Annotated in this window: 44 protein-coding genes and 1 other RNA gene; 26 read left to right on the forward strand and 19 right to left on the reverse strand. The window is 61.8% G+C overall.

The window, feature by feature from the left end; translation table 11 throughout:
* From BUE15_RS16855 to BUE15_RS16865, 3 genes are all read right to left on the reverse strand, one after another.
* Positions 1–221: transposase (locus BUE15_RS16855; RefSeq protein WP_170865296.1), on the reverse strand; the 221-nt coding region annotated here is incomplete at its 3' end.
* Positions 222–365: 144 nt separating this feature from the next.
* Positions 366–1,679, reverse strand: coding sequence for a serine hydrolase domain-containing protein (locus tag BUE15_RS16860; protein ID WP_073287756.1), 1,314 nt, complete (start codon positions 1,677–1,679; stop codon positions 366–368).
* A 65-nt stretch (positions 1,680–1,744) separates the two neighbouring features.
* Positions 1,745–2,233: a hypothetical protein gene (locus BUE15_RS16865; RefSeq protein WP_073287758.1), complete on the reverse strand. Its 489-nt coding sequence runs from the start codon at positions 2,231–2,233 to the stop codon at positions 1,745–1,747.
* 65 nt (positions 2,234–2,298) lie between these two features.
* Here BUE15_RS16865 and BUE15_RS16870 point away from each other — a divergent pair, with 65 nt between their 5' ends.
* Complete coding sequence (locus tag BUE15_RS16870) at positions 2,299–3,216, forward strand: glutamate--tRNA ligase family protein (RefSeq protein ID WP_073287760.1); 918 nt, start codon at positions 2,299–2,301, stop codon at positions 3,214–3,216.
* Between the two features lie 24 nt (positions 3,217–3,240).
* Here the strand turns inward: BUE15_RS16870 and BUE15_RS16875 are convergent, their stop codons facing one another.
* The gene (locus BUE15_RS16875; protein ID WP_073287761.1) at positions 3,241–4,269 is read right to left on the reverse strand and encodes a T9SS type A sorting domain-containing protein; all 1,029 of its coding nucleotides are present in this window, start codon (positions 4,267–4,269) and stop codon (positions 3,241–3,243) included.
* A gap of 59 nt (positions 4,270–4,328) precedes the next feature.
* Positions 4,329–5,015, reverse strand: coding sequence for a deoxyribonuclease V (nfi, locus tag BUE15_RS16880; protein ID WP_073287763.1), 687 nt, complete (start codon positions 5,013–5,015; stop codon positions 4,329–4,331).
* 154 nt (positions 5,016–5,169) lie between these two features.
* Here nfi and BUE15_RS16885 point away from each other — a divergent pair, with 154 nt between their 5' ends.
* The 3 genes from BUE15_RS16885 to BUE15_RS16895 all read left to right on the forward strand — a co-directional run bounded on the left by BUE15_RS16885 (position 5,170) and on the right by BUE15_RS16895 (position 7,609).
* Positions 5,170–5,742: a DUF1990 family protein gene (locus tag BUE15_RS16885; RefSeq protein WP_073287829.1), complete on the forward strand. Its 573-nt coding sequence runs from the start codon at positions 5,170–5,172 to the stop codon at positions 5,740–5,742.
* On the forward strand, positions 5,735–6,463 hold the full coding sequence (locus BUE15_RS16890; RefSeq protein WP_073287765.1) for a DUF1990 domain-containing protein: 729 nt from the start codon (positions 5,735–5,737) through the stop codon (positions 6,461–6,463). The genes BUE15_RS16885 and BUE15_RS16890 overlap by 8 nt, the downstream gene beginning before the upstream one ends.
* A 105-nt stretch (positions 6,464–6,568) precedes the next feature.
* The gene (locus BUE15_RS16895) at positions 6,569–7,609 is read left to right on the forward strand and encodes an NAD(P)-dependent alcohol dehydrogenase (protein WP_073287766.1); all 1,041 of its coding nucleotides are present in this window, start codon (positions 6,569–6,571) and stop codon (positions 7,607–7,609) included.
* A gap of 77 nt (positions 7,610–7,686) precedes the next feature.
* Here BUE15_RS16895 and BUE15_RS16900 read toward each other — a convergent pair whose 3' ends face one another.
* Together BUE15_RS16900 and BUE15_RS16905 are read right to left on the reverse strand one after the other, a co-directional pair.
* Positions 7,687–8,160: a hypothetical protein gene (locus BUE15_RS16900; RefSeq protein WP_073287768.1), complete on the reverse strand. Its 474-nt coding sequence runs from the start codon at positions 8,158–8,160 to the stop codon at positions 7,687–7,689.
* Between the two features lie 98 nt (positions 8,161–8,258).
* Positions 8,259–8,960 (reverse strand): hypothetical protein, encoded by a 702-nt coding sequence (locus tag BUE15_RS16905; protein ID WP_073287770.1) that lies wholly within the window; start codon positions 8,958–8,960, stop codon positions 8,259–8,261.
* 120 nt (positions 8,961–9,080) lie between these two features.
* Between BUE15_RS16905 and BUE15_RS16910 the strand changes: the two genes are divergently transcribed.
* Together BUE15_RS16910 and BUE15_RS16915 are read left to right on the forward strand one after the other, a co-directional pair.
* Positions 9,081–9,638, forward strand: a complete 558-nt coding sequence (locus BUE15_RS16910; protein WP_073287771.1) for a DinB family protein — start codon at positions 9,081–9,083, stop codon at positions 9,636–9,638.
* An 81-nt stretch (positions 9,639–9,719) separates the two neighbouring features.
* Positions 9,720–10,583 carry an SDR family oxidoreductase gene (locus tag BUE15_RS16915; RefSeq protein WP_073287773.1) on the forward strand — a complete coding sequence of 288 codons (864 nt, stop codon included), beginning with the start codon at positions 9,720–9,722 and terminating at the stop codon, positions 10,581–10,583.
* 68 nt (positions 10,584–10,651) lie between these two features.
* Here BUE15_RS16915 and BUE15_RS16920 read toward each other — a convergent pair whose 3' ends face one another.
* Positions 10,652–11,827: an outer membrane protein assembly factor BamB family protein gene (locus BUE15_RS16920; protein ID WP_139252369.1), complete on the reverse strand. Its 1,176-nt coding sequence runs from the start codon at positions 11,825–11,827 to the stop codon at positions 10,652–10,654.
* A 154-nt stretch (positions 11,828–11,981) separates the two neighbouring features.
* Here BUE15_RS16920 and msrB point away from each other — a divergent pair, with 154 nt between their 5' ends.
* Positions 11,982–12,515, forward strand: coding sequence for a peptide-methionine (R)-S-oxide reductase MsrB (gene msrB, locus BUE15_RS16925; RefSeq protein ID WP_084549138.1), 534 nt, complete (start codon positions 11,982–11,984; stop codon positions 12,513–12,515).
* Positions 12,516–12,582: 67 nt separating this feature from the next.
* On the opposite strand, the gene BUE15_RS22220 is transcribed toward msrB, so the two are convergent.
* On the reverse strand, positions 12,583–12,753 hold the full coding sequence (locus BUE15_RS22220; protein ID WP_211617682.1) for a hypothetical protein: 171 nt from the start codon (positions 12,751–12,753) through the stop codon (positions 12,583–12,585).
* Positions 12,754–12,797: 44 nt separating this feature from the next.
* Between BUE15_RS22220 and BUE15_RS16930 the strand changes: the two genes are divergently transcribed.
* Positions 12,798–13,502: a hypothetical protein gene (locus tag BUE15_RS16930; protein WP_139252370.1), complete on the forward strand. Its 705-nt coding sequence runs from the start codon at positions 12,798–12,800 to the stop codon at positions 13,500–13,502.
* Positions 13,503–13,628: 126 nt separating this feature from the next.
* Here BUE15_RS16930 and BUE15_RS21715 read toward each other — a convergent pair whose 3' ends face one another.
* From BUE15_RS21715 to dnaX, 4 genes are all read right to left on the reverse strand, one after another.
* On the reverse strand, positions 13,629–14,414 hold the full coding sequence (locus BUE15_RS21715; protein ID WP_139252371.1) for a hypothetical protein: 786 nt from the start codon (positions 14,412–14,414) through the stop codon (positions 13,629–13,631).
* Between the two features lie 82 nt (positions 14,415–14,496).
* Positions 14,497–15,828: an NADP-dependent isocitrate dehydrogenase gene (gene icd, locus BUE15_RS16935; RefSeq protein ID WP_262987469.1), complete on the reverse strand. Its 1,332-nt coding sequence runs from the start codon at positions 15,826–15,828 to the stop codon at positions 14,497–14,499.
* Between the two features lie 106 nt (positions 15,829–15,934).
* Entirely contained in the window at positions 15,935–19,024 is a 3,090-nt protein-coding gene (locus BUE15_RS16940; RefSeq protein ID WP_244535968.1) for a M16 family metallopeptidase, read from the reverse strand.
* Positions 19,025–19,270: 246 nt separating this feature from the next.
* Entirely contained in the window at positions 19,271–21,466 is a 2,196-nt protein-coding gene (gene dnaX / locus BUE15_RS16945; protein ID WP_073287780.1) for a DNA polymerase III subunit gamma/tau, read from the reverse strand.
* 278 nt (positions 21,467–21,744) lie between these two features.
* Between dnaX and BUE15_RS16950 the strand changes: the two genes are divergently transcribed.
* Together BUE15_RS16950 and ssrA are read left to right on the forward strand one after the other, a co-directional pair.
* Positions 21,745–23,919, forward strand: a complete 2,175-nt coding sequence (locus BUE15_RS16950) for a prolyl oligopeptidase family serine peptidase (RefSeq protein WP_073287835.1) — start codon at positions 21,745–21,747, stop codon at positions 23,917–23,919.
* A 164-nt stretch (positions 23,920–24,083) separates the two neighbouring features.
* Positions 24,084–24,455: a transfer-messenger RNA gene (gene ssrA, locus BUE15_RS16955) on the forward strand.
* Between the two features lie 81 nt (positions 24,456–24,536).
* Here ssrA and BUE15_RS16960 read toward each other — a convergent pair.
* The gene (locus BUE15_RS16960; protein ID WP_073287782.1) at positions 24,537–25,715 is read right to left on the reverse strand and encodes a LacI family DNA-binding transcriptional regulator; all 1,179 of its coding nucleotides are present in this window, start codon (positions 25,713–25,715) and stop codon (positions 24,537–24,539) included.
* Positions 25,716–26,045: 330 nt separating this feature from the next.
* Between BUE15_RS16960 and uxuA the strand changes: the two genes are divergently transcribed.
* The 16 genes from uxuA (at position 26,046) to BUE15_RS17040 (ending at position 53,115) form a co-directional block, all read left to right on the forward strand.
* Positions 26,046–27,299, forward strand: coding sequence for a mannonate dehydratase (gene uxuA, locus BUE15_RS16965; protein WP_073287784.1), 1,254 nt, complete (start codon positions 26,046–26,048; stop codon positions 27,297–27,299).
* 27 nt (positions 27,300–27,326) lie between these two features.
* Complete coding sequence (locus BUE15_RS16970) at positions 27,327–29,429, forward strand: alpha-glucuronidase family glycosyl hydrolase (RefSeq protein WP_073287786.1); 2,103 nt, start codon at positions 27,327–27,329, stop codon at positions 29,427–29,429.
* A 23-nt stretch (positions 29,430–29,452) separates the two neighbouring features.
* The gene (locus tag BUE15_RS16975) at positions 29,453–30,265 is read left to right on the forward strand and encodes an SDR family NAD(P)-dependent oxidoreductase (RefSeq protein ID WP_170865297.1); all 813 of its coding nucleotides are present in this window, start codon (positions 29,453–29,455) and stop codon (positions 30,263–30,265) included.
* A gap of 63 nt (positions 30,266–30,328) precedes the next feature.
* Positions 30,329–33,493: a SusC/RagA family TonB-linked outer membrane protein gene (locus BUE15_RS16980; RefSeq protein WP_073287788.1), complete on the forward strand. Its 3,165-nt coding sequence runs from the start codon at positions 30,329–30,331 to the stop codon at positions 33,491–33,493.
* A gap of 111 nt (positions 33,494–33,604) precedes the next feature.
* Positions 33,605–35,359, forward strand: coding sequence for a RagB/SusD family nutrient uptake outer membrane protein (locus BUE15_RS16985; RefSeq protein ID WP_073287790.1), 1,755 nt, complete (start codon positions 33,605–33,607; stop codon positions 35,357–35,359).
* A gap of 93 nt (positions 35,360–35,452) precedes the next feature.
* On the forward strand, positions 35,453–37,399 hold the full coding sequence (locus BUE15_RS16990) for a sialate O-acetylesterase (protein WP_084549144.1): 1,947 nt from the start codon (positions 35,453–35,455) through the stop codon (positions 37,397–37,399).
* An 83-nt stretch (positions 37,400–37,482) separates the two neighbouring features.
* Positions 37,483–39,672 carry a glycoside hydrolase family 3 N-terminal domain-containing protein gene (locus tag BUE15_RS16995; protein ID WP_073287792.1) on the forward strand — a complete coding sequence of 730 codons (2,190 nt, stop codon included), beginning with the start codon at positions 37,483–37,485 and terminating at the stop codon, positions 39,670–39,672.
* A gap of 204 nt (positions 39,673–39,876) precedes the next feature.
* Positions 39,877–41,757, forward strand: coding sequence for an endo-1,4-beta-xylanase (locus BUE15_RS17000; protein WP_170865298.1), 1,881 nt, complete (start codon positions 39,877–39,879; stop codon positions 41,755–41,757).
* Positions 41,758–42,177: 420 nt separating this feature from the next.
* Positions 42,178–43,614, forward strand: a complete 1,437-nt coding sequence (locus BUE15_RS17005; protein WP_073287796.1) for a xylulokinase — start codon at positions 42,178–42,180, stop codon at positions 43,612–43,614.
* A gap of 64 nt (positions 43,615–43,678) precedes the next feature.
* On the forward strand, positions 43,679–45,010 hold the full coding sequence (gene xylA / locus BUE15_RS17010) for a xylose isomerase (protein ID WP_073287798.1): 1,332 nt from the start codon (positions 43,679–43,681) through the stop codon (positions 45,008–45,010).
* Between the two features lie 258 nt (positions 45,011–45,268).
* On the forward strand, positions 45,269–46,846 hold the full coding sequence (locus BUE15_RS17015; RefSeq protein ID WP_073287841.1) for an alpha-N-arabinofuranosidase: 1,578 nt from the start codon (positions 45,269–45,271) through the stop codon (positions 46,844–46,846).
* Between the two features lie 178 nt (positions 46,847–47,024).
* The gene (locus tag BUE15_RS17020) at positions 47,025–48,119 is read left to right on the forward strand and encodes an endo-1,4-beta-xylanase (RefSeq protein WP_139252372.1); all 1,095 of its coding nucleotides are present in this window, start codon (positions 47,025–47,027) and stop codon (positions 48,117–48,119) included.
* A 102-nt stretch (positions 48,120–48,221) separates the two neighbouring features.
* A complete protein-coding gene (locus tag BUE15_RS17025; RefSeq protein ID WP_073287800.1) occupies positions 48,222–50,804 on the forward strand; it encodes a glycosyl hydrolase 115 family protein in 2,583 nt (860 codons plus the stop codon).
* 100 nt (positions 50,805–50,904) lie between these two features.
* Complete coding sequence (locus BUE15_RS17030; protein WP_073287802.1) at positions 50,905–51,720, forward strand: IS5 family transposase; 816 nt, start codon at positions 50,905–50,907, stop codon at positions 51,718–51,720.
* 88 nt (positions 51,721–51,808) lie between these two features.
* Complete coding sequence (locus tag BUE15_RS17035; RefSeq protein WP_073287804.1) at positions 51,809–52,336, forward strand: hypothetical protein; 528 nt, start codon at positions 51,809–51,811, stop codon at positions 52,334–52,336.
* Between the two features lie 383 nt (positions 52,337–52,719).
* Positions 52,720–53,115, forward strand: a complete 396-nt coding sequence (locus BUE15_RS17040) for a hypothetical protein (protein ID WP_073287806.1) — start codon at positions 52,720–52,722, stop codon at positions 53,113–53,115.
* Positions 53,116–53,190: 75 nt separating this feature from the next.
* Here the strand turns inward: BUE15_RS17040 and BUE15_RS17045 are convergent, their stop codons facing one another.
* The 5 genes from BUE15_RS17045 to BUE15_RS17065 all read right to left on the reverse strand — a co-directional run bounded on the left by BUE15_RS17045 (position 53,191) and on the right by BUE15_RS17065 (position 57,609).
* Complete coding sequence (locus BUE15_RS17045) at positions 53,191–53,535, reverse strand: hypothetical protein (RefSeq protein WP_073287808.1); 345 nt, start codon at positions 53,533–53,535, stop codon at positions 53,191–53,193.
* A 47-nt stretch (positions 53,536–53,582) separates the two neighbouring features.
* The gene (gene uvsE, locus BUE15_RS17050) at positions 53,583–54,578 is read right to left on the reverse strand and encodes a UV DNA damage repair endonuclease UvsE (RefSeq protein WP_084549139.1); all 996 of its coding nucleotides are present in this window, start codon (positions 54,576–54,578) and stop codon (positions 53,583–53,585) included.
* An 86-nt stretch (positions 54,579–54,664) separates the two neighbouring features.
* Positions 54,665–55,363 carry a carboxypeptidase-like regulatory domain-containing protein gene (locus BUE15_RS17055; RefSeq protein ID WP_084549140.1) on the reverse strand — a complete coding sequence of 233 codons (699 nt, stop codon included), beginning with the start codon at positions 55,361–55,363 and terminating at the stop codon, positions 54,665–54,667.
* A 179-nt stretch (positions 55,364–55,542) separates the two neighbouring features.
* The gene (locus tag BUE15_RS17060; protein ID WP_073287810.1) at positions 55,543–56,190 is read right to left on the reverse strand and encodes a hypothetical protein; all 648 of its coding nucleotides are present in this window, start codon (positions 56,188–56,190) and stop codon (positions 55,543–55,545) included.
* Positions 56,191–56,361: 171 nt separating this feature from the next.
* Positions 56,362–57,609, reverse strand: a complete 1,248-nt coding sequence (locus tag BUE15_RS17065) for a metallophosphoesterase (RefSeq protein WP_073287812.1) — start codon at positions 57,607–57,609, stop codon at positions 56,362–56,364.
* Positions 57,610–57,671 lie beyond the last annotated feature (62 nt).

Below are 57,671 nucleotides of genomic sequence, written 5' to 3' on the forward strand. Positions count from 1 at the left end.
GGGCTGGGCGTTTTTTTTACCCGCTCGCGGGCTTCCAGCGTCAAACAACCACTCACGCGCTGCCAAGTGCCATCGGCGGTCCACTTGCCGAAATAATAGTACACCGTAGGCCAGGGAGGAAAGTCTGCCGGCACGTCGCGCCACACACAACCGTTTTTGAGCACGTAGAAGATGCCATTCACCACCGCGCGCAGCGGCCACTTACTCGTGCGCTGCACCACGAATAAGGGCGCTAACTTCCTCCACTGACGCTCCGTTAAGTCTGAACTATACCGCTTCTGCTGCATCAAGCAAAGCTAATCCCAGCTGATTAACTTAAACAGCTTCTTAGAGAAACGCCTTGCTATCGGCTGAAATCCAGCAAACTATTGCTTAATGAGTCGTTTGGCGGCCAGTACGCCGCCACGTGCATCCAGCCACTGTAGCAGGTAGAGGCCGGGGCGCAGGTCCACCACCGACACACTGCGCTGAGCGGCCGGCCACTGCTGCACCGGCCGGCCCAGCGCATCGAGCAGGCGCAGGTGACGGCTGCCCGGCACCGCGCCCACCGTCACCGATTCGGTGGCGGGGTTGGGGTAGAGTGTGGCAGCCGGGAAGGCAGGCCGCGCGGTAGCCAGCGGCCGGCAGTCGGTGGTGGCCGTCAGGTAGCGCCATAGTTGCGTATCGAAGGCGGAAGTAGCCAGCGCGGAATTATCGGCGGCGCGGCCCTGGCGCACTACCACCAGCCCTTGGCTGGGCACCACGTATATTTTCTGGTCGTTTTTGCCCAGGGCGGCTATCATATCGGTTGGGGCAGTGGGCACCAGCGGACCGTTGAACACCAGCTGCAGGCCGGGCAGCATATACGAGGGCTGGCCGTTCAGCCACCACAGGTAGCCGTAGCTGCGGTTGAGAGTCTGGGAAGGCGTGGTCATGCGCCGGAAGTATGCTGTGTCGCGCAGAATAGCCGTGCCGTTCCAGCTTCCCCGGGCCAGCATGAGCAGGCCGAAGCGCGCCATGTCGCGGGCCCGGCTGTAGTACACGTCGTTTATCCACAGCCCACCCATACCGATGCGGGAGGCCAGCCGCTGGTTGGTATACTGGTTGATGGTGAGGCCGCTGGCGCTGGCCAGCACGTCCTGGAGCAGGCGGTAGGGGCCGGTATGGTAGGCCCAGCGGGTACCCGCATCGGCGCGGTAGAGCAGGCAGCCGGACATCTGGCTTTCATTGTCGCAGGGCGCGGGCGGGTTGTCGTGGAGGCCGGTGGTCATCGTGAGCTGATGCCGGACAGTAATGAGGCGCTCCTTCACGGCCGGCGCTGAGGTCCAGCCCCGGCCCAGGTAGCGGGAGGTGCTGTCTGTCAGGTTGAGCAGACCATCCTGCTGCGCCAGGCCCACCAGCGTAGCCGTGAGCGACTTGCCGGCCGAAGCCCAGTACCAGCTGGAATCCTGCGTGTAGGTGCCGTAGTAGCGTTCCACTACCATGCGCCCGTCCTTCAGCACGATAAACGACTTGGTGCCTTTGCGGCCCAGAAAATTCAGCAGCGAATCGAGCTGAGGCTGGCACCAGCCCAGGGCTTGCGGCGTGGTGCTGGCCCACGCGGAGCCGGCCGCAGGGGGGAAGTAGAGCGGCTGCTGGCCCTGCGCGGGCCGCGCGGCCACGAGCAGGCAGAAAAGCAGGAAGAGGAGCAGGTGTTTCATGGGCAGCCACAAGTATAGCGGATGCTCTATGGATGCCCGAACGGGTGCCAGGTTTAATCTGCCTGCTAGCGCCGCAGGATTACCCCTTCCGTATCACCCGCATCCGCTATGGTCAGCACATTGTCGCGCTTGAATTTGCGGCGGCGCAGCTGGTTGCAGCCGCAGCAGCCGGAGCTTTCTTCATAGCTTAGCTCAATGTCCGTAATGTCGTATTGGCGCGATGCTGACGGCACCACAATGCGGTAGCTGAACTCAGTGCTGAACAGCACCACCCCCGATTCTTCGAAGCTGGAATAGGTGTACGGCGAATAGGTGGGCTGGCGGAGGGTATCCAGAGGCAGCAGGTAGTTGTTGAGCGTGTAGCGCACCACATAAGCCGAGCGGATTTCGCCGGGCTGAAAGCCGCCTTTGGCAGGTTCCGTTTCGAAGACGAAAGTCAGGCCTTCGTTGGGAGGGCAGGCGTCGCACTGAACAAAAACGCCGCAGCAGCCAGACAGCGCAAAAACCAGCAGCACAGTGGCCAGCAGCCTGATAGAAGTACGAATGCGCGGCATACACACAGCTGTAGAAAGTGAGACTAATGGCAGGGGGCGTAATTTGCCGGCTTCCCAATATAGTCATGTTACTTCCCGTTTCGGTGGTTTCGCGGCTGGCTCCCACGCCCAGCGGCTTTCTGCACCTCGGCAACGCCGTCAACTTCACGCTGACCTGGCTGCTTACGCGCCGGGCCGGCGGCACGCTGCACCTGCGCATCGACGACCTGGACCGGGCCCGGTTCCGGCCGGCGTATCTGGACAATATCTTCCGCACCCTGGAGTGGCTGCGTCTCGACTACGATGCCGGCCCTGCCGGCCCCGATGATTTCGAGCGCAACTACTCGCAGCTGCTGTACCTGCCCACCTACGAGGCGGCGCTGCAGGCTGCCCGGGCAGCGCACCCGCAGGCCTTCTACGCCTGCCGCTGCTCCCGCACCGACTTAGCGCGCACTGCTACTGCTCCCAATGGCCGCTACCCCGGCACCTGCCAGCAGCTGGCCTTGCCCCTGAGTACGCCCGAAACGGCCTGGCGGGCACGGGTACCGGCTGCCACCCAGATACGCTTCACGGATGTGCAGCAAGGCCCCCTGGCTGTACCGCTGGCCGAAGAGCTGGGTGATTTTGTGGTTCGCAAGAAAGACGGTGTAGCAGCCTATCAGGTGGCCTCAGTAGTAGATGATGTGCGTCTGGGCGTCAATCTGATAGTGCGCGGGCTGGACCTGCTGCCCAGTACTGCCGCGCAGCTGTGGCTGGCAGCGCAGTTGCCTGGTATGGCATCTTTTCAGCAAGCACAGTTTCTGCACCACGGCCTGCTGCTGGACACCGCCGGCCAGAAGCTCTCCAAATCCACGCAAACCGGGCAGCAGCGCGGCATTCTGGCTGAGGCCGGCTCGCCCGGGGTGGTATATGCGGCGGCGGCCCGGCTGCTGGGACTGCCGCAAACAGCGGAGGAGTCGCTGGGAAGCCTGCTGCAGGCCCTCAACGACTCCTCCGGGATATAGCGGCCGTAGCCGCAGTGCTCTGTGTTATTGCTTCAGCAGGCGTGCCCGGCTGCTGCCCTGCTCCGAGGTCATGGTGAGCAGATAAGTGCCGGCGGCCATGCCTTCCAGAGGCACCTGTAGCCACGTGCTGCCCACGGCGCTGCTGGCTTTCCAGACGCTGCGCCCCTGAATATCGGTCAGGACGAAAGTGGCGGGCTTTTTCAGAGAGGCAAACTCAGCCGTGGCCAGGCTGGAAGCCGGCACCGGACCTACGCGCAGCGCAAATTCCGGGGCCGCCGCCGTGGTGCCCAGCACCGATGAGCCTTCCAGATCGAAGGCCATATCCATGTTCACGATGGGGCCTACCGGCGTGCCTTCGTCCTGGATAGGGGCCCAAACGCCAGTGGAGCCGGCTTGCTGGGCGTTGGCTCCGGTAGTCTGGCGCAGCCCTGCCGTCGTGATGGGCACCATAAAGTGGGCCGTGGTGCCCGAGGTAGTGGTAGAATAGCTCACCCAGTACGTACCGGCCGGCAACGAAACCGGAGTAGGCAGCGTGGCTACTACCCGCCATATTCTGCGCGTGGTGCCGGTGGCTGCGGGCGTAGGATACAGCGAGTTGAAGATGCGGTACGACAGGGCATCGGTGCTGCTACTGAAGCGGTTGGTTACCAGGTCGCCGTAGACCACCTGCGAGGCCGGATTGGAAGGCGGGCCGTTCCAGATACGGATGTAGATGGCCGTGAAAGGAGACGTAGTGCCGGCAAACCCGGTCTGGTAGCCATACACGCCTACCGAGCTGATGTTCCAGCGCCGGCCGGCCGGCACGGTGAAATCGTCGGCCAGTTCAAACCCGCTGCTTTTCAGCGACGAGAAGCCGGCGTTGGCGTTGCTGATGGTCGTCACGCCATTATCGTTCTGCACTTCGCTCCAGGTGTAGCCGGTAGGAGCCACGGAGCCGTTTTTGGCGGTGGCCCCGGTCGTAAAGCTGCCGTTGGAGAATAGCTGTTGCGCCTGCAACTCGGCACCTGCCAGGCAGGCCGTGAGAGCAAACAGAAGGGTAGAGGTTTTTCTCATAGTGCTTAAAATGAGGATGAAAGATGGTCTAATATAGAATATTATATATGTGAAAGAATCTATTTCAATTCTTTTTTGAATTCCTCCGCCCAGTGGTCGGCCAGGCGGGTAGGCTCCGGGAGTTTGTAGCCGCGCAGGCAGGCCAGCGTGAGCTGCGTGGCCGTGGCCTGGTCGCAGCGGTGGCCGGGGCTCACGAACAGCGGATTTATCTTGTCTTTGGAGCGGATAACTTCGCCCAGCAGCTCCCCATTCTTATCGAGCAAGAGCGAAATGCTGCCTTTCGTGAGGGCCGGCTCCTGGTAAGTGCCGGTAAGTTTTTGCTTGGCTACGCCAAACGTGGGCACGTCCAGCAGCACCCCCAGGTGCGCGGCAATGCCCATCCGGCGCGGGTGCGCAATGCCGTGCCCGTCCACCATAATCACGTCGGGTTTCTGCTGCAGCTTTTCGTAGGCCAGCAGCAGGTTGGGGGCTTCGCGGAACGACAGCAGCCCCGGAATGTAGGGCAGCTCCACGGCGCTGGTGTGGTACACTTTCTCCACTACTTCCAGCGAAGGAAACCGCAGCAGCACAAACACCGACAGAATGGTGTCGGGCGTGGGAAACGATGAGTCGCAGCCGGCAATAAGCGCGGGTACCCGGGGCAGGGGCAGCAGGCGTACCTGGGCGCGCATCGTTTCCTGCAGGCGCGTCAGGTCACGGACAATGAGTGGGTCGGCGGGTGGGCCGGGCGGGCGGTAGTAAGCCATAACAGAGCAGATAAGAAAGCACTGCCGGGTGTACTGCCGGAAGGCCGGCCGGGTTGGGCGGGCCGGCGCGGCCACCAACGCGCCAAGCCCGGCGCTAACCCCGGCCGCGGCCGGCACGTTAGTGGCCTACACACCCCGCACTTCCTACAACGCTATGAGCAACAAACCCGAGCAACCCGCCCATACCGGCAGCGGCCCACACTTCGAGCGCCGCTACTGGGTTGATGTGCAGCACCCGCGCCAGCCGGCGGCGGCGCTTTTTCAGCATATCAAAGACAACATTCCGGACTACTCGCCGGATCTGCTGGCCGATTTCGAAAAATCGGAAGGACAGGAGCACCAGTTAAGTGTAGACGACGAGTTCAGCATCAAGATTCTGGGGCCCTGGAACGGCGACGTGCGGGTGTCGGAAATCGGGGACGACTACTTTGAGCTGGTGACGCTGGAAAGCCACCCCGAAGCGGGCCGGATCCGGTTTACGCTCTGCCCGCACGCCACACTGCCCGATACGCTGCGCTTCGAAATCCACTCCTGGGCCCGCTCCCGCGACGGGCTGGTGGCTTTCACCTACGACACGCTGGGCGTGGGCCGCCGGGTGCAGCAGCAGACCTGGGAAACGTTTTGCCAGCGCGTGGCCGAGCGCAGCGGCGGCCTGCAGCTGGGCCCGGTGCACGTAGAAACCGTAAAGCAGGCCGATTCTACCACCGAAGTCACGCAGGATGCCTAAGCCCACGCCCCTCTACGAGCTGCAGAAAGCCCGCCTCGAATCGTACACGCACGCCGGCTACAACTTCGACCTGGAGCGCACGCACGAGTACACCCGCGAAGCCGGCTGGAACGTGGACGACTACGAAACCGAGCTGCCGCTGGAAACGCCCGGCCCGCCCGAAGCGCACGGCTCCTGGGCCGCCGCCCGCGAGGTGCTGCGCAACTACACGTTTCCGCCGCCCGGCCTCATCACCGGCATCTTTCTGCCCGACCAGCCGCTGGAGGAGCGCGTGATGGTGCTGCGCGGCCGGTTTCTGCTGTTCACGTTCTGGTTTGGCGTCCGGATTGGGGGCGTCACGGACGAGCGGCACACCCTCGAAAACGGCCAGCAGGAGCAGGTGTGGGGCTACAACTACCGCACGCTGGAAGGCCATTTCGAGCGGGGCCAGATTGACTTTTCGGTTCATAAGAACCTCACCACCGGGCGCGTTGTGTTCCGGATTCATTCGTTTTCGCAGACCGGCCGCATCCGCAACCCGTTCTACTGGCTGGGCTTCAAGCTGTTTGGGCGCATGCTGCAGAAGCGTTTTTCCCGCGAATCGATGAAGCGGCTGAAGGCGCAGGTGGAGCAGATGCTGCGCAAAGGCTGGACCAGCCCCTCAGCGGCCGAAGCTCCGCCTGTGCAGCCCGCCGCCACCCACGACGCGGCCCAGCAGCAGATGGACAAAGCCACTTCCTGACGCCGTTCGGTTCAGGGAATCTGCTACAGCAGGGCCCGCACAAACTTTCTGCCTCCAACAGGGTTATTGACTTCCGATTTACCGAGCCTTCCTCAACCTAACTACATGACCGAATCTAAAGGCTATGCCGCTCCGGCGGCCCATGCTCCCCTTGCTCCGTTTGATTTCCAGCGCCGCGACGTTGGCCCGCACGATGTGCGCATTGAAATTCTGTTCTGCGGCGTCTGCCACTCCGATGTGCACCAAGTGCGCAACGAGTGGGGCGGCTCTATCTTTCCCATGGTGCCGGGCCACGAAATTGTGGGCCGCGTAACGGAAGTGGGCGCGCATGTCACCAGCTTCAAGCCCGGCGACCTGGCCGGCGTCGGCTGCCTCGTAGACTCCTGCCAGCACTGCGACGAGTGCGCCGAAGGCCTGGAGCAGTACTGCGACAATGGCTCGGTGGGCACCTACGGCGCCGTCGACAAAGACGGTTCCATCACCTACGGCGGCTACTCCAACAACATCGTCGTGACGGAGAAATTCGTGCTGCACGTATCCGAGAAGCTGGATCTGGCCCGCGTAGCGCCGCTGCTGTGCGCCGGTATCACCACCTGGTCGCCGCTGCGCCAGTGGAACGCCAAGGCCGGCGACCGGGTGGCCGTGATGGGCCTGGGCGGCCTGGGCCACATGGCTGTGAAATTTGCGGCCGCTATGGGCTGCGAAGTAACCGTGCTCAGCACCTCGCCTTCCAAGGAAGCCGACGCCAAAGCCCTCGGGGCCCACAAATTCGTGGTGACCAAGGACGCGGAGGCCATGAAGTCGGTGCGCAACTACTTCGACCTGATCATCAATACCGTGTCGGCCGCCATGGACCTGACGCCCTACATCAGCAGCCTGCGCCTCGATGGCACAATGGTGCTGCTGGGTGTGCCACCGGAAGCGCCGCAGCTGCATGCCTTCAACCTGATTGCCAAGCGCCGCCGCATTGCCGGCTCACTCATCGGCGGCATCAAGGAAACCCAGGAAATGCTGGATTTCTGTGCCGAAAACAACGTGATGAGCGACGTGGAAATCATCCGCATGGACTACATCAACGAAGCCTACGAGCGGATGATGAAGTCCGATGTGAAGTACCGCTTCGTGATTGATCTGGCTACTCTGTAAGCCGCACCAAGCCCGCAAAAGCCCGGTTTCCTGTCAGGAGGCCGGGCTTTTTTTGTGGTTCAAAGGAAGCTGCGGGCTTACTCCTTTTCCACCGGATACCGGAACGTACCTTCCAGCGTGAGGCGCTTGCCGCCGCGGCCCGCCTCGCACACCTGACAGGAGTAGGTGCCCATCAGCCAGTGGCGGCTGGCATTCACGCCCGTGATGGTGACGTTGCCGGTGTTCTGGCCGCAGGACTTGGAGTAGGCCGATACGGTGCCAAAGCGGTACGACGCGTCGCGGTTGCGGCCACTCAGGATTTCCTGGAAGCCATAGGTGCCGGCCTGGATGGGAAACCGGTCGATGATGATGGTGAGGCCCTCGCCGTCGGGGTCGTCGGCGCGCACGATGTTGAGGCGCAGGGCGCGGTCGGCGCCCAGAAAGAAGCGGGAGCTGCTGGTATCGGCCGCTACGGGCTGGCCGTTGATGCGCAGCGTGAGCAGCCGCGCCGACTCCGGCAGCGCAGCTTGCGCCCGCGCCGGCACGGCACCGGGCAGCAGGGGCAGAAGCAAAAGAGGCAACAAACGTTTCATCAGGCAAGCAGAACGCAGGAATCGGGCCGGAAGGTATAAAACCCGCGCGGCTATCCTGCCAGGGTGCTGCCGGAACACTACGCAGCCGGCTCGCGGGACGGGTCGCGCACGACCAGCGTGAGGGTGGTTTGCACGTAGTTGTTCATCTTCACCACCGGCGTTTTGCCCAGGTTGTCGAAGTCGCCGTTGATGTCGGTGAAGCTGATGACCTGCGTAAACAGCGGCTTGTCTTCCACCTCTTTCAGCAGATTGCCCACCACGGCGCCCAGCCGCAGAATGATTTCGGCGGTGCGGGCCGGGGCGCCGGCAATGGCCCCCACCACCTCGCCCACCAGGCTGCGGTAGTCGTCGGAGTCGCGGGCCTGGGCCAGTATGGCGGCCGTATCGCGCAGGCCCTTCTTGCTCTTGAGCACCGAGAGCAGCACGTGTACCTGCGAGGGTGCGGGGTCGGCCGGGTCCTGCTGCTTCCAGAGGTAGGCGGTTTTGTCCACGGGCACGTCTTCGCCGTCGTCGATGCGGGCAAAGCCGGAGAGCGTCAGGGCCTGCGGCTCGGGGTTGAGGTTGTCGAACACAACCAGCAGCAGATACACGTCGGCGAAGCCGGGGAAGGGCCAGACTTTGGGGGTGCGGTTGTCTTTGATGAACACGCGCGACAGGCGTACTTCCAGCCCCGTAACGGTGCTGGAGCTGCCAATACCGCGCATCTTCAGCACCCGGGCATTGGTGGCGGGCAGAGACACGGTATCTACAACGGCGTCGGAAAGCAGGTCGAGGGCCATAGCGGGAAGGGGAAAAGGTAGAGGGATACGGCTGCTACTGGGAAGATATTGGTTTTTGTGAATATAGTTGCAGTTGCCGCTGTTCCTAACCTGCAGGCCGCTCCGGCAGTTATACACCTCATGACAACGCCCTCCGTTCCACAACCCGAATACTGGCTGCGCGGCCCTCTGCCCGACGTGCCGCCGCTGCTGCAACCCGTGGCCCACGCGCTGCTGCAGGCCCGCGCCGAAGTGCAGGCCGCCCTCCACGACTTCCCCGACCATCTGCTGCCGGTACGGCCGGCCGGGGTGGCGTCGGTGGGGTTTCATCTGCGCCATTTGGCGGGCGTGCTCAGCCGCATGCAGTCCTACGCGCGCCACGAGCCGCTTTCCGAAGCCCAGTTCCGCTTCCTGGCCGCCGAAAAAGACGGGGCCACGCCGCCCGAAACCACCGCCGCGCTGGTGCAGCAGTTTGCGGAGGCCGTGGAGCAGATGCTGGCCACTCTGCGCACCACCCCCGAAGCCAGCCTGACCGAGTTCCGGCCGGTGGGACGGCAGGGGCTGCCCAGCACCGTCATCGGGCTGCTGGTGCACGCCGCCGAGCACACCACGCGCCACACCGGGCAGCTCCTCGTGACGGCGCGCGTAGTGCAGGCCGGGCACTCCACCTACGACACCGGAAACCCCTCCATTCACTAGCGCAGGGCTATACTCGGCTATACCCCCAGGTGCGGGCCCTCGTTGGAATAGGCTTGTATCATGTAGAGTACCCTAACCGCTATGGACAACAAACCAACGACCCTGCCCCCGCAGCACCAGGAGCAGCAGCCGGGCATAGAACAGCAGATGACGCCGCAGCCGGAGTACATCCGGCCCGGCTACAAAGGCGCCGACAAACTGGCCGGCAAAGTAGCCCTTATCACGGGCGGCGACTCCGGTATTGGCCGCTCGGTGGCGGTGCACTTCGCCCGCGAGGGGGCCGATGTGGCCATCACCTACATGCCCCACGAAGAGCAGGACGCTTACGAAACCCGGCAGCTGGTAGAAACCGAAGGCGGCCGCTGCCTCACGCTGCCCGGCGACCTGCGCGACCCGGAGTTCTGCCAACACATTGTAGATGAAACCGTGGAGCAGCTGGGCGGCCTCAACATTCTGGTGAACAATGCCGCCGAGCAGTTCGTGAGCAAAGACCTCACGGAGCTGCCCTACTCGCAGTTCGAGGATACGTTTCAGGTGAACTTCTTCTCGTTTGTGCGCGTGACGCAGGCCGCGCTGCCGCACCTGAAAGAAGGCGACTCCATCATCAATACGTCGTCGGTGAATGCGTACCGGGGCAATGAGCAGCTGGTGGATTATTCGGCGACCAAGGGGGCCATTACGGCCTTCACCCGCTCCATTGCCCAGCAGCTCGCCGGCAAGAAAATCAGGGCCAATACGGTGGCGCCGGGGCCTATCTGGACGCCGCTCATCCCGGCCAGCTTTCCGCCCGACAAAGTAGCCGCTTTCGGCAAGGACACCACCATGAAGCGCCCCGGCCAGCCTTCCGAGGTGGGCCCGTGCTACGTGTTCCTGGCCTCCGACGACGCTTCCTACATCACGGGACAGGCACTGCACCCCAACGGCGGCGAGGTACTCAATACCTAAGCCGATACAACTGGCACTAAAAAAGGGCACCCTACATAGGTGCCCTTTTTCGTGGAAGCGGGAGGAGTTCAGTTGGTGAGGTCGGGGTTGGTTTTGCGCAGCACCAGCTTGCCTTCCTCGCTGGAGCAAAGCAGCAGCTTGCCGTCGCGGGTGGTGGTGAAGCTGGCTACGGAGCCGTATGCTACCTGCGGGCGGGCCTGGCGCAGCTCTTCGGCGCCGGTAGCGGCATCGAGGCGCAGGACCAATGGATGCATCTTGGTGAGGGTGCCGGAGGAAGTGGTCAGGGCGCCTGCCAGCACCAGCTTACCGGCGTTCAGGCCCAGACGGGTGGAGAAGCCCTCGGTTGCGGGGTAGGAGCGTACAAACTGCTGCTGGCCGTTTGCGTCGGTTTTCAGGAGGCGGAGGGGGTTGAGCGAATTCGTATAGGAGATGCCGCTGGCCAGGGCGTAGCCGCCATCAGGGGTTTGTGCCACACTAACGGTAGCGCCAAACCCGGTGGCAGCAGTAGGGCGGCTCCATAGCACGCTGCCCTGCGCTGTAAGCTTGGTAAGCACGGGCTGCGGCTGACTGGCTGCGTTCTGCACGCTAGCTATAATAAAGTTGCCGTCGGTGGTAGGGCGAATGTCGGAAACTAGGCCGTAGGGCAGCGTGGTGGTGGAGGCCAGCGTGCCGGCCGCCGTGATGGTGTGCAGCCGGAAGCTCTGGTCGTTTTCGTTATCGACCAACAAAAAGCCGCCGTCGGCTGTGGAAGCCACCCGGCAGGTCGAGACGAAAATCCGGTCGGGGAAGGCGAGGGTCCAGAGGACGGCCCCGGTAGCGGCGTTGAGCTTGGTTAGGCGTGGCTCGTATATGTTAGCGGAGAGCAACGTTTTTGCAGTGAAGACGACGTTGCCATCCGAAGTGGGCAGGCACTGATAGCCGACGCCATAGTGAGGGGCGGTTCCAAACAGGTAGCGACGGGTCCAGAGCGTGTCGCCGGCGGCGGTGAGCTTAATGCCCACCGGCCGATCCACCAGCGGGGACACGGATATTTCGGCAGTAGCCAGCACAAACAGGCTGCCGTCGGTTAGCTCAGCTACGTCACTGGGTGAGCGGTAGCTGGCGGGCAGGGGCACGGTTTTCTCGAACGTGGCCAGCTCCGGGGTAGCCGGGGTGGCGGGCGTCTCGTCGTGTTTGGAGCAGGCGGTGGCCAGGGCCAGCAACGAGAGCAGCGCCATGCGCCGCAAGGGTAGCATACGAATCATAGAGGGGAATAAGAGTAGAAGCGAAAATACACATTAAACCAGACCATGCCGGAATATTGTGGGCTGCCGCGCAGAAACCGGGGGTAGCTGGCTCCTAATTTGAACCGACCGGTGGCGCTGCTTCGTAGGGTAGGCACACCTTCTTTCTCTGTGTATGTTTTCTCGTATTACGGGGCTGCTGCTGGCCGCCACCTGTGCGTGGTCGGCGCAGGCCCAGACCAGGCCGCAGCCCAAGCCCGCCAACCCTTATTATTCGCGCACCGATACCACCCGCCTGCGCCTCACCGATGCCCAGTGGCAGAAAGTGCTGACACCCGACGTGTACCGCGTGGCCCGTGGCAAAGGCACCGAGCCGTCCTTCACGGGCACGCTCTGGAACGCCACCGCCCGCGGCACCTACTACTGCGGCGCCTGCGGCAACGCCCTGTTTCGCTCCGATGCCAAGTTTGCCAGTGACTGCGGCTGGCCCAGCTTTTTCGAGCCGCTGCGCCGCACCGCCGTGCGCTACGAGGCCGACCACACCCACGGCATGGAGCGCACCGAAGTGCTCTGCGGCCGCTGCGACACCCACCTGGGCCACATTTTCAACGACGGCCCGCCGCCCACCGGCCAGCGCTACTGCATGAATTCCATCGTGCTGGATTTCGTGCCCGGCAAAACGTCGGCCTTCGGGGTGCTGGGCCGCTAGGGGGCGGCCGGGAAGTCGTTGGGCACGGCCCGGAAACCATTGGGCACTGCCCGGGAGTCGTTGGGCACTACCCGGAAACCGTTGGGCACTGCCCGGAAGCGTTGGGCTCAGCCCGGAAGTGTTTGGGCACAGTCTGGAAGTCGTTGGGCACAGCCCGGAAGTGTTTGGGCACTATCCGGAAATCGTTGGGCACGGTCTGGAAATCGTTGGGAAATGCTGAGGAGTATGTGCAAGTCATTTTGCTATATTACCCGAATCATTTACCCTCTTATTCATTGCCTTATGGACCGATTGACGCGTGAATTTCATTGCCGGATTGATGAACTGGTGCCGCTGGCGCGGCTGCTACGCGTGAGCTACGTGCGCGACCAGGCCGACTTTCAGGAATTGTTGCCCGAGGACTATACTACCGCCTTCCTCAGCGGCTATGATGCCCACGTAGCGGCGGCCGATGCGCTGGAGGCTACCTCGGTGCAGATTGCCAGGCGCATGGTGTTCACGGAGCGCATTGAGGCCGTGTACAAGGAGCTGCCCCGGACGCTGGATTTTCTGGAGGCCCGCGTGCGGCGCGCCACCCCGCTCACGGTGCCCGCCGACCGGTTTGGGCTGGAGCAGGCCCGCCGTGCCCGCAACAACGACGACCACTCGGGCCTGGAAGCGGCCCTCAAAACGCTGCTCCAGAACATTGAGGCCAACAAGGCGGCCCTGACGGCCAAGGGCCAGAAGCCCGCCGACACCCAGCAGCTGCAGGACCTCTACGAGGCGCTGGTGAAGGACACCACCAGCCAGGGCAGCCAGATGAGCGCCCAGAAGGGCAACACCGAGGAAAATATGACGGTGCTCAACGCTCTCTACGAGCAGATGATGCACCTCTTCAACGATGGCAAAGCCCTCTACGCCCGCTCCGACAAGGCCAAAGCGGAGGACTACACCTTCAAGCAGCTGCTGAAGCGCGTGCGCCGCGAACGAAAAGCCGATCAGGCGTAAGCTGCTTGATTGAAAATGAAACAGGGCACCCATCGGGTGCCCTGTTTTTGTGTTGTCTTATCCGAGCGAATGCGGGGCATAACTTGTGCCGACCTGTGGAGGTGCAGCCTACATTTCAGGGACTGGTCACGAGTTATTCTGTGATAAACTTGCGCTAGTTTGGGGGGAATGATACTCAATGAGGTCTGGTTCATAATAGTTTATATATGTCATTACTGATGAAATTGAATCCTTGTAATTGAAATCTAAAGCTAAATTGAATAGGTGGCCATATGGTGCTGGATCGGGTGAGTTCTTTGTGTGAATTATTTCATCACGACATTCTTTTAATTTTAAAATATAGTTGTATTCCTGAGGCATTTCAATGTGAAATATTTTCCCTTTTATTTCGGGAATTATACTTTTGATTTTCTCCTCAAATTTTGCAAATCTCTGAATCTGTTTTTGATCAAGTATTTCTGTTTGAGTATTCTTGATTCTTTTATACTTATAATCAATGGGGATGGATATATTCATAAACGACTCTATAGTATTATACAAAAATGTGGTGTATGCAGTCATATAACTGAAAAATACATATAAAGCATTCAATTGACTATTAACGTTAGGTTGAGAAGATTCTAAGTGTTCAAAAAGATGTCTTCTACTTTCTTCCACGCGTTGATAAAATGATTGAGCTGCATTAAAATATAGAACTACTGGGTGTGGTTCAGGTATTGTTATATAAGTAGTGCTTTTCTGTTTTTTGTGAACGAATCCTCTGATTCTAGTTCCTTTGCTAGTCGTGATAATAGCATGCATATTTCTTGTATTCGGTGGGGAGGAAAGCGAAGGAACCGCCTTTGCATTTATGGGTGTAATAGACCCTGATCCTTCTTCGCGATACAAAAATTTTATTTTAATGGGTTGCATTTTTGAATAGTTAAACAAAACCCCGCGCCAGCTTTGCAGCCAACGCGGGGTTTTCTGTGGTTGATTGGCTACTGCCAAGCTACTACATCCGGTTGATAATCTCGTCGCCGAATTCGGAGGTTTTCAGGAGGGTGGCGCCTTCCATCAGGCGTTCGAAGTCGTAGGTGACGCGCTTGGCGGCAATGGCGGCTTCGAGGCCGTTGTAGATGAGGTCGGCGGCTTCCTGCCAGCCCAGGTGCTCCAGCATGAGGGCCCCGGAGAGGATAACCGAGCCGGGATTCACTTTGTCCTGGTTGGCGTACTTGGGCGCGGTGCCGTGGGTAGCCTCAAAAATGGCGTGGCCGGTGAGATAGTTGATGTTGGCCCCGGGCGCAATGCCGATACCGCCCACAATGGCGGCCAGCGCGTCGGAGATGTAGTCGCCGTTCAGGTTGAGGGTGGCTACCACCGAGTACTCGGCGGGGCGGAGCAGAATCTGCTGCAGGAAGGCATCGGCGATGCTGTCCTTGATGAGGATTTTGCCGCCGTCGAGGGCTGCTTTCTGCTGGGCGTCGGCTACTTCCTGGCCCTGCTTGGCCAGCACCTTGTCGTACTGGCTCCAGGTGTACACTTTGTCGCCGAATTCCTTTTCGGCCAGCTCGTAGCCCCAGGTTTTGAAGGCACCCTCCGTGAACTTCATGATGTTGCCTTTGTGCACGATGGTCACGGAAGGCTTCTTGTGCTCGAGGGCGTACTTGATGGCCGCGCGCACCAGCCGCTCGGTGCCCTCTTTCGAGACGGGCTTGATGCCGAACGAGGAGGTTTCGGGGAAGCGGATTTTCTTCACGCCCATCTCATCCTGCAGGAATTCCAGCATTTTCTGGGCCTGCGGCGTGCCGTTCATGTACTCGATGCCGGCGTAGATGTCTTCGGTGTTTTCGCGGAAGATGACCATGTCGGTCAGCTCGGGGTGGCGCACGGGCGAGGGCACGCCCTCAAACCAGCGTACGGGGCGCACGCAGGCGTAGAGGTCGAGCTCCTGGCGCAGGGCCACGTTGAGGCTCCGGATGCCGCCGCCCACGGGCGTGGTCAGGGGGCCTTTGATGCCCACCAGGTATTCGCGGAAGGCGTCGAGGGTTTCGTTGGGCAGCCAGTTGTTTACTTGCTTGAAGGCCTTTTCACCAGCCAGTACCTCTTTCCACACCAGCTTGCGCGCCCCGCCGTAGGCTTTTTCTACGGCTGCATTGAAGACGCGCACGGAGGCCGCCCAGATGTCCGGACCCGTACCGTCGCCTTCGATGAAAGGAATGGTCGGTTGGTCAGGCACATTGAGTTTGCCGTTCTTGATGGTGATTTTCTGTTCTGCCATTGTTGAAGGTACTTTGGGCTGTATGTTATTAGTAGTAGTTGAGAGGGCCGGTCCTTCGCCCGTCATCCTGAGCGAAGGAAGGACCTTCTCACGCTGGAAGGGTGATTGAACGAGTCGTTCTAACGTGAGAAGGTCCTTCGCTTCGCTCAGGATGACAGGCGCAAGTGCGGCGTCAATACCCGAAAATTTCTTTCAGGGTGAGCTGCTGGACCTGGCCGTACTTGGCCAGCTCCTTGAAATTGAGGCGGTCTTTGGATCCTATAACAAGGATAGTCTGGTTCTGGCCTTTCACGCGGGCCTGCTGGAACTTCTGCAGGTCCTGGAAGCTCATGTTGGGCGTCTGCTCGTACACGTCGCGGCGCAGGTCGTAGTCGAGGCCGAGGCGGCGGGCCCGCTCGTAGCTGAGCAGGATGTCGGACTTGGTGATGCGCTCCGTGGCGATGCTGTTGCGGATGGCGTTCTTGGCGATTTGCAGGTTGGCTTCGGCCACGGGCATGTCGTTGAGCAGGGTGTTCATGCCGGCCATGGCCTCGGGCAGCTTATCACTCTGCGTGCCGATGTAGCTGAGGTTGTAGGAGCTGCGGCCGGCCTTGTCGGCGTTGGCGTAGCGCGACGAGGCCGAGTAGGCCAGGGCCTTGCTCTCGCGCAGCTCCTGAAACACGATGCTGCCCATGCTGCCGCCGAAGTACTCGTTGTAGAGGCTGGTGGTCGGCACAATGCTCTTATCGTACACGGCGCCCTTGGTCAGGAACAGGATTTCGGCCTGCACCATATTGTAGTCCACCCAATAGACCTTGCGCTGGTTCATGGGTTGCTCGGCGAAGTCCTTAGCCGCTGGGGTAGGGGTGAGCGGAAGAGCAAATTCAATGTGATTCTTTTTATTCTCTGCAATCCTTTCCTTGGTTAACTGCGCTACAGGAACACCATGTAAATATCCAAGCTCTTCTGCCACACCTATTACTCGAGGATATTCAATAACATTTTCAGCCCCTTCGCGCCGAAAATCGCGGCTTTCAAGTGGCCGCGGCCCGTAGTACAGCACGCGGTGCTGGTAGGTGGGGATGGTTTTGATGGTAGCGGTGAGCTGCTCGGGTTTCAGGGCCTTCAGCTCTTTCTCGCTCAGCTGCGTGGTGAAGGGGTTTTTGGGGCCGTACTTGGCGAAATTGACCATGGCCTGGCTCAGAATCACCTGCTTATTGAGCTTGGCATCCTGGCGCGACTTCAGCACGCCGGCCACCATGTTCCTGAGGGCGGCGGCGTCGGGCTTGGGCGCGGCCAGCAGGCTTTCAAACAGCTGCAGCGCCGGCTCGAAGTTGGCGTCGAGGCCGGAGAGGCTGACGGTGGTGCGGTCCTGCCCGCTCTGCACCGCGAAGGAGCAGCCCAGCTTGTAGAACTCCTGCTGCAGCTGCGCGGCCGTGTATTTGTCGGTGCCCAGGTACTGCAGGTAGTCGGTGGCGAGGCCCAGCCTGGGGTCGTTGTTGGTGCCCAGGTCGAGCACGTAGAACAGGTTGAAGAGGTTGTTTTCGGTGTTGCGGGTATAGTACACCGGCACGCCCGAAGCCAGCTTCACTTCCTGAATGTCCTTCTTGTAATCCACGAAAACCGGCTGCAGCTCGGGGCTGCTCAGGCCGGTTACCTGCTTGTAGAAGTCGGAGGCTACTTCGCGGTTCACGGGCACCGGCGTAATGGCCGGCTTCACCACTTTCACGGCGTTGGGGTCTTTGCCGGTGCGCTTGTAGATGGCCGCGTAGCCGGGGCCGTAGTACTGCTGGGCCACGCGCATCACCTCTTCCTTCGTGATGGTGCCGAAGTCGTTGATCTGCTTCAGATAGTCTTTCCAGTCGGTGCGGGCCACGAAAGCCGCCACGAAAGCACCGGCGCGGGACTCGTTGCTTTCGTAGCTTTTGGTGCGCTGCAGCTGCTCGTTGTTGATGATGGCCGGAATCAGCCAGTCGGGGAAGTCGCCCTTCTTCACCTTATCGAGCTGAGCGAGCAGCAGGTCGCGCACTTCTTCCAGCTTCTGGCCCTGGCGGGGCGTGGCGTAGAGGATGTGCGAGGAATAGTCGTTGTTGATGTCGGTGAACGAGGCGGCCTGCAACACTTTCTGCTGCTGGTTCAGGTTCAGGTCAATCAGGCCAGCCTGCCCGTTGCTCAGGATTTTATCCACCATGCGCAGCACCAGCGCCTCGCGGCTGGTCGTGCCGGGAAAGCGGAAGCCGAGCATCACGTTTTCGGCATCGGGGCCCACAATCTGCGTCACGAGGGGCGCCGTGAGGGGGGCTTCCTGGGCGGCCGTGAAGGCCGGCACCGGCTTGCTCTGCAGCTTGCCGAAGTACTGGTCGATGAGGCGAATGGTCTGGTCGTAGTCCAGGTCGCCGGAGAGGCACAGGGCCACGTTGTTGGGCACGTAGTACTTCTCGAAATACCGCTTAATCTCCGTGATAGACGGGTTCTGCAGGTGCTCGATGGTGCCGATGGTGGTTTGGGTGCCGTACTCGTGCTTCTGGTAGAGGCTGCGGTTCAGGGCCTCGTATTCTTTGTTGAAGTCGTTGTCGAGGCCCCGGTTTTTCTCTTCGTACACGGCTTCCAGCTCGGTGTGGAATAGGCGCGGCACCAGTTCCCCCAGCCGCTCGGCCTGAATGGCGGCCCACTTCTCCAGCTGGTTGCTCGGAATGTCTTCCTGGTACACCGTCTGCTCCACGGACGTGTAGGCGTTGGAGCCCTTGGCCCCGATGGCGCCCATCACCTTGTCGTACTCATTGGCCACGGCGTATTTGGCCGCCACGCTGGAAATCGAGTCAATCTGATGGTAGGTGCGCTTGCGGGCGGCGGGGTCGTTGCGCTGGGCGCGGTACTGCTCGTAGAGGGCCTCAATCTTGTCCAGCTCGGCTTTTTCGGCGGTCCAGTTCTGGGTGCCCAGCTTCGAGGTGCCCTTGAACACCATGTGCTCGAGGTAGTGCGCGAGGCCGGTGGCGGTGCTGGGGTCGTTTTTGGAGCCGGCGCGCACGGCCAGGTAGGTCTGGATGCGCGGCGCGTCGTCGTAGTCCGATAGGTAAACGGTCAGGCCGTTGTCCAGGGTGTAGATGCGGGCTTTGAGCGGGTCGCCTTCTACGGTCTGGTAGGTGTACTCTTTCTGCTTGGCGGCTTCGGGGCTGGCGGCCGGGGCGGTAGCTGCTGCCGAAGTGGCGGGCTTACTGGTCTGGCATTGGGTAAGACCGAGCGTGGCCAGAGCCGGAATAAGGAGCAGAAGGGGTTTTTTCACAGGGAAACCAGCGCGGGCAGCAGAACAGAACAGAATAAGGAGTCAAAGATAGGCGGCCCCCCCGGGAATAAAAAGCTCCGCCGGGCCCCTGCGGCCGCGAAGTGCGGAAAAATGCTTATGAAGACCCGCGGCTGTCTGCTCGTATGTGGGGCTGCACGCCTGGGTAGCAGCAGAAAAAGACTGAACCCCGGGAAGCCTGCTGCAACGGCAGTTTCCCCGGGGTTCAGTCTTTGCTACGCTTGGAAGCTAGTCCGTGTCGAGGCCCAGCTTCTGCTTCATTTCCAGCAGGATGGGGTACTTTTCCATCAGGTACTCCATCTTGTCGGTGGAGGTGTAGAGCTTGCGGCTGGTGTCGATGCGCTCCACTATTTCTACCTGCACGTTCAGGCGTGGGTAGCCGGTGCGGCGGCGCAGCTCACCCAGAAACTCGGCCCGCATTTCGTTGAACTGGTCTTCCTGCACGGGGTTGTCCACACGCAGCAGGATCTGGTGCTGCTCGTTGGCCTGCACCGGGCGGTTGAGGAGGCTGTAGTGCATCATGCTGATGGCCTTGCGCTCCTCAGTCAGTTCCTGCCACACGCGCTGCAACACCTCATCGTTGATGGCGGGCAGGCCGGTGGTGGGGCCGCTGGGCTCGGTATCCACGGCGGCTTTGCCGGCGGCTGCCTGCTGCTCCAGCTGCGCTTTCATGGCGCCGAGGCTGCCCAGGCCCGGCAGCTTGGTGCCCAGCCCCAGTGGCTTGCCGGCGGGTGGCATCCCGGGGCGGGGCGGGGGCATGGGAGCCGCCGTCACGGCCGGCTGGCCCGGCTCGTGCCCGGCCATGCTGGGCCGCCCGATTTCAACGTGGGGCACCGTGTCGCGTAGCTTGGTGGTGGCCGGTACCTGCGTAGCCGCTTCGTCCTCGATGCTGGGCGTATCGTGCAGCTCTTCCACGCCGCGTTCCACCGGCACAATGGGCTCGGGGTCGGCGGGAGCTGATGTACCCCGAAGCGGCGCTTCGGCCCGTACTGCGTGGTTCGGTACCGCGCCGTTAGGTGTTGGTCGGTCAACGGCCGAAGCGTCGCTTCGGGGTACTGCCGCGCCATATGTCGCTGGGGCTTCGGCGGTGCCGTCGGCCACGAGCCGGCCGTTGGCCGCTGGCGCGGCCGGAGTTGTTACACTACTTTTTTTTTTCGCCTCGCCGTTGTCCGACGCGGCTCCGGCGGAGGCGCTCGGACCAGAGTTCAGGTCGCGGGCAAACTGCACGGCGCTGTTGAGGTAGGTGAGCTTCATCAGCGTCAGCTCCACGTGCAGGCGCTGGTTTTTGGCCTGCTTGAACTCCCGGTCGCAGAGGCTTACCAGGTTCAGGCCCGACAGCAGGAACGGCAGCGGCGCGGCCTGGGCCTGCTGCACGTAGAGCAGCCGGATATTGTCGGATACTTCCAGCAGCTGCACGGTCACGGGGTCTTTGCAAACCAGCAGCCCGCGCAGGTGCTCGGCCGCGCCCACCACAAAGTTGTGCAGGTCGAACCCGTTCTGCATGATTTCCTCCAGCAGCAGCAGCGTGGCGCTCAGGTTTTCGGTCAGCAGCGCATCCACGAGCCGGAAATAGTACTCGTAGTCCAGAATGTGCAGGTTCTGCACCACGTCCTTGTAGGTCAGGTCGTGGCCCGAGAAAGTCACCATCTGGTCGAACATGCTCAGCGCGTCGCGCAGACCGCCATCGGCTTTCTGAGCCAGCAGGTGCAGCGCGTCTTCTTCGGCCTTGATGCTTTCCTGCGTAGCCACGTGGCGCAGGTGCCCCCGAATATCATCGACCCGAATCCGGTTGAAATCGAAGATCTGGCAGCGCGACAGAATCGTGGGGATAATCTTGTGGCGCTCAGTGGTGGCCAGGATGAAAATGGCGTAGCTCGGCGGCTCTTCCAGCGTCTTCAGAAAGGCGTTGAAGGCCGCATTCGAGAGCATGTGCACCTCGTCGATGATGTACACCTTGAAGCGGCCCTGCTGCGGGGCGTAGCGCACCTGCTCCACGAGGCTGCGGATGTCCTCCACCGAGTTGTTGGAGGCCGCATCCAGCTCGTGCACGTTGAACGAGGCGTTTTCCTGGAACGCCCGGCACGACGAGCATTTGCCGCAGGCTTCCAGCTCGAACGGCGTGTTGTTGGGGTCTGTGGCCGCGAGCAGTGCATCGGGCACGATGTCGGGCTGCTGCTGAATCAGCTCGGAAACCGGGCGGCTCTTGCGCACGTGTTCCTCTACAAACTCGCAGTTGATGGTTTTGGCCAGAATCCGGGCACAGGTGGTTTTGCCGACGCCCCGGGGGCCGCAGAACAGAAACGCCTGCGCCAGGTGCTGCGAGGCAATGGCGTTTTGCAGAGTAGTGGTGACGTGCTGCTGCCCCACCACGCTGCGAAACGTGGCTGGACGGTACTTGCGGGCCGAAACGACGAAATTCTCCATAGCTACTGGCTACAAAGATAGGCAATGCCCGGCCCGATTCCGCCCCCGGCAGCCGGGGTTTTGGGCCGCCGGCACCGCCCGCCAGCGCATAGCAGCATGAGAAAATCCGCCGGCGGTGCCGGGAGTATATGAGCCGGCAAGTGAACTGGTATTGGAGTGGCGAGTGTGGTGTGAACGGCTGATAATCACATGATTGTGTGATTGTGTAGTGCCGGGAATTTGGCGTGTTTGGCCCGGCTTTCTGGTTGGGTTATTTCACCGTATTCACGTCTCATTTCATGAAAACAGCCTTATTCTTCACGAGTCTGCTGGCCTCCACGGCCGCTCTTGCCCAATCGGGCCCGGCTGCTGCGCCTTCCGTGCCGGCCGCCGATACCTACTTCGGCGTGAAGGTGGATGACCCGTACCGTAACCTCGAAAACCTGCAGGACCCGGCCGTAGCCGCCTGGATGAAAGCCCAGAGCGAGTACACCCGCCAGACGCTGGACGCTATTCCGGGCCGAAAGGGGCTGCTTGACAAGATGGTAGAAATGGACAAGCGCAAAGCCGCCCGCGTGACGGACCTGCGCGTGGCCGACAACGACCGGTACTTCTACTATAAGTCGCGGCCGCAGGACCAGCAGCCCAAGCTCTACTGCCGCGATGGCTACAAGGGGCAGGAGGTGCTGCTCTTCGACCCTGAAGGCTACGAGGCGGGCAAGGTGTACAACATCAACGGGTTTTCGCCCAGCCCCGATGGCTCCAAGGTGTCGTTCGGCATCAGCGAGAAAGGCACCGAGCTGGGCCGCACCCTGATAATGGACGTGAAAACCCGCAAGCTCTACCCCGAGCAGATTCCGTTGAACCGGGGCGGCGGCGAGTGGCTGCCCGACAACCAGACGCTGGCCTACCTGCCCTACAACAACGACGACCTGAAGGATATGGCCGCCCGCCAGAACACGCAGTGCCGCCTGCACCGCGTGGGCACGCTCGTCGCCCAGGACCAGATAGTTTTCTCCAGCCAGCTCTATCCCAAGCTCGGCATCAAGCCCTCCGACTACCCATATGCGGGCATCGACCGGGATACCAAACTGGCGTATGGCTTCCTGTACTCCGTGGACCGCTACATGAATGTGTTTTACGCCCCATCTGCGGCCCTCACCAAGCCCAATATTCCCTGGAAGCCACTGTTTCGGCCCTCCGATGAAGTCACCAACTTCGTGACGGACGAGCAGAATATCTACTTCGTGACTTCCCGCAACACGCCCCGCCAGAAGCTGATGCGCATGCCCGCCGCCCGGCCCGACGTAGCCACGGCCGAAGTGCTGGTGCCCGAGGCGGCCGACGAATCCATCAACGATGAGCAGCTGAAAACCACCAAGGACGGCGTGTACTTTGTGCGCACGAAAAACGGGGTGGGGGCCAAGCTGTACTTCGTGGCCCGCGGCTCGAAAACGGTGCAGGAGCTGAAGCTGCCCCGCCCCGCCGGCCGCCTGGAGCTGACGGGCAAAAACGCGCAGTCGCCGGACCTATGGGTGACGATGGGCGGCTGGACCTCCGACCGGCAGCGCTACCGCTACACCGCCGCCAGCCGGCAGTTCACGCCCGAGCCGTTGTCGTCGGAGGCGCAATACCCCGAATTTGCCGACCTGGTGGTGGAAGAGGTGATGGTGCCCTCGCACGACGGCGTGCAGGTGCCCTTGTCGCTGGTGTATAAGAAGGGGCTGAAGCGCGACAAGGCCGCGCCCACGCTAATGATTGGCTACGGGGCTTACTCGCGGGTGATGGAGCCCACCTTCATGCCGCCGTTCCTGCTCTGGGCGCAGCAGGGCGGTGTACTGGCCGTGCCGCACGTGCGGGGCGGCGGCGAGCTGGGCGAGGCCTGGCATAAGGCCGGCCAGAAAACCACCAAGCCCAACACCTGGAAAGACCTGATTGCCTGCGCCGAATACCTGACCAAAAACAATTACACCGCGCCCGGCAAAATTGCCATCAACGGCGGCAGCGCCGGGGGCATCCTCATCGGGCGGGCCATGACCGAGCGGCCTGACCTGTTTGCGGTGGCCATTCCGGAGGTGGGCTGTATGAACGCCGTGCGCATGGAAAACTCGCCCAACGGCCCCGTAAACGTGCCCGAGTTCGGCACCATGGCCAAGGAGGACGAGGCCAAAGCACTGCTGGAAATGGACGCCTACCACCACCTCAAGCCCGGCACCAGCTACCCCGCCACGCTCGTCACGGCCGGCTTCAACGACCCGCGCGTAATTGCGTGGCAGCCGGCCAAGTTTGCGGCTCGCCTGCAGGCCAGCAACGCCAGCGGCAAGCCCGTGCTGTTCTTCACCGACTACGAAGCCGGCCACGGCATGGGCGACTCCCGCCTCAAGCAGTTCGAAAGCATTGCCGACCTGATGGCCTTCGGACTGTGGCAGACCAACGCCGACGGTTTTCAGCCCAACAAGGTAGCCGCCAAGTAGCGCCCGGCCGGCGTAGGCAGCATCCGGGCGCTCAGAGTGCGGGCCCCGGATGCTGCTCAAACTGGTCTGAAACCGGGAACATTTTTGGGGCCCAGCAACGTTTTCTGGCTGATGTGCGTACATTCGCACCCCGCACTTCGGCGCGGATATGTTCTTTCTCAATTGGGGCTGACCGGAATTGACAGCTTGTGCATGTCGCGAGTAAGCGTGTCGGGAGTTGGATGAATCTCCCGTAAAAAAAGCCGTCCGAACAACAACTGGCGAGTATAGCTACGCCATGGCTGCTTAGTCTAGGTACTAAGTAAATGCCATCGTCCCGCACCCGTAATCCTTCTCACGGGTGAGTTCGGGGCGTCGTAAGAGGTAGGATAGTCTTAGGGGCGCTGTGACGCTAAGGCGAAACTCAAACAGATAAGGACAAACCAAGGGCCTGATGTGCGCCTGGGATGTCTCGAAAATTTAAGCATAGATACACACGTAGAAAGCTCGACGCCTTCCTTGTCTGGACCAGGGTTCGAATCCCTGCAGCTCCACTTAGTACCCGAAAAACCCATCTGACGCTTCGTCGGATGGGTTTTTGTTTTTCCGGGCCCCATATCGGCCCCCATGAAGCTGGGTCAGATTTCGAGCTTGAAATAGCCGCCGGCTCCTTTCAGCGACGACTGCCGAATGACCAGGTCGCCGGACACCACGTAGGTGCGCGGCTTGAAGCTTTCCTTCTGGCGCACCTGCTCCAGAAACAGGCGGGCGGCCTGCTGCCCAATCCGGTAAGGATGCAGGTTGACGGTGGTAAGGCCGGGCTCAATCATGGAAGCCATGAACTCGTCGCCGAACCCCACCACGGCTATTTCATCGGGCACGCGCAGGCCCCGCTTCTTCAGGGCCACCAGCAGGTCGAAGGCGTTGGTGTAGTTGATGGCGAATATGGCATCGGGCGGCTCCGGCAGCGCCAGCCACGTATCGAGGGCCGCTACCGCCGACTCGGGCCGGAAGTTGATGTGGACTTCGTATTCGGGTTTGAGGGGCAAATGGTGGCGCCTCAGCGCGCTCTGGTAGCCCGCCAGCCGGTTCCGGCTGATCAGCAACGACTCCGGGCCGGCCAGAATAGCAATGCGCCGCGCGCCCTGCTCAATAAGGTGCTCCGTGAGGTTGAAGGCGCCGTTCCAGTCGTCCAGGATTACTTTGGCGCTGTCTACCTCGTTGCTGACCCGGTCGAAATGAATGACCGGAACGCCCCGGCAGGCGCCCGGTTTCACGTGGTCGAAGTTCTCGGTTTCGCGGGAGTGGCAAATCAGCAGGCCATCTACGCGGCTGGCAATAAGGGCCTGCACGTTGCTGACTTCCATTTCGTACGATTCCTTGGACTGGCAAATCATGACGCGGTAGCCGGCTTCGCCCACCACCTGCTGAATTCCGCTCACGGCCGTTGCAAAAAAGGGCCGCTCAATGTCCGGAATCACCACCCCAATGGTGTTGGTTTCGCTGCTCTTGAGGCTCTGGGCCAGTAGGTTAGGCTGGTAGTCGAGCTGGCGGGCCACTTCTATGATGGCCTGCCGCGTGTTGGCGTTGATGTCGGAATGGCCGTTGAGAGCCCGCGAAACGGTGGAGGGCGCCACGCCCAGCGCCTTGGCTACGTCGCTGATAGTGGTTTGGTGGCGCTTGCGCTCCGGGGTCGGCAGTTCCTTGTTGTCGGTGAAGTGGTAGTCGCAGGCTTTGCAGAAGTACCGCTGCCGTCCCCGGATGAATCCGGCCCGCATCACCGCATCGGCGGAGATGCACTTAGTGCATTTCATCATAAGGCAAATGGTATTATTTTATAATACCCGAAAAGCAGTGGACGGAAGGAAGCTGAGCAGGCTTTTGATTATTCGAAGATAATCTACAAAATATTTTTTATCCGGCAACGAGTCAAGATTACCTATCGGAACCGTTTTCGGTAACGTTTCCGATCTTTTTATTTGAATTAGAGCCTGTTGAGGGTGTTTTTTTATTCACTTGCGTGTCAATTGTTCTTCTATCTTCGAGACCAGGAGCCCAAGAGATACCCAGGACCGGTTTTTCGGAAAAACCTATACCTGTTCTTCGGGGCTGGCTTCAGGATAGTAAATTTCTTATACCCTATTTCCATGCTGCACACCATGCGCTGGTTCGGACCCCAGGACCCGGTTTCGCTCTTCTCGCTCCGGCAGGCGGGCTGCACGGGCGTAGTCACGGCGCTACACCAGTTGCCGGTGGGCGTAGTATGGCCGCAGGCTGAAATCCGGGAGCGGCAGCATCTCATTGAAGCCGATAATGCCCGCTACTCGCCGCTGCACTGGGCCGTGGTAGAAAGCCTGCCCGTGCACGAGGACATCAAGAAAGGCCTGCCTTCGCGCGACACGTACATAGCGCGTTATAAGGAGTCGTTGCGCAATCTGGCGGCCTGCGGCATCCGGACGGTGTGCTACAACTTTATGCCGGTGCTGGACTGGTCGCGCACCAACCTGCACTATGAAATGCCCGACGGCTCCCGCGCCCTGCGCTTTGTATGGCAGGATTTCGCCGTGTTCGACCTGTGTATCCTGCGCCGCCCCGGTGCCGAAGCGGCTTATGAGCCGGCCGTGGCGGAAGATGCCCGCACGCAGTTTGCTGCTATGTCGGCGGCGGAAACAGCAGAGCTGACCAACACAGTGCTACTGGGCCTGCCCGGCTCCGAGGAAGCTTTTGAGTTAGCTGATTTTCAGGGCGTGCTGGATGAGTATGCCGCCATTGATGCCGCCGCGCTGCGCGAAAACCTATACTATTTCCTGCGGGAAGTAGGGCCGGTGGCTGAGGAAACGGGCGTCAACCTGTGCATTCACCCCGACGACCCGCCATTTCCGCTGCTGGGTCTGCCGCGCGTGGTGAGCACCGAAGCCGACCTGGAGGGCCTGCTGCGTGCCTACGACTCGCCGGCCAACGGCCTCACGTTCTGCACCGGCTCCCTGGGCGTGCGCCCCGATAACGACCTGGCCGGCATAGTGCGGCGCTTCGGCTCCCGCATTCATTTTGTGCACCTGCGCGCTACCAAGCGCGAAGAAAACCCGCGCAACTTCCACGAAGCCGACCACCTCACTGGCGACGTGGATATGTACGCCGTGGTGCGGGAGCTGGTGCGCGAAGAGCTGCGCCGGGCCCGTACCGGCAAAGGCACCCCCAACCTGCCCATGCGCCCCGACCACGGCCACCAGATGCTCGATGATCTGGAAAAGCGCACCTACCCCGGCTACTCCGCCATTGGCCGCCTGCGCGGGCTGGCCGAGCTGCGCGGGCTGGAGCTGGGCATCCGGCAGGGGCTGCTGGCCGAGGAGGAGGGGCTGCCCGGCTACCATGCTGCTGCCCACGTGCCCCGCTTCGTCTGACCGCTCCTTCACTCCGCCTTCCCACCCATGTTACTCCGCTTGCTGCTGCTTCTGCTGCTGTGCGCCGGGCCCCGTTTTGCGGCCCTGGCCGATGATGGCTACCGCCTGTGGCTGAAGTATGACCTGCTGCCCGAGGGCAGTGCGCGCAAAGCGTGGCAGGCGCAGGCCAAAGGCATTTCACTTGACAATAACGCGGGACCTACCCTGCAAACGGCTGCCAGCGAGCTGCAACTCGGGCTGCAAGGCTTGCTGGGACGCCCGGTGCCGGTGGGGGCGCCGGGCGGCAAGGGCCGCATCCGGCTGCGCGTGGCGCCTGATGCTACCCTCGGCCAGGAAGGCTACCGCATATCGGCTCAGAAAGACGGTATCGAAATCACCGGGCCCACGGATGCGGCGGTGCTGTATGGCTGCTTTGCGCTGCTCCGGCAGGTGCAGACCGGGCAGCTGCCGGACAAGCTCAGCCTCAGCAGCCAGCCCCGCATCCAGCACCGCCTGCTCAACCACTGGGACAACCCCAATGGCACCGTGGAGCGCGGCTACGCGGGCTCTTCTATCTGGAAGTGGCAGGAACTGCCCGAAGTGCTGGACCCGCGCTACCAAGACTACGCCCGCGCCAACGCCTCTATCGGCATCAATGGCGTGGTGCTGAACAATGTGAATGCCAGTGCCCGCTACCTCACGCCGGAGTACCTGCGGAAAGTAGCGGCGCTGGCCGGCGTGATGCGCCCCTACGGCATCCGGGTGTATCTGTCGGTGTTCTGGGCCGCGCCCAAGGTCATCGGTGGGCTGCCGACTTCCGACCCGCTCGACCCCAAAGTGAAGCAGTGGTGGAAAGCCCGGACCGACGAAATCTACCAGACCATTCCCGACTTCGGCGGCTTTCTGGTGAAGGCCAACTCCGAAGGCGAACCGGGCCCCCAGGACTACGGCCGCAACCACGCCGACGGAGCCAACATGCTGGCCCAGGCTCTGGGCACGCACGACGGTATTGTGATGTGGCGCGCCTTTGTGTACAAAGCCAACTCCAAAGGGGACCGGTTCAAGGAAGCTTATGAGGAGTTTCAGCCGCTGGATGGCAAATTCGATCCGAAAGTGCTGGTGCAGGTGAAAAACGGCCCGATTGACTTTCAGGCGCGGGAGCCGTTTCATCCGCTGTTTGGAGCCATGCCACGCACGCCGCTGGTGCTGGAAGTACAGCTCACGCAGGAGTACCTGGGCTTTGCCACGCACCTCGTGTACCTGGGCCCGCTCATCAAGGAGTGCCTCGACTCGGATACGCACAGCCAGGGCCCAGGCTCTACCGTGGCTAAGGTGGTAGACGGCACGCTGGAAAAACACAGCCTGAGCGGCATTGCGGGCGTGGCCAACATCGGCTCCGACCGGAACTGGACCGGACACCCTATAGGGCAGTCCAACTGGTACGCCTTCGGGCGCCTGGCCTGGGACCATACGCTCAGCTCGGCCTCTATTGCCGAAGAATGGACCCGCATGACGCTCACGCGCCAGCCCGAGGCTGTGGCCGCGGTAACGGACGTGCTCAATAAGTCGCGCGACATTTATGTGCGCTACACTACGCCACTGGGCCTGCACCACATCATGGGCCAGACCCTGCACTACGGCCCCGAGCCCTGGCTGGCCAAGAGCGACCGGCCCGACTGGACGTCGGTGTATTACCATAAAGCTGATTCCGTGGGGCTGGGCTTCAACCGCACCGCCAGCGGCTCCAACGCCCTGAGTCTGTATGCGCCGGGTGCCCGCCAGGTGTGGAGCAATCCGGCCACCTGCCCGCCCAGCTACCTGCTCTGGTTCCATCATGTGGGCTGGGGGCAGCAGCTCAGCACCGGCCGCAGCCTCTGGGACGAGCTAACCACCCGCTACTACACCGGCGCCGACTCCGTGCTCTGGATGCAGCAGCGCTGGGAGCAGGTGAAGCCGGCCCTGGATGCCAGGCTGCACGCCGATGTAGCCGCCCGCCTGCGCATTCAGCACCGCGAGGCGCTGTGGTGGCGCGATGCCTGCGTGCTCTACTTCCAGACGTTTTCGCGGCGGCCCATTCCGCAGGCCCTCACTCCGCCCACCCGCCCTTTGGCCGAAATCAAGCAATTGGTCGACCTCTACCAACTGCGCTAACCACCCGCTTTACCTTCACCCGCATGGTACACCCCAAGCCTCTTCTTTCTGCCCGCCCGCAGCCAAACGGGAAGCTGCAGCCTAACCCTTTTTCGCTGGAAGGCAAGCTGGCCCTGATTACCGGGGGCGGCACCGGTATTGGGCTGGAAATAGCCCGCTGCATGAGCGTGGCCGGCGCCACCGTCATCATTACGGGTCGGCGCGAGGCCGTGCTGCAGGAAGCCGTGGCCGAGCTCGGCAGCTCGGCGCACTACCTCACCAACGACGTTTGCGAGCTAAACACACTCGACGGGCTGGTAGCGCATATAGAGGCCACCTATGGCCCGCTGGATATTCTGGTGAACAACGCCGGCGTGAACATGAAAAAACCAGCACTGGAAGTCACGGACGAAGAATTCAACCGCATCATCCAGACCAACCTCAACGCCGTGTTTGCTCTCACGCGGGCCTGCGCCTCGCGCATGGTCGAGCGCAAGAGCGGCACCATCCTCATGATTTCCTCTATGGCGGCCTACTACGGCATCGATAGGGTAGTGGCGTACGCCGCTTCCAAGTCGGGTGTGGAAGGCATGGTGAAGGTGCTGGCCTCGGAGTTTTCGAAGTACAACGTGCGCGTGAATGCCATTGCGCCGGGCTTCATTGAAACCGAGATGAGCCGCACCGCCATGAACTCCGACCCCGACCGGCGCGACCGGGCCATGCGCCGCACGCCTATGGGCAAGTTCGGCCAGCCCCAGGATATCGGCCACGCATCCGTGTTTCTGGCCTCCGAAGCGGCGCGCTACATCACCGGTGCCTCGCTGCCCGTGGATGGCGGCAACTCCATCGGCTTCTAGCCGCCTGCCTGCCCAAATCCCCCCTTTTCCTCCGCAACACACAACTCAAATTCCCTCACTCACATGCATTCACCACTACGCAAAACAGCCTTAGGGCTGAGCTGGCCGTTGGCATTCGCTACCGGCCTGCCCCTGGCCGGCGCCCTGCTGGCTCCAACCCACGTGCAGGCCCAGACGGCCCGCACTATTTCCGGCCGCGTGACGGACCGGACCAGCGGCGAAGGCGTGCCCGGCGTGACCGTGCTGGTGAAAGGCACGAATACCGGCATCTCTACCAACGGCGACGGCAGCTTTGTGCTGCAGGTGCCCAACGATGCCGCCACGCTGGTGTTCTCAGCCATCGGCTACGTGTCGGTGGAGCGGCCCATCGGGCAGAACACCACCTTCGATGTGGCGCTGGCTACCGACGCCAAGGCCCTGAGCGAAGTAGTGGTGGTGGGCTACGGCACCCAGCGGAAAAGCCAGGTGACGGGCGCTATTTCGTCGGTGGATGAGCAGGCCCTGCGCGATGTGCCCGTGGCCAACGTAGGCCAGGCCCTGCAGGGCCGCGCGGCCGGCGTCAATATTTCCAGCTCCAGCAACACGCCCGGCCAGAACCCGGTTATCCGCATCCGGGGCAACCGCTCGTTTTCGGGTTCCAACGACCCGCTGCTGGTCGTGGACGGGGTACCGTACGATGGCAGCCTCAACGACCTGAACCCCGACGATATCGTGTCGCTGGAAGTGCTGAAAGATGCCTCTTCCACGGCCATTTACGGGGCCCGCGGCGCCAACGGTGTTATTCTGATTTCGACGCGGCGCGGCAAAAACGGCCCGACGCGCGTTACTTACAGCGGCTACTACGGCGTGAAGCAGGCGCGCGAGTTCGACCTGCAGAACGGGCAGGAGTTCTACGATTTCCGGCTGCGCGCCTACCGGGCCCGCAACCCCACCTTCGACCCGGTAGCTACGCCCACCTTCCTGACCCAGGGCGAGCGGGACAACCTGGCCGCCGGCCGCTTCACCGACTACCAGGACCTGCTGATTCAGAAGGGGCGCCTGCAGAACCATGCCCTGGGCATGTCGGGCGGTAATGAACAGACCCAGTACTCGGCCTCACTGGGCTACTACGACGAAACGGGCGTGGTGCCGGTGCAGCAGTTTCAGCGCTTCTCGCTGCGCGGCACCCTGGACCAGCAGATTGGCAAGCGGGTGAAAATCGGCTTCAACACGCTCAACACCTACATCCAGCAGGACGACCCGAACCTGAACATCATCAATTCCATTCTGACGGGCAGCCCGCTGGCTTCGCCCTTCGATGCCAACGGCCTGCCGATTCTGTTCCCGAACACCGACACGGCTCTGCCCAACCCACTGACGTACTACGTTGAAGATGCCCATAAGGAGCAGAACCGCCGGCTGCGCAGCTTCAACAGCCTCTACGGCCAGGTCAACATCCTCAAGGGCCTGGACTACCGCCTGAATGTCGGCCTGGATTTCCGGTCCGAAACGGGCGGCAACTTCTTTGCTACCGGCACGCCGGCCCGCGGCACGGGCGTCAACCAGGCCGGGCGCTCCGGCAACACGGCCTCCAACATTCTGCTGGAAAACCTGCTGCTCTACAACCGCACCTTCGCCGACAAGCACGACGTGAACTTCACGGGCCTGTACAGCATCCAGGATTTCCGGACCGACAACTTCTCGGCCACGGTGCAGGACCTGCCCACCAACTACCAGCTCTACAACAACCTGGGCGCGGGTAAGCCGGTGACCTCCACGAGCGGTTTCAGCCGCTGGGACATCATCTCCTACATGGGCCGCCTGAACTACGCCTTCGACAACCGCTACTCCGCCACCGTGACCATGCGCGTCGATGGCTCATCGCGCCTGTCGCCGGGCAACAAGTACAAGGCCTTCCCCTCGGCGGCCGTGGCCTGGAACATTGCCAACGAAGGCTTTATTCAGGACCAGAGCTGGGTGAGCGGCCTGAAGCTGCGCGCCAGCATCGGCCGCGTGGGCAGCACGGCCATCAACCCCTACCAGACCCTCGGCTCGCTGAACACCGGCCTCGGCAACGGCAACTACACTTACGGCCCCACCGGCGCGGTAGGGGTGGTGCCGGGCAGCATTCCGAACAACGACCTGGGCTGGGAATACACCACTACCACCAACTTCGGCCTCGACTTCGGCTTCTTCGACAACCGCGTGAGCGGCTCGGTAGAAGTGTATCAGCAGCGCACCAGCGACCTGCTGCTGCCCTTCGCCCTGCCCGGCGCCAGCGGCTACACCTCGGTGCTCGTCAATGCGGGCAAAACCCAGAACCGCGGCCTGGAAATTACGCTCTCGACCATCAACATGCGTACCGGCGGCGACCGGGGCTTTGAGTGGATTACGGACTGGAACTTCACGGTGAACCGCGAGAAAGTGCTGGACCTGAACCGCTACAACGAAAACGGCGACCCTATCGACGACCTGGCTAACCAGCGCTTCATCGGCCAGCCGCTGTACGTTATCTACGACTACAAAAAAACCGGTATCTGGCAGCTGGGCGAAGAGTCGCAAGCGGCCCGCTACGGCACGCTGCCCGGCCAGATCAAGTTTGAGGACGTGAACAACGACGGCCGCATCGACGCCGCCGACCGCCAGATCATCGGCTCGCGCCAGCCCAAGTTTGAGGCCGGCCTGACCAACCGCTTCAAGTACAAAGGCTTCGATCTGACGGCCGTGGCCCTCACCCGCGTGGGCGCCACCATCGTCGATCCGCTGCTGTTCGGCCCCTCGTACTTTACCACCTTCGACGGCCGCCGCAACCAGATCAATCTGGACTACTGGACGCCGCAGAACCCTACCAACAACTTCCCGCAGCCGGTGCAGGGCATCGGCGACTACCAGACCGACAGCCGCGTGCTGGGCTACGTAAGCGGCACCTTCGTCAAGGTGCGCAGCATTGATCTGGGCTACGCGCTGCCGAGCAGCCTGTTCAGCAAGGTGAAAATGAGCACGGCCCGCATCTACGTGCAGGTGCAGAACCCCTTCATCTGGTCGCCGGTGGACGTGTATAAGAAGAACAAGGCCATTGACCCGGATGCGCTGTCGTACTCGTCGCGCTTCAACAACGCCAACTCCAGCCAGGGCGGCATCGAATTCACGGACGGCAACCCGTCTAACGGCAATGCCGGGGTAGCGGGCCGCGGGGTGTCGTACCCGGCTACGCGCGCTTTCCTGGTAGGCCTGAACCTGGGCTTTTAAGACCGGCTTGCTCTGCGGGCCGGCCGGGGGCATACAGCTTTCCGGTCCGCCTGCGGCAGCCACTCTCAACTCACTTCCAACGATTCAACCGGCGCCGCGGCGCTACTTTATATGAAAAAGTCTTTTCTTGCACTTCTGGGACTTGCTCTGCTCGTGTCCGTTAGCGGGTGCGAAGATCTTCTGGAAGAAGATCCCCAATCCGTTCTGGTACCGTCGTTTCTGGGAACTCCGCAGGGCGTGGAGGCCGGCCTGACCGGCGTGTACGCCGGCCACCGCAACATCTACGGCAACGAGCAGGCCATGTACATGGCCGTGACGGGTACCGATGAGTTCATGCGCGGCATTGCCGACCAGGATGGCTTTCACGAGTATGCCCGCGGCCTGAACTTCGGGCCCTCGGCCGGCGTGGTAACCAACCAGTGGAACAACTACTACCAGTACATCAACGGGGCCAACGGCGTGCTGAAATACGCCGCCACGGTGCAGGGCATTCCGGCGGCCCGCGTGCAGCAGATTGTGGCCGAAACCAAAGTGCTGCGCGCCCACTACTACTTCCTGCTGGTGCAGTACTGGGGCGACGTGCCGCTGCAGCTCGAATTCCGCGACACGCCTACCACCGACATTGCGCGCACGCCCATTGCCGACGTTTACAACGCCATTATTGCGGACCTGACGGATGCGCTGGCCAACATTGCCAACACACCGGGCCAGCCCGGCCGCGTGTCGCGCGCCACGGCCCTGCACATTCTGGCCAAAGTGTACCTGACCCGCGCCACCTCCACGGCCAAGCAGGCCGACGACTACGCCAAGGCCGCGCAGTACGCCGAGGAGCTGATCAACAACCGCACGCGCTACGGCAAAAACCTGGAAGCCGACCCCGCCCGCGTGTTTGCCGACCAGAACGAAAACGGCCCCGAGGTGCTGATGAACGTGCAGTACAGCACCGACCCAACCTTCACGCAGACCAGCGAGCAGAACTACTTCAACGGCGGCAACGCTTCCAGCTTCTTCTACCGCAGCCGCTACGAGCAGGGCATCCCGAACATGGTGCGCGACCTGAAGAACGGCCGGCCATTTGCCCGGTTCGTGCCCACGCCCTACCTGCTCAACTCCTACAACATGCCCGGCGAAGCTGGCCGGACCCTGCGCACCACCGACACGCGCTTCAACAAGTGGTTCACGACCACCTGGTACGTCAACTCGCCGGGCGCGGCCAGTGGCAGCACTGCCGCCATCATCGGCGACACCTCGCTCTGGTACCCCAGCTACGAGCTGCCGGCCGCCGTACTGGCGCGCATCGCCGCCCGCCGCCCGGTGCCTTACCGCGTAATCCAGCCCAGCCAGCACACCCGCGAGTACTACCCTGTGATGAACAAGTACGACGACGTGCGCCGCGCCAGCACCAATGCGCCCTCGGTGCGGCCCTTCATCGTGTACCGCCTGGCCGAAACCTACCTGATTGCCTCAGAGGCCAACATGTACCTGGGCAACATGACCAAGGCCGTGGACTTCATGAACGTGGTGCGCGTACGGGCGGCCGCGCCGGGCAAGGAAGCCCAGATGCGCGTCACGGCCAGCCAGCTCAACATCGACTTCATCTTGGATGAGCGCACGCGCGAGCTGGGCGGCGAGGTGATGCGCTGGATGGACCTGACCCGCACCGGAAAGCTCATTGAACGGGTGAAAACCAACCCCGCGACCCGCGTGCCGGCTACCGTGAACAAGACCGTGCCTCTGAACGGCATCAGCGGCACCTATGGCTCCGACGTAGCGGCCAACATTCAGCCCTACCACGTGCTGCGCCCGATTCCGCAGCAGGATATTGACCGCACCAGCGGCAAAATCACGCAAAACCAAGGCTACTAATTTGTGTCGGAAGAGAAGCCGTGGTTTCCGTACAGGAACCACGGCTTCTACTTCCGGTGCATTGCTCTTCCGCTCATTCTCATTCACCGCCTCATGAACCTGATTCCGAAAATCCTGCTCGTAGCAACCGTACTGCTCAGCCCCGCGGCCAGAGCCCAGGTCCGGTTGCCACGACTGGTGAGCGACGGAATGGTGCTGCAGCGCGACGCAAAAGTGACGCTGTGGGGCTGGGCCGCCAAAGGGGAGAAGGTAGCCCTGGCCTTTCGGGGCAAAACCTACACCGCTACTACCGGCCCCGATGGCAAATGGAGCCTGGCGCTGCCCGCCCAGCCGGCCGGCGGACCCTATACGCTGGCTTTCACGGCCAGCAACCGGCTGGAAGTGAAGGACGTGCTATTCGGGGACGTGTGGGTGTGCTCCGGGCAGTCGAACATGGAATTGCCGATGGCGCGGGTGAAGGACAGGTACCCGGCGGTTATTGCCGATGCTGCCAACCCCCGGATCCGGCAGTTTGATGCACCCACGACTTACGTGTTCAAAGGCCCGCAGGCCGACCTGCCCGGCGGCCGCTGGACGGCGGCCACGCCGCAAAGCGTGCTGCAGTTTTCGGCGGTGGGCTACTTCTTCGCCAAAGAACTGTACGCCACCTACAAGGTGCCCATCGGGCTGGTCCGGATTGCGGTGGGCGGCTCGCCGGCCGAAGCCTGGCTCAGTCCTGAGGGGCTGAAAAGCTTCCCCACGTATCAGCAGCGGGCCGCGCAGGTGCGCGACAGCGCCTACGTGGCCCAGGTGAAGCAGCAGGACCAGCAGCGCGCCACCGCCTGGCACGCGCAGCTCCGCCGCCAGGACCAGGGCTACGCCAAAGGCCAGCTGCCCTGGTCGGCGGTAGACTACAACGCTGCCGGCTGGAAAAACATAACCGTACCCGGCTACTGGGCCGACCAGGGCCTGGGCCCGGTGAATGGCGTGGTGTGGTTTCGGCGGGAGCTGGACGTGCCGGCCAGCATGGTGGGGCAGCCGGCCCGGCTGGATCTGGGCACCATCGTAGATGCCGACTCGGTGTACCTGAACGGCAAATTCGTGGGTACCACGTCGTATCAGTATCCGCCGCGCAAGTACGAGCTGCCGGCCACCGTCCTCAAAGCAGGCAAAAACGTGCTGGTGGTGCGCGTCATCAACAGCACCGGCCGGGGCGGCTTCGTGCCCGACAAGCAGTACGTGCTGCGCGCCGGCTCGCAAACCCTCGACCTGAGCGGCAAGTGGCAGTACCAGCTGGGCGCGAAAGCCGAGCCGCTGGCTCCGCCCACGTTCTTTAATTATGAGCCTGGCGGCTTGTTCAACGGCATGGTTGCGCCGCTGCTGCCCTACGCCGTGAAAGGCGTTATCTGGTACCAGGGCGAGTCGAACACCAAAAAGCCGGAGGAATACCAGCCGCTCTTCTCCACTATGATTACTGACTGGCGCCAGCACTGGCAGCGGCCTGAGTTGCCGTTTCTGTACGTGCAGCTCGCCAACTTCATGCCGGCCAAAAACCAGCCCACGGAAAGCAGCTGGGCCGCTCTGCGCGAAGCCCAGCGCCAGACCCTCGCCGTGCCGCACACCGCCATGGCCGTGGCTACCGATGTAGGCGAGTGGAACGACATCCACCCGCTGAACAAGAAAGCCGTGGGGCAGCGCCTGGCCCTGGCCGCCCGCAAGCTGGCCTACGGCGAAAAAAAGCTGGTTGCCTCCGGCCCTTCGCTGCAGGCTATGCAGGTGCAGGGCAACAAACTGGTGTTGCGGTTCGCGGATGTGGGCGGCGGCCTGCAAGCCAAAGGCGGTCCGCTAACCCACTTTGCCGTGGCCGGGCCCGACAAGAAATACGTGTGGGCGCAGGCCCGGATTGAAGGCAGCACGGTGGTCGTCTGGAACGACGCGGTGGCAGCGCCCGTGGCCGTCCGCTACGCCTGGGCCGACAATCCGCAGGGTGCCAACCTCTACAACAAAGAAGGGCTGCCGGCTTCTCCGTTTCAGGCTGCTGTGCCGGTGGCCACCCCCTGAACGCGCCTGATTTCGCCGCCTCTTTTGCTCCGCTCCCGTGAGCCGCTGCGCGCGGCCGCATTGTCTTTCCACCCTTGGTTGCTATGAAAAAACGTCTGCTTTTCCTGGGGTTGCTGGCTGGCCTGCGCCAGCTGCCGGCGCCGGCCCAGCAGCCCGCCGCTGCCTTCCTCGACCCGGCCAAACCCATTGAGGCGCGGGTGCAGGACCTGATTTCGCGGCTGACGCTGGAAGAAAAGGCCGACCAGATGATGTACAACAGCAAGGCCATTGAGCGGCTGAACATTCCGGCCTACAACTGGTGGAATGAGGCCCTGCACGGCGTGGGCCGGGCCGGCGCGGCCACCGTGTTTCCGCAGGCCATCGGGCTGGGCGCTACCTTCGACGACGACCTGGCGCTGCGCGTATCCACGGCCATTTCCGACGAGGCGCGGGCCATGTACAACGTAGCCGTAGCCAAAGGCTACCGCCAGCAGTACAGCGGCCTTACGTTCTGGACGCCCAACATCAACATCTTCCGCGACCCACGCTGGGGGCGCGGCCAGGAAACCTACGGCGAAGACCCCACGCTCACCGGCCGGCTGGGCGTGGCCTTCGTGCAGGGCCTGCAGGGCACCGACCCTAACCACCTGAAAACAGCGGCCTGCGCCAAGCACTTTGCCGTGCACAGCGGCCCCGAAAAGCTGCGCCACGAGTTCAACGCCGTGGCCTCGCCCCAGGACCTGCAGGAAACCTATCTGCCCGCCTTCAAACAGCTGGTAGATGCCAATGTAGAAGCCGTGATGTGCGCCTACAACGCCACCAACGGCGAACCCTGCTGCGGCAATACCTACCTGCTCCAGGACGTGCTGCGGCAGCAGTGGGGCTTCAAAGGCCACATCGTATCCGACTGCTGGGCGCTGGTGGACTTCTACAAGGGCCACAACGTGGTGAAAACGCCCGCCGAAGCTGCCGCGCTGGCGTTGCAGCGGGGCGTAAACCTGAACTGTGGCAGCGTGTACCCGGCATTGCCGGAAGCCGTGCAGCTGGGCCTTACCACAGAGGCCCTGATGGACAAGTCGCTGGCTATTCTGCTGCGCACCAAGTTCAGGCTGGGCCTGTTCGACCCGCAGGGCAGCAGCCCCTATGACAAGCTGGGGGCAGAAACCATCAACAGCGCCGCACACCGCGCCCTGGCCCGGGAGGCGGCTCAGAAGTCGTTGGTGCTGCTCAAGAACAACGGTGTGCTGCCCCTGCGCAACGACCTGGCCAAGTACTTCGTGACGGGCCCCAACGCCGCCAACCTTGATGCGCTGCTGGGCAACTACTACGGTGTGAATCCGGACATGAAAACCATTCTGGAAGGCTTGGTGGCCGGCGTGAGCCCTGCCAGCCAGATGCAGTACCGCCCGGGCGCGCTGCTCGACCGGCCCAACCAGAACGGCGTGGACTGGGTGAGCGGCACGGCCCGTACTTCCGATGCCACGTTTGTGGTGCTGGGTATTACGGGGCTGCTGGAAGGGGAGGAGGGCGAGTCCATTGCCTCGCCTTCGTTCGGCGACCGGCTCGACTACAATCTGCCGCAAAACCAGATTGACTTTCTGCGCGGCCTGCGCAAAAACAACACCCAGCCCATTGTGGCCATCATCACGGGGGGCAGCCCCATGAACCTGAGCGAGGTGCACGAGCTCTGCGACGCGGTGCTGCTGGCCTGGTACCCGGGCCAGGAAGGCGGCAATGCCGTGGCGGATGTGGTGTTCGGTAAAGTGTCGCCCTCGGGCAAGCTACCCATCACCTTCCCCAAGAGCCTCGACCAGCTGCCGGCCTACGAAAGCTACGGCATGCAGGGCCGCACCTACCGCTACATGACGCAGGAGCCGATGTATCCCTTCGGCTACGGTCTCAGCTACGCCAGGTTTGAGTATTCCGGCCTGAGGCTTTCCGCCAAAAAAGTAGCCCGCAACAAGCCCGTAGAAGTGGAAGCCACCGTGCGCAACACCGGCAAAGTTGCCGGCGAGGAAGTAGTGCAGCTCTACCTTACCCACACCCCGCGCCAGGGCCAGCAGATTCCGCGCTACGCCCTCAAAAACTTCCGCCGCGTGCAGCTCCAGCCCGGCGCCAGCACCACCGTCCGGTTCACCCTCACCCCCGAGCAACTAGCCCTTATCGACGCCCAGGGCAAAAGTATAGCACCTACCGGCCCCGTGACCGTTGCCGTGGGCGGCTCCCTGCCCTCCGCGCGCAGCCAAGCCCTCGGGGCCAGCAAACCTATTACCGCTACGCTGGCTGTGCGGTAGCCCGCTGAAACTTGCTCAGCCGGCCCTCTCCCCAACAACGCCCGGCTCGAATTATCCAGCACAGATCCTTACAGAACCCGAACGCGGCCCCGGACCGCCAGCAGGTTTTCGCCATCCGAAACCGACCAGGCAAGGCGGGTGCCGCGCCGGCCGCTACGGCTTTTCAAATTTCCACATAGTTCTTTTATCTCTTCCATCATGACCATGACCAGGACCTTTACCTTTTTAGCTGGTGCAGCATGGGCGCTGCTCGGCAGCGGGGCCACGCTGGCGCAGAATGCGCCCGTGCCGCAACAAGCCGAATCCGGCACACTGGGCGCCGACTGGACCAGCCCTACGCAGGCCGGCGTGCAGTATGTCACGGTGGTGCCCACGGCTACCATCAACGCCCAGAACCCCGGCACAGCGGCTCGTATCATCAGCTACTCCGTCACGTTTCCGGGAGCCGGCTCCTACGACCTGTATGCCCGCGTACGGGTGGGCGCCGCGGCTGCCAACGACGACAGCTTCTACTACGGCAACGGCTTCGGGACCAAACTGCCCGCCGACGACACCAACTGGATTACCGTCAACCAGCTCAACTCGGTGGGCTATACCAGCGGCAACATTGCGGTGGACGGCGGGGGCGGAGCCAGTAACAACGTTTGGAAGTGGATCAACCTCTCGAAGTTCAACGGTGGCGAGCCGCCCATCAGCTTCACAGTGGCAGCCGGCAGCCTGACGCAAACCTTTCAAATTGGAGCGCGGGAAGACGGCCTCGACATCGACAAGTTTGTGTTTGGGGCCACGGGCCTCTATTTCACAGTGGCGCAGCTTGATGCCGGCACGCAGGGCACGAGCAATCCGCCCACCGTATTTACGCCTACGGGCCAGCCTATTGCCACCGGCAAGCCGAAGTTTCTGGGCGGCGTATACAGCCAGCCGCAAAAGCCCTTCTTCAACGTATACTGGAACCAGGTAACGCCCGAAAACGCCGCCAAGTGGGGCACCGTGGAAGCCACGCGCGACCAGATGAACTGGGCAGAGTTGGACTCGGCCTACGCTTTGGTACAAAGCAAGGGCTACCCCTTCAAGCTGCACACCATGATCTGGGGCCAGCAGCAGCCCATCTGGATTGAAAACCTGCCGGCTGCCGAGCAATTATCAGAAATCAACCAGTGGTTTGCGGCCGTGGCCCAGCGCTACCCCAACGCCACGCAGGTAGAGGTGGTAAACGAACCCACCAACGACCTGCCGCTCAATGGCTCTACGGGCAACAACGGCCCCAACACGCCGGGCAGCGGCGCCGGCAACTACTACAATGCCCTCGGCGGGGCCGGCACCACGGGCTGGGACTGGGTAATTACGTCCTTCCAGCTCGCCCGCCAATATTTCCCCAATGCCCAGCTCCTCATCAACGACTACGGCGTGATGTCGTCCACGGCCAGTACGCAGCGCTACCTCACCATCGTCAACCTGCTTACGGCTCGCAACCTCGTGGACGGTGTGGGCATTCAGGGCCACGCCTTCGAGACGCGCAATGTGCCGGCTGCCACACTGGCTGCCAACCTTACCACGCTGGCCTCGGCGGGCAAGCCGCTGTATATCACCGAGCTGGATATTGACGGCGTCGACGCCAGCACGCCGCCGCAGCTCGATGATGCTATTCAACTAGCCGAGTACCAGCGCGTGTTTCCTGCGCTCTGGACGCACCCAGCCGTACGCGGCATCACGCTCTGGGGCTACCGCCCAGGCCACTGGCGCACGGCGCAGGGCGCCTACATTGCCAACGCCGACAATACTGAGCGTGCGGCCCTGGTCTGGCTGCGGAGCTACGTGCAAAGCACCGTCTTAGGCACTCGCTCGGCAAAAGCTACGGCTGTGCACATTTTCCCCAACCCCTCAGCCGGCGGACACTTCACGCTCAGCGGTACCGGCCTGCTCACCAAAGTGCGGGTACTGGACATGCAGGGGCGCCTGCTGCAGGAGCGTACCGTGAAGCAGGAGGAAACCATTGACTTGCAATTGAATGTGGCAGCCGGCCTGTACGTGCTGCAGTTGCACGATGCCCAGGGCTTTACCAGCGGCAAACTAGTAGTCAAATAGTAGGACTGCGCGTATAATAGCAGAGCCGCAGGTAACGACCTGACTATGTTTGAATAGAACTTTTCCTTATGAAGCCTCTGCTGCACACGTTGCGGCAGAGGCTTTTAGGATTTGACTATTCGCATAATAAGTAAGAAAATAAAATTAAGTCCTGCCGCCTATCGGAACCGATTCCGAAAACCTTTCCGGTATTTTTATTTGAATTGCAGAGGTTTAAACCACTTTCTCAGATAGAAGGTGTGTAAGTACTTACTGTATATTCGGGTATCAGAAGCCTATTCAGGCGTGAAAACGACCGGTTAGATTCCGATAGTGAGCTGGCAGCATCCAGTCAAAGCGAAATAGAACTTTTTCGCTTGATTCAGCTGTAGCTAGTAGCTCAGAACCCGCCCTTACTGCTCCTCTGAACTCCCACCACCCATGAAATACCTCCTCGGGTACGATATAGGAAGTTCTTCCATCAAAGCGACCCTGCTCGACTGCGACACGGGTAAGTGCCTGGCCGCCGTTACTTCGCCCAAACAGGAAATGGAGATTGTGGCCCCGGTGGCCGGCTGGGCTGAGCAGCGCCCGGAGCGGTGGTGGCAGGAAGTAATCAACGCTACACAGCTGCTCAAATCGTCCTATGGCTTCGATACGTCGCTGGTAGCTGGCATTGGCATCACCTACCAGATGCACGGGCTGGTGCTGATTGATAAAGATGGCAAGGTATTGCGCCCGGCTATCATCTGGTGCGACAGCCGCGCCGTGGACTTTGGCAACCAGGCCTTTGCCGATATGGGAGAGGAATTTTGCCTTGGCAACCTGCTCAATTCGCCCGGCAATTTCACAGCCTCTAAGCTGAAGTGGGTGAAGGAAAACGAACCGGAACTGCACGCCAGAATCCACAAGATTCAGCTGCCCGGCGACTACATAGCCTTCAAAATGACCGGCGAGCTGCAAACCACCGTGTCGGGCCTCTCGGAGGGCGTGCTGTGGAACTTCCGCCGCCAGGCCGTAGCCCAGGAGCTGCTCGACTACTACGGCATCAGTGCCGACCTGTTGCCGGACGTGGTGGAAACCTTTGCGGTACAGGCGCTGCTCACCCCGGAAGCCGCACAGGAGCTTGGCCTCACGGCCGGCACGCCCATCAGCTACCGCGCCGGCGACCAGCCCAACAATGCCTTCTCGCTGAACGTGCTGAACGCCGGCGAAATAGCCGCCACGGCCGGTACCAGCGGGGTGGTGTATGGCATCAACGAAACTATGGCCGCCGACCCCCGTTCGCGGGTGAATGCCTTTGTGCACGTCAACAGTACGCCGCAGCGCCCTAAGAATGGGGTGATGCTGTGCGTAAACGGCACAGGCATTCTGAACAGCTGGCTGCGCCGCCTCGTCGGCGACGTGAGCTACGAGGACATGAACCAGCTGGGCGCGCAGGCCCCTGTCGGGGCTGAGGACTTGATATTTCTGCCCTTCGGCAACGGCGCTGAACGGGTTCTGGAAAACCGCCCCACCACGGCCGAGCTACGCGGGCTCAGCTTCAACACGCACGGCCGCAACCATGTACTGCGGGCCGCGCAGGAAGGCATCGTTAGCGCCCTGAACTACGTCATGGACATCATGCGTGAAACCGGTGTGCAGGTGCGCAAGGTGCGGGCCGGCAACGCTAACATGTTCCTGAGTCCCTTGTTTCGCGAAGCCTTTGTGAACAGCGGCAACTTGGAGCTGGAGCTCTACAACACCGATGCGGCCCAGGGCGCGGCCCGCGGCGCCGGCATTGGGGCGGGCGTATATGCCAGTGCCGCCGAGGCCTTCAACGGGCTGGAGCGGATACTGACCGTGGAGCCCCAGCCGCTCCTGCAGGAGCAATACTAGGCGGCGTATGGCCGCTGGCAACAGACGTTAAATCAAGTTTTGGCCCAATCAACTACCCAATTCTATGTCAACCAACACGCTGTCTAAAACCGAGTTCTTCAAGGGCATCGACACCATAAAATTCGAAGGGCGCGAGTCGGACAACCCGCTGGCGTTTAAGTGGTACGACGAAAACCGCATGGTAGCCGGCAAGACCATGAAGGAGCACCTGCGCTTTGCGGTTTCGTACTGGCACACCTTCACCGGCACCGGCGGCGACCCATTTGGCCCCGGCACCAAGCAGTTTGCCTGGGACTCTCACCACGAAATCATTGGGCGCGCCAAAGACAAGATGGACGCTGCCTTTGAGTTTTTCACCAAGCTCGGCACGCCTTACTACTGCTTCCACGACATCGACCTAGTGGACGAAGGCTCTTCGCTGAGCGAGTACGAAGGCAACCTGCAGCGCATTGTAGAGTACGCCAAGCAGAAGCAGCAGGAAACCGGCATTAAGCTGCTGTGGGGCACGGCCAACGTGTTTTCGAACCCGCGCTACATGAACGGCGCCTCCACCAACCCCGACTTTGCGGTGGTGGCCCACGCCGGTACCCAGGTGCTGAACGCGCTGGACGCCACCATTGCCCTGAACGGCGAAAACTACGTGTTCTGGGGTGGCCGCGAAGGCTACATGACCCTGCTTAACACCGACATGAAGCGTGAGCAGGAGCACATGGGCCGCTTCTTGAGCATGGCCCGCGACTACGCCCGCAAGCAGGGCTTCCAGGGCAAGTTCTTTATTGAGCCAAAGCCCGCTGAGCCCACCAAGCACCAGTACGACTTCGACGCCGCTACCGTCATCGGCTTCCTGAAAGAGTACGGCCTGGAAAAGGATTTTATGCTGAACCTGGAAATCAACCACGCCACGCTGGCTGGCCACACCTTCCAGCACGAGCTGCAGGTGGCCGCCGACGCGGGCATGCTGGGCTCGATGGACGCCAACCGCGGCGACTACCAGAACGGCTGGGACACCGACCAGTTTCCGAACAACCTGAACGAGCTGACCGAGTCGATGCTCATCATTCTGGAGCACGGCGGCATCACGCCCGGCGGCATCAACTTCGACGCCAAAACCCGCCGCAACTCGACGGACCTGGAGGACATCTTCATTGCGCACATCAGCGGCATGGACACGTTTGCCCGTGCTCTGGTAGTGGCCAACGACATCCTGGTGAAGTCGCCGTACCGCAAGTTCCGCAAGGAGCGCTACGCCTCCTTCGACAGTGGCCAGGGTGCGGCTTTCGAGAAAGGCCAGCTCACGCTGGAAGATTTGCGCCGCATTGCGCTGGAGCACGGCGAGCCGGAAGCCCGCAGCGGCAAGCAGGAGTGGCTCGAAGCCATCATCAACCAGTACATCTAATCCGCAATTCTTAAACGAAACCGGCTGGCCTGCTACAGGGCGTGGGAACCCGAGGGGAGGGGCCGGCCGGGGCCGTTTAAGTTGCGGAAATAACGGTACCGATTAAAACCACAGAACGTCGTGCTGAGTTTGTCGAACCGAAGGTCGGCATAGCCAAGCATCTCTGCCGCTTCGCTGGGCGCTGGCCCAATGAAGCAGGCAGAAGTGCTTTGCCAAGCTCAGCACGACGTTTTTTTTATGCTTACTCTAGCTTCGCCTATGCCCCGACTTTTCTCCTTGCCCTACCTCGCGTTGCACACTCTGGCTGCTGGCTTTCTGCTGACAACGGCTGCCCCGGCCGCCGCTCAAACCATACCCGTAACCGTGCAGCCCGGCGACCCGAAAGTCGTCATCAGCAAGCACATTTACGGACATTTTGCCGAGCACCTGGGCCGGTGCATTTACGACGGCTTTTGGGTGGATGAAAAGCTGAATGTACCCAAGCAGGGCCGCATCCGGATGGATATTGTGGAGGCCCTGCGCAAGATTAAGGTACCCAACCTGCGCTGGCCCGGCGGCTGCTTCGCCGACAGCTACCACTGGCGCGACGGAGTGGGCCCCACGGCCCAGCGCCCCGCCACCATCAACAGCTGGTGGGGCGACGTAGTGGAGGACAACAGCTTCGGCACGCACGAATTTTTGGAGCTGTGCAAGCTGCTGGGCGCTGAGCCGTATCTGGCGGCCAACGTGGGCAGCGGCACGGTGCAGGAAATGGCCACCTGGATGGAATACCTCAACTCCAACGCCGATACGCCCCTCACGCAGCAGCGCCGCCAAAACGGCCACCCTGCGCCCTACGGCGTCACGTGGTGGGGCATCGGCAATGAAAGCTGGGGCTGCGGCGGCAACATGACGGCCGACTATTACACCGACGTGTACAAGCGCTACGCCACTTTCGCCCGCAACCACCCCGGCAGCCCGCCGCTCAAGCGTATCGTGAGCGGTGCCAACGGCGACGACGCCAACTGGACCGAGACGTGCATGAAGAAAATCCCGCTCGACCAGATGTGGGGCCTCACGCTGCACCAGTACACGCTGCCCACCGGCAGCTGGACCGGCAGCAAGGGCAAAGCCACCGGCTTCACGGAGGCGCAGTACTTCAATACGGTGCGCAACTGCCTGAAAATGGATGATATCGTGACGCGTCACGCCGCCATCATGGACAAGTATGACCCCCAGAAAAAGGTGGCGCTGCTGGTGGACGAGTGGGGCGTGTGGACCGACGTGGAGCCCGGCACCAACCCCGGCTTTCTATTTCAGCAGAACTCCCTGCGCGACGCGCTGGTGGCCGCCACTACCCTCAACATCTTCAACAACCACTCCGACCGGGTGCGCGGGGCCAACCTGGCTCAGGCCGTGAACGTGCTGCAGGCCCTCGTACTGACCGACAAGGAGAAGATGCTGCTCACGCCCACCTACCACGTTTTCGACCTGTATCAGGTGCATCAGGACGCCCAATGGCTGCCCCTGCAGTTCCGGAGTCCCGACTACGTGCTGAACGGCGAGAAGCTTCCGGCCCTGAATGCCTCGGCCTCGAAAGATGCCAGCGGCACCGTGCACGTCTCCCTCGTCAACCTCGACACGAAAAAGACGCTGAAACTGGAAGCCGCCCTGCCCGGCGTCAACTGGAAAACCGTATCCGGCCGCATCCTCACGTCGGCCAACGTCAACGACCACAACACCTTCGCCAGCCCCAGCAAAGTGCAGCTGGCGACCTTCAACGGCGCCCGAAAGCGCAGCGGCAACCTAGCCGTGGAGCTACCGCCGCAGTCGGTGGTGGTGCTGGCGCTGCAGTAGCGAAGGGTGCTGCTATGCACAATGTAGAGACGCAATATTTCGCGTCTTGGCGCTGGAATGACTGGCCTGGAACGACTTCCTCTTAACAACATCCGCAACGAGCAGCTATGAAATATGGTGTCTGCTCTACATCTCACCAGGCACCGCAAAACGCTTGGACGAACCTCTTCCACCTCATATGAAACCCACCTTGTTTTCCTTGCGCAAGCTCACCACCGCCGGCCTCCTGCTGACTGGCCTTGTGGTGTGCAGCAGCCAGCGCCCAGCGCCCGAAAAAGGCCTCAAAGACTACTACAAAGACTATTTTCCGGTTGGCGTGGCCGTGGGGCCGCAGCAGCTGCAAGGAAGTGAGGCCGACTTGATCCGGCAACAGTTCAACAGCGTGACGCCGGAAAACGCCATGAAAATGGGCCCCATTCATCCGGAGGAAAACCGCTACTTCTGGACCGATGCCGACGCCATTGTGGACTTCGCGCAGAAAAACAAGCTGCGCGTGCGGGGCCACAACCTGCTCTGGCACGAGCAAACCCCGAAGTGGCTGTTCAAGGATGCGCAGGGCAAGCAGGTCAGCAAGGAAGTGCTGCTGCGGCGCCTCAAAGACCACATCAATGCGGTGGTAAAGCGCTACAAGGGTAAAATTTACGCCTGGGACGTGGTGAACGAAGCCATTGCCGACAACCCGCAGGAGTTTCTGCGCAACTCGGAGTGGTACCAGATCTGCGGCGACGACTTCATTGCCAAAGCCTTCGAATACGCCCACGAAGCCGACCCCAAAGCCGAGCTGTACTACAACGACTACAACACCGAGCGGCCCGAAAAGCGTGAGCGGATCTACAAGCTGCTCAAGCAATTGAAAGACGCTAAAGTGCCGGTACACGGCGTGGGGTTGCAGGGGCACTGGTCGTTGCAGGAGCCCACTGAGGCCGAGCTGCGCAAGGCCATCGAGCAGTATGCGTCGCTGGGCCTGAAAGTGCAGATTACCGAGCTGGACGTGTCCATTTACCCTTGGGAGAAAGAGCGCCGCGCCAAGCGCCCTGACGAATCGGATGCCTACACGCCGGAGCTGGAGCAGAAGCAGGCCGAGCAGTACAAGATGTTCTTCCGGGTCTTCCGCGACTACCGCAAGGTGCTAACCGGCGTCACGTTCTGGAACGTGTCGGACAAGTATTCCTGGCTGGATACCTACCCCGTGGCCGGCCGCAAAAACTACCCCTTGCTCTTCGACCAGAACCAGCAGCCGAAAAAGGCTTTCTGGGAAGTCGTGAAGTTTTAAGTTTTTTCACGCAGGGTTTCGCCGTGTAAAACCACAGTACTGCGCGGTGGCCGTGCACGGCCAAACCCTGCTACAACCACTGCGCAAGACTGCGTGAACTGTATGACGCTACCTACCAGACTCCTGTTATTTCTGTTGCTGCTGGCCGGCTCGGCTACCGCCCAGAATGCCACTTACGTATCGGCGCAGAAGGGCAAAGGCGGCTTCCCGCTGGCAGCAGCCGGCAAAACCGCCGCCCTCTACGCCAGCACTCAGGAGTGGCCCGGCGTGCTGCGCGCCGCCCGCGACCTGCAGGCCGACATCAACCGCGTTACCAAGCTCACGCCCACCCTCGCAACCGACAAAGCCCCGACTGGCAGGGAAGTCGTACTCATCGGCACCATCGGCAAAAGTCCGCTGATTGACGGGCTGATTTCCAGCAAGAAGCTGGACGTGGCTGGCGTGGCCGGCCAGTGGGAAACCTTTGTGCTGCAGGTGGTGGAAAAACCAATGGCCGGCGTAGACCGGGCGCTGGTAATTGCCGGCAGTGACAAGCGCGGCACCATTTTCGGCATCTATGATTTGTCGCAGCAAATCGGGGTTTCGCCCTGGTACTGGTGGGCCGATGTGCCGACCCGGCCGCAGACCGCCCTGTATGTAGCACCCGGCCGGCACACGCAGGGCACACCCAAAGTGAAGTACCGCGGCATCTTCATCAATGATGAGGCTCCGGCGCTGCAGAATTGGTCACAGGAGAAGTTCGGCGGCGTCAACTCGAAGATGTACGCGCATATGTTCGAGCTGATCCTGCGCCTCAAGGGCAACTACCTGTGGCCGGCCATGTGGGGCAATATGTTCAACGTAGACGATCCGCAAAGCCCCGTGCTGGCCGACGAATACGGCATCGTGATGGGCACCTCGCACCACGAGCCGCTCACGCGTGCCCACGAGGAGTGGAAGCACGCCGGCAAAGGCGCCTGGAACTATCAGACCAACGCGGCCACGCTCCGGGAGTTCTGGCGCGGCGGTATCAAACGGATGGGCACCCGCGAAAACATAGTGAGCGTGGGCATGCGCGGCGACGGCGACGAGCCCATGAGCGAAGACAGCAACATTGCGCTGCTGGAAAAGATAGTGGCCGATCAGCGCACCATCATTGCCGAAGAAACCGGCAAGCCCGCCGCCCAGACGCCCCAGCTCTGGGCCCTCTACAAGGAAGTGCAGGACTATTACGACAAAGGCATGCGCGTGCCCGCCGACGTGACGCTGCTCCTGTGCGACGACAACTGGGGCAATATCCGCAAGCTCCCGAAAGTGGGGGAGAAGCCCCGCGCCGGCGGCTACGGCATCTACTACCACTTCGATTATGTGGGCGGGCCGCGCAACTACAAATGGCTGAACACGAATCCGCTGCCGCGCATCTGGGAGCAGATGCACCTGGCCCACGAGTACGGCGCCAACCAGATCTGGATTGTGAACGTGGGCGACCTGAAACCCATGGAGCTGCCCATCAGCTTCTTCCTCGACTACGCCTGGAACCCCGACAACATTGGTGCCGACCAGGTAGCCGCCTACACCCGGCAGTGGGCCGCGCGGCAGTTCGGCGACAAGCACGCGGCGGCTATTGCCGACATCCTGGCCAAATACGCCAAGTACAACGCCCGCCGCAAGCCTGAGCTGCTCGACGCCGACACCTATAGCCTCGCTACCGGCGAATGGGCTGCCGTGGTAGCTGACTATAACGCCCTGCTGACTCGCGCCGAAGCCATCAACCAGCAACTGCCCACTGAAACCCGCGACGCCTACTATCAGCTGGTGCTGCACCCCGTGCAGGCCTGTGCCAACCTCAATGAGCTGTACTACACCGTAGCCCGCAACCGCCAGGCCGCCAAGGCCGGCTATGCTACTACCAACGCTCTGGCCGATAAAGCCCGGGCGCTGTTTGCCAAAGACACCGAAATCAAGAACCGCTACCACGCGCTGGCCGGGGGCAAGTGGAACCACATGATGGCCCAGACCCACATCGGGTACACCTACTGGCAGCAGCCACCCGCCGACAAGATGCCCGACGTGGTAATCCTGCCCGCCGACAAGCTCACGACTCTCTCGGAGCCGACAATAGAGGCGGCCGACTACGGCAACAAGTACATTTCCATTGACGCCGAAAACTACACCCGCGCCGTAACGGCCGGCCCCATCACCTGGCAGCGCCTGCCCGACCTGGGGCGCACGGCCGGTGCCGTTACCACGTTTCCGGTTACGGCCGCGCCCACTGCCGCACCGGGCGGCACCAGCCCGCGCCTCGAGTACCAGGTGCAGCTGACCAGCGCCGGCCCCGTAACGGTGCAGGCTTATCTGGCGCCTACGCTGGATTTCCTGGGTGGCCAGGGCCTGCGTTACGCCGTGTCCTTTGATGATGAAGCCCCGCAGATTATCAACCTGCACACCGGACTGATAGCCGACAACGGCAACCGGCCCTGGGAAAAGGCCGTGGCCGAAAACATCATTATCAAGACCTCGAAGCACACTGTGGGCGCCGGGGAGCACACGCTCAAGTTCTGGCGCGTCGACCCCGGAGTGGTACTCGAAAAGCTCGTCATCGACTGCGGCGGGCTGAAGCCCAGCTACCTCGGCCCGCCGCCCACTGCCACGGGCGCGCCCGCTGTGCCCCGCGCAATCAAAGCAAAAGGTATTGGGCAGCGCTAAGAAGTGCGCAGTTGCTTGAGGTGCGGCTCAACAACAGCGGGACTTAGTAGAAGCGCCAGACCTAGCCGGTGTTATGGACTTGAGAGCGAAATTAGCGGGCATGGAAGTTCCCCGCCGCGCTTACCCCAGCGACGTGACCGACGACGAATGGGGCTTTTTACTGCCGTACCTGTTGCTGGTGCGGGAAGATGCAGGCCAGCGGCAATACCCGCTGCGTGAGTTGTTTAACGCGTTGCGCTACGTCGTGCGTACCGGCTGCACCTGGCGCTACCTGCCCCATGATTTACCGCCCTGGGCCACGTGCTACCAGCAGTGGGCCCGCTGGCGCGACGCCCGCGTTTTCGAAGCCCTGACCGACGATTTGCGCCAGGTGCTGCGCCTGAACGAGGCCCGGCCCGCCGACGCGAGCGCCGTCATTTTCGATTCGCGCACGCTGCAGAGCACGCCAGAGAGCGGGCACCGGGCCGGCTACGACGGGGCCAAGCGGCGCAAGGGCAGCAAGGTGCACGTGGCCGTCGACACCTTGGGCCACCTGCTGGCCGCTGTCGTCACCCCGGCCAATGCACAAGACCGGGCGCAGGTCGGTGCCCTGGCCGAAGAAGTGCAAGTGGCGTCGGGGCAGAGCGTTACGCTGGCCTATGCCGACCAGGGCTACACGGGCGAAGTACCCGCCCAAGCCGCCGAGCAGCACGGCATCGACTTGCAGGTGGTCAAGCTGGGCCACACCAAGCGCGGCTTCGTGCTGCTGCCCCGTCGCTGGGTCGTCGAGCGCAGCCTGAGCTGGAGCGCCCGCTACAAGCGCTTGGCCCGCGACTACGAGCGGTTGGCCGTCAGCCTGCAGCAGCTCCACTACCTGGCCTTTGTCGGGCTCATGCTCGCCAAAGCCACCAGCCTTAATTTGCTCTCAGGTGCATAACACCGGCTAGCGGTTTTGATGAAATGCCCAAATTAATAGCCCGTTCTATCAGGCATTTAGACATAGCTTTTGCTATATTGCCACGGCTATGAAACACCGGTTGCTCCTTCTGCTTTTGCTGCTCACTACTATGCCGTCGTGGGCTGCTCAGCCGGCTACGAGCAGCGGACAGCGCACCGCGGCTATTCGCCCCTCGAAGCTGGGAGCGGAGCTCCGCACGTCGTGGCTGGGAATGCCGAAGCAGCAGTTTCGGCGGCTGGTGCCTGAGCAGCGCCTGGGGGCACCCAGCAGCATCAGCTACTACACCCGGCCGGGCGAGCCGCTGGTGTTAGGCGGCTACCGCGTAACCGGTATCAGCTATGGCTTCTACAAAGACCAGCTCTGCTGCATTGAGGTGCGTGTGCTGGGTGAGGCCAACTGCCGGGGTATTCAGGCCCTGCTGACCAGCAGCTACGGTCCGGCTTCTTCCGCCACCGGCCAACGCTGGGAAAATGCGCAGCTGCGTCTTCTCTACAACGAAATGCCCAAAGGCTACGCCACGGTGGTAGTGGCCAGCCCGTCGCTGCTGGCGCAATACCAGGCTGAGCAGCTTCTTGCCCCCAACGAAGCCGTCTGACAGTGGTCTACCCGTTTTTTACTGACGTAAGAGTGTGTTTGGGAATTATAAAAGAACGTCATGCTGAGCTTGTCGAAGCATCTCTACCGCTTCGTATGAGGCTTTTCAACCAAGCGGTAGAGATGCTTCGACAAGCTCAGCATGACAGAAACGGCGTTTTCGCAAATTTCCAAACACGCTCTAAAGCCCCTCCCAAAGGGGCTTTTTTATTGAGGCTATATCACCTGCTCGGAAAGGGGGAGTGAGCTAAATGAATATGCACTGTGTTGAATATCAAAATTTTATACCTGCGCTATGGCCGCTTTATAAGGCGCTGCAGCCTGATCAGCCGTAAGAGAAGGCAGAAGCTAGTCCACTATCACGTAATTCAATCTGAAAGCATCATGAAAACGACCTTGTTCTTTGCCGCCGCTCTAGTAGCGGCCACTACTGCCCAGGCCCAATTGTCGCCCACCACTCCGCAGCGTGGCGGCTCCCTGAATCAGACCACCGTACCGCCAGCGGCCCCTTCCAACCCTGGCACGCTCGACCAGCGCACGCCCACTTCCACCAACCCCACGCAAATCGGGATTGGCACCAGCCCCACCCAGATAACCACGGGGGCAGGTACCGGTACTTCGGTTGGCCAACCCATGCAACGGCCCGCAACTATGGAGGAGCGCATGATAAACCAGAACAGCGCCCCCGTCCGCCGTGCCGATGCTCCTAACGCACCGCGCACAAACCCCAATTCGCGGCGCACTAACACGCAGAGCACCACCATTCCGGCGCAGCGCTAAGCTGCCCCGAACACCATAGAAAAGCCCGCTTCTGCAGTTCAGAAGCGGGCTTTTCTATGTAATGAATGGTGGCGGCTAAGCGGCGGCCTGGGTTTCCAGCTTACGGCCAGCCTCCAACAGTTGGTCGCCGAGGGTGCGCAGAGTGGCTTGCAGCTCCTCCTCAGCGTGCGTGGCCGCCTGGGTAGTCTGGGCCCCCAGCATGCTGAGCGAACGGCCAATGCTGGCGGCATTCAGGGAGCCGCTGCTCAGCAACGACTGCAGATTCCCCAGTTCCCGGCCAATGTCCTGCAGCGCGGGCTCGCCGCTTTGCAGCAGCTGGTGCTGCCAGGTTTCGGTGTTGTCTTGGGCGGCGCTGAGCGGAATGCTGGTGAGGCCCGTTTGCAGGGCGTGAATAGTGGCGTTGAGCAGGTCGGTGGTCATATTCAAGAGAAGGAAAATAGTAGGAGTCAGAAAGAAAACAGGCGGTACTAGCCTTGAGTAGAAGATTTGGCAGCCCGGGGCTTACGTGGTTTGGGCGCAGCCAGCTCGGCGGCAGGCTGGAAAGTAGGCGCTACGTACCCTTCCGGCGCGGCCGGCACCAGGCTCAGCTCACGCAGAATGCCGCAGGCCCGGTGGGCGCTGGCTTCCTTGTCTTTTACTTCCAGCATGATGTCCACGTCCAGGTCGCCCAGGTCGCGGAGGAAACCGCGAAACAGGTCTTCCTGAATGGAGCTGACGTGCTTGCCTTTCCGCTCGCCCGGCGACTGGGAACTGTAGTCCATCATCAGCACACCGTCGCGGGTGGGGTGCCAGGTGGCGGCGGCCAGACGCAGGGCTTCCGGCATCGGCTCGCCATGGTTGAGGCACTCGTGGTGGAAGTTGTCGAACAGAATGGGCGTGCCGGTGGCAGCGTGCAGGCGCAGGCAGTCCTGCAGGCTAAACAGCCGGTCGTCGTTTTCGACGACCAGCCGCACCTTCACGGCTTCCGGCAGGGTCTGAAACGTGGCCACAAACCGCCCAATAGCGGCGTCCCGGTCGCCGTAGAGTCCCCCAAGGTGAATCTGGAGCTTAGCGGTAGTATCAAGGCCCATCAGATCCAGCATCGAGCCCTGGTACACCAGCTCGGCAATGCTGCGCTGCACAATATCGGGACTCGGCGAGTTGAGCACCACAAACTGGTCGGGGTGCAGCGAAACCCGCATGTTGTGCGCCTTGATATAGTCGCCGATGGCCCGGAATTCGGCCGCAAAACGGGTTTGCCAGGGGAAGGTGTTGATGGGGTGCGACCCAAACGGCACTATACCCGAGCTGATGCGGAAAAACAGCAGGCCGTGTGCCACATTGTATTCCAGAATCTCCTGCAGGCAGGCCAGGTTCGCGGCCACGGTCTGCTCCACCCGCTCATCGGAGTAGGAGGCCAGCCGGAACGTGGACGACGAGGTGCAGTCGAGCGACTGATTGATGCAGGGATACCCGATTTTCATCTTCGGGCTTACGGCCCCGCGGCCCGGCGGGTTGGTTTAGGCGCCGCCGGCCGTGGTGGCTGGGCACTCAGGCGAAGCGACTCGCACTATTCTTCGTAGCCGCGGTTGTCCCTGAAGTTCTTGTTGTACTTCTGGCGCGCTTTGCGGGCTTGTTCGGCGGCTTCGCGGGCCCTGATTTCCTCCATCTTGCGGCGCTCCTGGCCGGCGCGGGAAAACTGCTCATAAATCAGGCTGACGGGGCTGGCCAGGGTAGGGGCCACGGCCCGGGGCGCAATACTATCGACGGGAAAGAGCGGGCGCGGCGCCGGAGCGCGCTTCACGGCGCTGGTGGGGGCCGTGCTGGGGCGCTTGATGTTGCGCAGGGCCCGGTTGATGGCCGCACGGTCGGGGCGGCCTTCCGTCACCCGCACTTCGCCCAGTAGCACACTGTCGCGCATCATCGACACCTGAATAACCAGCTGCGAAAGGCCCGTATTGCCCATCGGGACCCGGCGGGTCTTGAAGCCCACGGACCGGAAAACCAGCGTGTCGCGGCTGCTGACGTCAATCCGGAAGTCGCCTTCCTGGTCTGCGACGGTGCCGCGGCCGGTGCCCTGCACGATTACTGCCGCTCCCGGAATGGAGCGGCCCGTGCCGGCTTCCAGCACCGAGCCCGAAACACGAACCTGCGCAGAGGCAGTGCCCCAGAGCAGCACCAGCAGCAGGCCACTCAGGCTCCAGCCCCGGCGGCTACTCAACTTCACCCAATGGAACAGCGGTGCAAAAAGAGAATTCAGTAAGCTCATCAACCAGTAGTAACGCCAGTAATCCGCAAGGTAGCCAACAACAGAGCCAAAAAAAGCCCGGACCGTTGCAGGTTCGAGCTTTTATGGAAACTGCGCAACAGGAATCAACCAACAAAAATCCGCACCGACGAGCGGTGCGGATTTCTGGAAAGCTGGCCGGTTTACGGCTGTAGCAGCGTCTATTCTACTTTGGTTTTGGTGCCGTCGGTGGTTTTGGTCTTCATGGTGCCGTCGTCGCCGTCTATCTTCATCTTGTTGCCTTCCACGTCTTTGATTTTTACGTCGCCGTCGCCTTTCACTTTCATCTTGCTGATTTCCGTGCCCGATTCTGCGGTGCCAGAGTTATCTGCCGTAGTGCTCATGTCCGACGAGCTGGCCGACATCGAAGCGTCGTCCATGTACCGGTCGTCCATGTATTCCACGCGGCTGGCCTCGTAGGCTGAGTATTGCGTAGGGTCGGTGAACACCGTTTTCAGTTCCAGGTCGGCGTCGGAGTAGGCCGTGCGCATGGCGGCGGCCATGCCGGTGGTGTCGGTGGTATACTGCGCCTGCAGCTCGCCCAGGCGCTTGCCCCGGTTGATGTACACGGTGCGCACCTTCTCGCGGGTGGCATCATCGAACTTCATCTTGGCCGCCATGGCCGCCGCAATCCGGTCGGCGCGCTGCTGAATGGCTTCGTCGGAGTAGGCGGTGGTTGTGGTGGTCGTGGTCGTGGTGGTCATGCCATCGGCCGAGGTAGTTGTGTCCGTGGTGGCCGTTTTGTTGTCGGAGCACGAAGCCAGGGAGAGGGAGGCTACCGCCGACAGGAGGAAGAGGGTCTTTTTCATGAGAGGGGAGGGAGAGGTTGTGGAAAAGGAGAGAGTAGGGCAGGAAATCCTGGTGGCGCATATACGGTGGCGCTTGGCCGGTGGTTACCGGGCCGCCACCGCGCCGGCAAAAAGGCCGTTCCGAAGTTTCGGAACGGCCTTTTCTGAAGGGTTGTGCAGGTCAGCTGCCGGTTAGGCGCGGCGCAATTCAAACACCGTAATTTCGGGCAGGAACCCCACGCGGCCGTGGTAGCCGATAAAGCCCAGCCCGGTATTCACGTACAGATACTGCTGGCCGCGCTGGTAGAGCCCGGCCCACTGCTTGTACACGTACTGCACGGGGCTCCACTTCATCCAGGGCAGGTTTACGCCAAACTGCATGCCGTGCGTGTGGCCCGAAAGCGTCAGGTCGATATCCTCGAAGCCGTGCACCTCGGCGTCCCAGTGCGAAGGGTCGTGGGAAAGCAGGATTTTGAACGGCGCGGCCGGGTCGGCGGCGGCGTGGGCCTGCGCCAGCTTGCCGTACTGCGCAAAGCCCCGGGCCCCCCAGTTCTGCACGCCCAGCACCGCAATTTTCTCGCCGTTGCGCTCCACCGTGCGGGCCTCATCAAGCAGCAGCTCCCAGCCAATTTTGGCGTGGTTCTGCTTGATGCGGGCCAGGTTGGCGGCTTTGGCGGTGGCACCACCTTCCGCCTCCCAGTTCACGTAGTCAGCGTAGTCGTGGTTGCCGAGCACCGAGTAGATGGGCAGCGCCGTTTTGATGCCGGCCAGCGTATCAATGTGCTCTTCCACCTCGTGGGCGTAGTTGTTCACCAGGTCGCCGGTCATGAACACCAGATCCGCGTTCTGCTGGTTGATGAGCTCCACGGCCCGCTGCAGCGGCTCTTTGGAATGGAAGGAGCCGGCGTGCAAATCCGAAATCTGCAGCAGCTTAAACCCATCGAAGGAAGCCGGCAGGTTGGGGAAACGCAGCGTCACGCGCTTCACCGTGTAGTCGGTGCCGCCCTTGGCCATGCCCCACAGCAACGATACAAACGGAATGGCCCCGGCCAGCAGCGCAGCCTTGCTCAGAAACTCACTCCGCGAAATAGCCGTGCCGCTGGCCGTACCGGCAGCCGGACTCAGGCGCTGCATAGCCCAGCGGCCCAGCCGCACCACATCTTCGAGCAGCAGCGGCACTACCACCACGAGTTTGGCGGCCAGCAGCGCCAGCAGCAGCCCGCCGGCATAGGAGCGGAAGGACACATGCTCGTGGCGGTTGCGCATGGCCCACACGCCCAGGCCCCAGGCCAGTACCGTAACCAGCCAGTAAAGAGCCGAAACTAGGCGGCGGGTACCGGGGGTAGCGTGCTGCACGGCGGCGCGCACGGCCTGAAAGCCGTACCACTCACCCAGAATAACTACCCCAAAAAACAGAAAAGGAAACAGGCTTCTTGACATATAACTGAACGCAAACCCGCGCTAGGTAGAATTGGTTTGAGCCGGGCCGCCGGAAGGCAGAC

This window comes from Hymenobacter psychrotolerans DSM 18569 (genome assembly GCF_900142395.1).
Lineage (GTDB): Bacteria > Bacteroidota > Bacteroidia > Cytophagales > Hymenobacteraceae > Hymenobacter > Hymenobacter psychrotolerans.

What these genes read in the sequence shown, in the direction of transcription:
- BUE15_RS17015 (WP_073287841.1), top strand. Translation starts at nt 45,269, where the DNA reads ATGCCCCGACTTTTCTCCTTGCCCTACCTCGCGTTGCACACTCTGGCT.
- uxuA (WP_073287784.1), top strand. Translation starts at nt 26,046, where the DNA reads ATGCTGCACACCATGCGCTGGTTCGGACCCCAGGACCCGGTTTCGCTC.
- BUE15_RS17025 (WP_073287800.1), top strand. Translation starts at nt 48,222, where the DNA reads ATGACGCTACCTACCAGACTCCTGTTATTTCTGTTGCTGCTGGCCGGC.
- BUE15_RS16930 (WP_139252370.1), top strand. Translation starts at nt 12,798, where the DNA reads ATGGACCGATTGACGCGTGAATTTCATTGCCGGATTGATGAACTGGTG.
- BUE15_RS16910 (WP_073287771.1), top strand. Translation starts at nt 9,081, where the DNA reads ATGACAACGCCCTCCGTTCCACAACCCGAATACTGGCTGCGCGGCCCT.
- BUE15_RS16860 (WP_073287756.1), bottom strand. Translation starts at nt 1,679, where the DNA reads ATGAAACACCTGCTCCTCTTCCTGCTTTTCTGCCTGCTCGTGGCCGCG.
- BUE15_RS16890 (WP_073287765.1), top strand. Translation starts at nt 5,735, where the DNA reads ATGCCTAAGCCCACGCCCCTCTACGAGCTGCAGAAAGCCCGCCTCGAA.
- BUE15_RS16950 (WP_073287835.1), top strand. Translation starts at nt 21,745, where the DNA reads ATGAAAACAGCCTTATTCTTCACGAGTCTGCTGGCCTCCACGGCCGCT.
- BUE15_RS21715 (WP_139252371.1), bottom strand. Translation starts at nt 14,414, where the DNA reads ATGCAACCCATTAAAATAAAATTTTTGTATCGCGAAGAAGGATCAGGG.
- BUE15_RS17060 (WP_073287810.1), bottom strand. Translation starts at nt 56,190, where the DNA reads ATGAAAAAGACCCTCTTCCTCCTGTCGGCGGTAGCCTCCCTCTCCCTG.
- BUE15_RS16885 (WP_073287829.1), top strand. Translation starts at nt 5,170, where the DNA reads ATGAGCAACAAACCCGAGCAACCCGCCCATACCGGCAGCGGCCCACAC.
- BUE15_RS16990 (WP_084549144.1), top strand. Translation starts at nt 35,453, where the DNA reads ATGAACCTGATTCCGAAAATCCTGCTCGTAGCAACCGTACTGCTCAGC.
- BUE15_RS17000 (WP_170865298.1), top strand. Translation starts at nt 39,877, where the DNA reads ATGACCAGGACCTTTACCTTTTTAGCTGGTGCAGCATGGGCGCTGCTC.
- BUE15_RS16895 (WP_073287766.1), top strand. Translation starts at nt 6,569, where the DNA reads ATGACCGAATCTAAAGGCTATGCCGCTCCGGCGGCCCATGCTCCCCTT.
- xylA (WP_073287798.1), top strand. Translation starts at nt 43,679, where the DNA reads ATGTCAACCAACACGCTGTCTAAAACCGAGTTCTTCAAGGGCATCGAC.
- BUE15_RS16975 (WP_170865297.1), top strand. Translation starts at nt 29,453, where the DNA reads ATGGTACACCCCAAGCCTCTTCTTTCTGCCCGCCCGCAGCCAAACGGG.
- BUE15_RS17035 (WP_073287804.1), top strand. Translation starts at nt 51,809, where the DNA reads ATGAAACACCGGTTGCTCCTTCTGCTTTTGCTGCTCACTACTATGCCG.
- BUE15_RS17045 (WP_073287808.1), bottom strand. Translation starts at nt 53,535, where the DNA reads ATGACCACCGACCTGCTCAACGCCACTATTCACGCCCTGCAAACGGGC.
- BUE15_RS17005 (WP_073287796.1), top strand. Translation starts at nt 42,178, where the DNA reads ATGAAATACCTCCTCGGGTACGATATAGGAAGTTCTTCCATCAAAGCG.
- BUE15_RS16980 (WP_073287788.1), top strand. Translation starts at nt 30,329, where the DNA reads ATGCATTCACCACTACGCAAAACAGCCTTAGGGCTGAGCTGGCCGTTG.
- BUE15_RS16870 (WP_073287760.1), top strand. Translation starts at nt 2,299, where the DNA reads ATGTTACTTCCCGTTTCGGTGGTTTCGCGGCTGGCTCCCACGCCCAGC.
- icd (WP_262987469.1), bottom strand. Translation starts at nt 15,828, where the DNA reads ATGACGGGCGAAGGACCGGCCCTCTCAACTACTACTAATAACATACAG.
- BUE15_RS16970 (WP_073287786.1), top strand. Translation starts at nt 27,327, where the DNA reads ATGTTACTCCGCTTGCTGCTGCTTCTGCTGCTGTGCGCCGGGCCCCGT.
- BUE15_RS16875 (WP_073287761.1), bottom strand. Translation starts at nt 4,269, where the DNA reads ATGAGAAAAACCTCTACCCTTCTGTTTGCTCTCACGGCCTGCCTGGCA.
- BUE15_RS17065 (WP_073287812.1), bottom strand. Translation starts at nt 57,609, where the DNA reads ATGTCAAGAAGCCTGTTTCCTTTTCTGTTTTTTGGGGTAGTTATTCTG.
- BUE15_RS16985 (WP_073287790.1), top strand. Translation starts at nt 33,605, where the DNA reads ATGAAAAAGTCTTTTCTTGCACTTCTGGGACTTGCTCTGCTCGTGTCC.
- BUE15_RS17020 (WP_139252372.1), top strand. Translation starts at nt 47,025, where the DNA reads ATGAAACCCACCTTGTTTTCCTTGCGCAAGCTCACCACCGCCGGCCTC.
- BUE15_RS17030 (WP_073287802.1), top strand. Translation starts at nt 50,905, where the DNA reads ATGGAAGTTCCCCGCCGCGCTTACCCCAGCGACGTGACCGACGACGAA.
- BUE15_RS16995 (WP_073287792.1), top strand. Translation starts at nt 37,483, where the DNA reads ATGAAAAAACGTCTGCTTTTCCTGGGGTTGCTGGCTGGCCTGCGCCAG.
- dnaX (WP_073287780.1), bottom strand. Translation starts at nt 21,466, where the DNA reads ATGGAGAATTTCGTCGTTTCGGCCCGCAAGTACCGTCCAGCCACGTTT.
- BUE15_RS16865 (WP_073287758.1), bottom strand. Translation starts at nt 2,233, where the DNA reads ATGCCGCGCATTCGTACTTCTATCAGGCTGCTGGCCACTGTGCTGCTG.
- nfi (WP_073287763.1), bottom strand. Translation starts at nt 5,015, where the DNA reads ATGGCTTACTACCGCCCGCCCGGCCCACCCGCCGACCCACTCATTGTC.
- uvsE (WP_084549139.1), bottom strand. Translation starts at nt 54,578, where the DNA reads ATGAAAATCGGGTATCCCTGCATCAATCAGTCGCTCGACTGCACCTCG.
- msrB (WP_084549138.1), top strand. Translation starts at nt 11,982, where the DNA reads ATGTTTTCTCGTATTACGGGGCTGCTGCTGGCCGCCACCTGTGCGTGG.
- BUE15_RS17055 (WP_084549140.1), bottom strand. Translation starts at nt 55,363, where the DNA reads ATGAGCTTACTGAATTCTCTTTTTGCACCGCTGTTCCATTGGGTGAAG.
- BUE15_RS16915 (WP_073287773.1), top strand. Translation starts at nt 9,720, where the DNA reads ATGGACAACAAACCAACGACCCTGCCCCCGCAGCACCAGGAGCAGCAG.
- BUE15_RS22220 (WP_211617682.1), bottom strand. Translation starts at nt 12,753, where the DNA reads ATGACTTGCACATACTCCTCAGCATTTCCCAACGATTTCCAGACCGTG.
- BUE15_RS17040 (WP_073287806.1), top strand. Translation starts at nt 52,720, where the DNA reads ATGAAAACGACCTTGTTCTTTGCCGCCGCTCTAGTAGCGGCCACTACT.
- BUE15_RS16905 (WP_073287770.1), bottom strand. Translation starts at nt 8,960, where the DNA reads ATGGCCCTCGACCTGCTTTCCGACGCCGTTGTAGATACCGTGTCTCTG.
- BUE15_RS16920 (WP_139252369.1), bottom strand. Translation starts at nt 11,827, where the DNA reads ATGATTCGTATGCTACCCTTGCGGCGCATGGCGCTGCTCTCGTTGCTG.
- BUE15_RS16960 (WP_073287782.1), bottom strand. Translation starts at nt 25,715, where the DNA reads ATGATGAAATGCACTAAGTGCATCTCCGCCGATGCGGTGATGCGGGCC.